The organism is Arenibacter nanhaiticus (genome assembly GCF_900141935.1).
GTDB lineage: Bacteria > Bacteroidota > Bacteroidia > Flavobacteriales > Flavobacteriaceae > Arenibacter > Arenibacter nanhaiticus.
In genome coordinates this window covers 124,011-181,681 of the sequence record NZ_FQYX01000004.1, presented here as the reverse complement: position 1 = coordinate 181,681, position 57,671 = coordinate 124,011, and the positions used below count along the sequence as shown (strand labels likewise).

Annotated in this window: 43 protein-coding genes; 27 read left to right on the top strand and 16 right to left on the bottom strand. The window is 40.3% G+C overall.

The window, feature by feature from the left end; genetic code table 11:
* Positions 1 to 399: 399 nt before the first annotated feature.
* The 4 genes from BUA16_RS04165 to BUA16_RS04150 all read right to left on the bottom strand — a co-directional run bounded on the left by BUA16_RS04165 (position 400) and on the right by BUA16_RS04150 (position 6,241).
* Entirely contained in the window at positions 400 to 2,826 is a 2,427-nt protein-coding gene (locus BUA16_RS04165) for a TonB-dependent receptor plug domain-containing protein (RefSeq protein ID WP_245795516.1), read from the bottom strand.
* Positions 2,810 to 3,529: a DNA repair protein RecO gene (gene recO / locus BUA16_RS04160; RefSeq protein ID WP_072763381.1), complete on the bottom strand. Its 720-nt coding sequence runs from the start codon at positions 3,527 to 3,529 to the stop codon at positions 2,810 to 2,812. The genes BUA16_RS04165 and recO overlap by 17 nt, the downstream gene beginning before the upstream one ends.
* Positions 3,530 to 3,635: 106 nt before the next feature.
* Positions 3,636 to 4,979, bottom strand: a complete 1,344-nt coding sequence (gene gdhA / locus BUA16_RS04155; protein WP_072763380.1) for an NADP-specific glutamate dehydrogenase — start codon at positions 4,977 to 4,979, stop codon at positions 3,636 to 3,638.
* Between the two features lie 107 nt (positions 4,980 to 5,086).
* A complete protein-coding gene (locus BUA16_RS04150; protein WP_072763379.1) occupies positions 5,087 to 6,241 on the bottom strand; it encodes a cystathionine gamma-synthase in 1,155 nt (384 codons plus the stop codon).
* Positions 6,242 to 6,328: 87 nt separating this feature from the next.
* Between BUA16_RS04150 and BUA16_RS04145 the strand changes: the two genes are divergently transcribed.
* Positions 6,329 to 7,072, top strand: coding sequence for a DUF3298 and DUF4163 domain-containing protein (locus BUA16_RS04145; protein WP_072763378.1), 744 nt, complete (start codon positions 6,329 to 6,331; stop codon positions 7,070 to 7,072).
* Here BUA16_RS04145 and BUA16_RS04140 read toward each other — a convergent pair.
* Positions 7,069 to 7,539, bottom strand: a complete 471-nt coding sequence (locus BUA16_RS04140; RefSeq protein WP_072763377.1) for a DinB family protein — start codon at positions 7,537 to 7,539, stop codon at positions 7,069 to 7,071. The genes BUA16_RS04145 and BUA16_RS04140 overlap by 4 nt on opposite strands.
* A gap of 171 nt (positions 7,540 to 7,710) precedes the next feature.
* Here BUA16_RS04140 and BUA16_RS04135 point away from each other — a divergent pair, with 171 nt between their 5' ends.
* On the top strand, positions 7,711 to 8,064 hold the full coding sequence (locus BUA16_RS04135) for an arsenate reductase family protein (protein ID WP_072763376.1): 354 nt from the start codon (positions 7,711 to 7,713) through the stop codon (positions 8,062 to 8,064).
* Complete coding sequence (locus BUA16_RS04130) at positions 8,061 to 8,954, top strand: DMT family transporter (protein WP_072763375.1); 894 nt, start codon at positions 8,061 to 8,063, stop codon at positions 8,952 to 8,954. The genes BUA16_RS04135 and BUA16_RS04130 overlap by 4 nt, the downstream gene beginning before the upstream one ends.
* Here BUA16_RS04130 and BUA16_RS04125 read toward each other — a convergent pair.
* On the bottom strand, positions 8,938 to 9,414 hold the full coding sequence (locus BUA16_RS04125; RefSeq protein ID WP_072763374.1) for an acyl-CoA thioesterase: 477 nt from the start codon (positions 9,412 to 9,414) through the stop codon (positions 8,938 to 8,940). The two genes, BUA16_RS04130 and BUA16_RS04125, sit on opposite strands and share 17 nt — an antisense overlap.
* 131 nt (positions 9,415 to 9,545) lie before the next feature.
* Between BUA16_RS04125 and BUA16_RS04120 the strand changes: the two genes are divergently transcribed.
* The 3 genes from BUA16_RS04120 (at position 9,546) to BUA16_RS04110 (ending at position 12,075) form a co-directional block, all read left to right on the top strand.
* Positions 9,546 to 10,520 (top strand): NAD(P)H-dependent flavin oxidoreductase, encoded by a 975-nt coding sequence (locus BUA16_RS04120; protein WP_072763373.1) that lies wholly within the window; start codon positions 9,546 to 9,548, stop codon positions 10,518 to 10,520.
* Positions 10,521 to 10,592: 72 nt separating this feature from the next.
* Positions 10,593 to 11,555: a YheT family hydrolase gene (locus tag BUA16_RS04115; protein ID WP_072763372.1), complete on the top strand. Its 963-nt coding sequence runs from the start codon at positions 10,593 to 10,595 to the stop codon at positions 11,553 to 11,555.
* Positions 11,556 to 11,595: 40 nt separating this feature from the next.
* Positions 11,596 to 12,075: a c-type cytochrome gene (locus tag BUA16_RS04110; RefSeq protein WP_072763371.1), complete on the top strand. Its 480-nt coding sequence runs from the start codon at positions 11,596 to 11,598 to the stop codon at positions 12,073 to 12,075.
* Positions 12,076 to 13,060: 985 nt separating this feature from the next.
* Here BUA16_RS04110 and BUA16_RS04105 read toward each other — a convergent pair.
* Positions 13,061 to 14,599: a SulP family inorganic anion transporter gene (locus BUA16_RS04105; protein WP_072763370.1), complete on the bottom strand. Its 1,539-nt coding sequence runs from the start codon at positions 14,597 to 14,599 to the stop codon at positions 13,061 to 13,063.
* Positions 14,600 to 15,197: 598 nt separating this feature from the next.
* Here BUA16_RS04105 and BUA16_RS04100 point away from each other — a divergent pair.
* Positions 15,198 to 16,199: an NAD(P)H-dependent glycerol-3-phosphate dehydrogenase gene (locus BUA16_RS04100; protein WP_072763369.1), complete on the top strand. Its 1,002-nt coding sequence runs from the start codon at positions 15,198 to 15,200 to the stop codon at positions 16,197 to 16,199.
* Between the two features lie 166 nt (positions 16,200 to 16,365).
* On the opposite strand, the gene BUA16_RS04095 is transcribed toward BUA16_RS04100, so the two are convergent.
* The 3 genes from BUA16_RS04095 to BUA16_RS04085 all read right to left on the bottom strand — a co-directional run bounded on the left by BUA16_RS04095 (position 16,366) and on the right by BUA16_RS04085 (position 21,029).
* A complete protein-coding gene (locus tag BUA16_RS04095; RefSeq protein WP_072763368.1) occupies positions 16,366 to 18,030 on the bottom strand; it encodes a glycerol-3-phosphate dehydrogenase/oxidase in 1,665 nt (554 codons plus the stop codon).
* Positions 18,031 to 18,135: 105 nt separating this feature from the next.
* On the bottom strand, positions 18,136 to 20,487 hold the full coding sequence (gene pbpC, locus BUA16_RS04090; RefSeq protein ID WP_072763367.1) for a penicillin-binding protein 1C: 2,352 nt from the start codon (positions 20,485 to 20,487) through the stop codon (positions 18,136 to 18,138).
* Positions 20,488 to 20,672: 185 nt separating this feature from the next.
* Positions 20,673 to 21,029 carry a hypothetical protein gene (locus BUA16_RS04085; protein WP_072763366.1) on the bottom strand — a complete coding sequence of 119 codons (357 nt, stop codon included), beginning with the start codon at positions 21,027 to 21,029 and terminating at the stop codon, positions 20,673 to 20,675.
* 107 nt (positions 21,030 to 21,136) lie between these two features.
* On the opposite strand from BUA16_RS04085, the gene BUA16_RS04080 reads away from it, so the two are divergent.
* Complete coding sequence (locus BUA16_RS04080; protein WP_072763365.1) at positions 21,137 to 21,688, top strand: CvpA family protein; 552 nt, start codon at positions 21,137 to 21,139, stop codon at positions 21,686 to 21,688.
* Between the two features lie 279 nt (positions 21,689 to 21,967).
* A complete protein-coding gene (locus BUA16_RS04075; protein WP_072763364.1) occupies positions 21,968 to 22,894 on the top strand; it encodes a DUF2971 domain-containing protein in 927 nt (308 codons plus the stop codon).
* 1,437 nt (positions 22,895 to 24,331) lie between these two features.
* Here the strand turns inward: BUA16_RS04075 and BUA16_RS04065 are convergent.
* On the bottom strand, positions 24,332 to 24,880 hold the full coding sequence (locus BUA16_RS04065; RefSeq protein ID WP_072763362.1) for a DUF5004 domain-containing protein: 549 nt from the start codon (positions 24,878 to 24,880) through the stop codon (positions 24,332 to 24,334).
* A gap of 162 nt (positions 24,881 to 25,042) precedes the next feature.
* Positions 25,043 to 30,553, bottom strand: coding sequence for an alpha-2-macroglobulin family protein (locus BUA16_RS04060; protein WP_072763361.1), 5,511 nt, complete (start codon positions 30,551 to 30,553; stop codon positions 25,043 to 25,045).
* Between the two features lie 532 nt (positions 30,554 to 31,085).
* On the opposite strand from BUA16_RS04060, the gene BUA16_RS04055 reads away from it, so the two are divergent.
* The 4 genes from BUA16_RS04055 (at position 31,086) to BUA16_RS04040 (ending at position 36,473) form a co-directional block, all read left to right on the top strand.
* The gene (locus BUA16_RS04055) at positions 31,086 to 31,625 is read left to right on the top strand and encodes a 3-hydroxyanthranilate 3,4-dioxygenase (RefSeq protein ID WP_072763360.1); all 540 of its coding nucleotides are present in this window, start codon (positions 31,086 to 31,088) and stop codon (positions 31,623 to 31,625) included.
* 63 nt (positions 31,626 to 31,688) lie between these two features.
* Positions 31,689 to 33,338, top strand: a complete 1,650-nt coding sequence (locus BUA16_RS04050; protein WP_072763359.1) for a histidine kinase dimerization/phosphoacceptor domain -containing protein — start codon at positions 31,689 to 31,691, stop codon at positions 33,336 to 33,338.
* 99 nt (positions 33,339 to 33,437) lie between these two features.
* Positions 33,438 to 34,991, top strand: a complete 1,554-nt coding sequence (gene amaB / locus BUA16_RS04045) for an L-piperidine-6-carboxylate dehydrogenase (RefSeq protein WP_072763358.1) — start codon at positions 33,438 to 33,440, stop codon at positions 34,989 to 34,991.
* Between the two features lie 909 nt (positions 34,992 to 35,900).
* The gene (locus tag BUA16_RS04040; RefSeq protein ID WP_072763357.1) at positions 35,901 to 36,473 is read left to right on the top strand and encodes a hypothetical protein; all 573 of its coding nucleotides are present in this window, start codon (positions 35,901 to 35,903) and stop codon (positions 36,471 to 36,473) included.
* Between the two features lie 364 nt (positions 36,474 to 36,837).
* Here BUA16_RS04040 and BUA16_RS04035 read toward each other — a convergent pair whose 3' ends face one another.
* Both BUA16_RS04035 and BUA16_RS04030 read right to left on the bottom strand, forming a co-directional pair.
* Complete coding sequence (locus BUA16_RS04035) at positions 36,838 to 37,836, bottom strand: acyl-ACP desaturase (RefSeq protein WP_072763356.1); 999 nt, start codon at positions 37,834 to 37,836, stop codon at positions 36,838 to 36,840.
* A gap of 62 nt (positions 37,837 to 37,898) precedes the next feature.
* Positions 37,899 to 38,624, bottom strand: a complete 726-nt coding sequence (locus BUA16_RS04030; RefSeq protein WP_072763355.1) for a metallophosphoesterase family protein — start codon at positions 38,622 to 38,624, stop codon at positions 37,899 to 37,901.
* Between the two features lie 351 nt (positions 38,625 to 38,975).
* Here BUA16_RS04030 and BUA16_RS04025 point away from each other — a divergent pair, with 351 nt between their 5' ends.
* Together BUA16_RS04025 and BUA16_RS04020 are read left to right on the top strand one after the other, a co-directional pair.
* Positions 38,976 to 41,528, top strand: a complete 2,553-nt coding sequence (locus BUA16_RS04025; RefSeq protein WP_072763354.1) for an adenosylcobalamin-dependent ribonucleoside-diphosphate reductase — start codon at positions 38,976 to 38,978, stop codon at positions 41,526 to 41,528.
* 116 nt (positions 41,529 to 41,644) lie between these two features.
* On the top strand, positions 41,645 to 42,601 hold the full coding sequence (locus tag BUA16_RS04020) for a carbohydrate kinase family protein (RefSeq protein WP_072763353.1): 957 nt from the start codon (positions 41,645 to 41,647) through the stop codon (positions 42,599 to 42,601).
* A gap of 14 nt (positions 42,602 to 42,615) precedes the next feature.
* On the opposite strand, the gene BUA16_RS04015 is transcribed toward BUA16_RS04020, so the two are convergent.
* Both BUA16_RS04015 and BUA16_RS04010 read right to left on the bottom strand, forming a co-directional pair.
* Positions 42,616 to 43,752 (bottom strand): ATP-binding protein, encoded by a 1,137-nt coding sequence (locus tag BUA16_RS04015; protein ID WP_072763352.1) that lies wholly within the window; start codon positions 43,750 to 43,752, stop codon positions 42,616 to 42,618.
* Complete coding sequence (locus BUA16_RS04010; protein ID WP_072763351.1) at positions 43,749 to 44,522, bottom strand: SDR family NAD(P)-dependent oxidoreductase; 774 nt, start codon at positions 44,520 to 44,522, stop codon at positions 43,749 to 43,751. The genes BUA16_RS04015 and BUA16_RS04010 overlap by 4 nt, the downstream gene beginning before the upstream one ends.
* Positions 44,523 to 45,064: 542 nt before the next feature.
* On the opposite strand from BUA16_RS04010, the gene BUA16_RS04005 reads away from it, so the two are divergent.
* The 12 genes from BUA16_RS04005 (at position 45,065) to BUA16_RS03950 (ending at position 57,214) form a co-directional block, all read left to right on the top strand.
* Positions 45,065 to 46,066 carry an AAA family ATPase gene (locus BUA16_RS04005; RefSeq protein WP_072763350.1) on the top strand — a complete coding sequence of 334 codons (1,002 nt, stop codon included), beginning with the start codon at positions 45,065 to 45,067 and terminating at the stop codon, positions 46,064 to 46,066.
* Positions 46,067 to 46,166: 100 nt separating this feature from the next.
* Positions 46,167 to 47,033, top strand: a complete 867-nt coding sequence (locus BUA16_RS04000; RefSeq protein ID WP_072763433.1) for a DUF58 domain-containing protein — start codon at positions 46,167 to 46,169, stop codon at positions 47,031 to 47,033.
* A gap of 5 nt (positions 47,034 to 47,038) precedes the next feature.
* A complete protein-coding gene (locus BUA16_RS03995; RefSeq protein WP_072763349.1) occupies positions 47,039 to 48,685 on the top strand; it encodes a BatD family protein in 1,647 nt (548 codons plus the stop codon).
* The gene (locus tag BUA16_RS03990; protein ID WP_072763348.1) at positions 48,686 to 49,684 is read left to right on the top strand and encodes a vWA domain-containing protein; all 999 of its coding nucleotides are present in this window, start codon (positions 48,686 to 48,688) and stop codon (positions 49,682 to 49,684) included.
* Between the two features lie 44 nt (positions 49,685 to 49,728).
* A complete protein-coding gene (locus BUA16_RS03985; RefSeq protein ID WP_072763347.1) occupies positions 49,729 to 50,766 on the top strand; it encodes a vWA domain-containing protein in 1,038 nt (345 codons plus the stop codon).
* 10 nt (positions 50,767 to 50,776) lie between these two features.
* Positions 50,777 to 51,655: a tetratricopeptide repeat protein gene (locus BUA16_RS03980; RefSeq protein ID WP_072763346.1), complete on the top strand. Its 879-nt coding sequence runs from the start codon at positions 50,777 to 50,779 to the stop codon at positions 51,653 to 51,655.
* A 5-nt stretch (positions 51,656 to 51,660) separates the two neighbouring features.
* Positions 51,661 to 53,439 carry a BatD family protein gene (locus BUA16_RS03975; RefSeq protein ID WP_072763432.1) on the top strand — a complete coding sequence of 593 codons (1,779 nt, stop codon included), beginning with the start codon at positions 51,661 to 51,663 and terminating at the stop codon, positions 53,437 to 53,439.
* Positions 53,440 to 54,201, top strand: a complete 762-nt coding sequence (locus tag BUA16_RS03970; RefSeq protein ID WP_317045382.1) for a tetratricopeptide repeat protein — start codon at positions 53,440 to 53,442, stop codon at positions 54,199 to 54,201. It abuts the gene before it with no gap.
* A gap of 60 nt (positions 54,202 to 54,261) precedes the next feature.
* Complete coding sequence (locus BUA16_RS03965; protein ID WP_072763345.1) at positions 54,262 to 54,558, top strand: hypothetical protein; 297 nt, start codon at positions 54,262 to 54,264, stop codon at positions 54,556 to 54,558.
* Positions 54,559 to 54,766: 208 nt separating this feature from the next.
* Positions 54,767 to 55,396 (top strand): carbonic anhydrase, encoded by a 630-nt coding sequence (locus BUA16_RS03960; RefSeq protein ID WP_072763344.1) that lies wholly within the window; start codon positions 54,767 to 54,769, stop codon positions 55,394 to 55,396.
* Between the two features lie 346 nt (positions 55,397 to 55,742).
* Positions 55,743 to 56,762, top strand: coding sequence for a phenylalanine--tRNA ligase subunit alpha (pheS, locus tag BUA16_RS03955; protein WP_072763343.1), 1,020 nt, complete (start codon positions 55,743 to 55,745; stop codon positions 56,760 to 56,762).
* Between the two features lie 56 nt (positions 56,763 to 56,818).
* Positions 56,819 to 57,214: a hypothetical protein gene (locus tag BUA16_RS03950; RefSeq protein ID WP_072763342.1), complete on the top strand. Its 396-nt coding sequence runs from the start codon at positions 56,819 to 56,821 to the stop codon at positions 57,212 to 57,214.
* Positions 57,215 to 57,671: the final 457 nt, after the last annotated feature.

Below are 57,671 nucleotides of genomic sequence, written 5' to 3'. Positions count from 1 at the left end.
ACTCCTTATCTTTAATAATGAAATCAATATCTAAACCCTGACAAGGTTTATCAGGGACGTACAACTCTTTTTTTATTGTTAATTGCTAATTGTTTATTGTTCACTGAGAAGCGTTAGGGATAGCGGCGTTATCCCCGCAGCAGCGCAAGGGATATAGCCAATAGCCCGCCCGACGAAGGAGGGAACGCCCAAATAATACCGCTAAAAACTATCGGAATATACCATCTTCCCGCCGTAACACCTTAACTGCACAACAATTTGAGCGGATGGTGCAGTAAGCGCTTCCAGAGATTTTTCCTTGTATAAAACACCAAAAGCCCCCCTTAAAAGACGGCTCGTTGTACTCTACAGAAACGATTGGTTTAACGCCCCACTAGGCCTGTAGGCGGAATTCGTTTTTTAAAATTTATACCCCAGGGCCAGGACGACATTGATACCGGGCGCGACAATCCCCGAAGAATAGGAACGATACCTTTGATCGGTGATATTCTCTAGGTTAAAAGTAGCCGTCAATGCCTGTGAAAACATGTATTGCGAGCGAAAATTTAAGGTATACCAAGAAGGCGTATACGAGTTTCCGTCAGCATCCGAGGCATATATATAGCCCTTGCTCCGTTCGGAAACCGCCATGTCTTCGTGAGCAATTTTATCGTTAAAATTGAGAAAGAGGTCTGTTTTCAACTTTTGATTCTTCCATATCACATGGAAATCGCCAAAAGTAGGTGCCACATGACGTCCTGGAGAATCGGAACCATCTGTTTCTTCCTCTATTCCCTTAGTGATGGTAAGATTGGAAACCAGGGATAGTTTTTCGGTCAGGAAGGCATCTAAGCCTATTTCGAAGCCGTATACATACGATTTAGCGGCATTTTGTATGGCCTGCACCGTACTCATTTCCCCATTATACTCAATTTGGTTTTCCCCGTTAAAGTAGAAATCCCTGCGCACCAAAGCATCGACCAAATAGGTGTAAAAGGTCGTTGCCTTGAGCATTACGCGATCATTAAAATTTTTCTGTGCCCCCACTTCAAAATTATAGGCATATTCTGGTTCCAAATCTGGGTTGGGCACCACTACCTTTCCGGGTTCGGAATCGAATATTTTTCCTATATCATCTACATTAGGCGCCCTAAATCCGGTAGAGGCATTGGAGGTAATCTGCAGATCGGTCTTAGGAAACCAACTAATACCCAAGCTCCCCGTCAAAGCTCCGGTACTAAGGGTGGCATTATCGAAAGGAAAAGGGTAGAAAGTCTTGTCAAAAGTAGCATCGACCCATACGTGGCTATACCGCAGGCCCGATAAAAACGTAAAATTAGGCTTGGTTTTTAGCTCCCCACTAATATAACCGGCCAAGGTTTGCCAAGAGGCGCCGTCCGGATATCTAGAGGCCGAAGCCATGGTGGCACCGGTTGTGATATCTTCCTCACTTCCTGTAGAACCCACCTTATTAAAAACGTATTCGGTTCCGTAGTACAGCCTAAGACTACCCATTCTTTTGTTTTCGAAATCGACATTGACAGAATAGGCGTCTACGTTTTCTTTGGTAGAAAAGCGGATGTCTTTTTGAAACCCTCTATCGTTTCTGCTCTCTTGAAAATTTTGATAGGCCGTGGTGATTTTTAATCCGTCATAAAAGCTTCCCTTTCCGTTTTGAACCAACTGAAGGTTCCCCATAAACCACTTTTGGGGTCCATAATACCATTCTGCCGAACGCAATCCTGTATTGTCCTTAGAAGGCCTTATCAATCTATCGTACCTAGCATAATCCGAAGTTTCCGAATAAAAGGTATTCAGGTTTATATTCCAATTGTTGTTGGGTTTAAAGGCAATTTTTTGCATCAGGTTAATTTGATCGTAACCCGAACTGCGCTGTTTTTTAGCATTGGAATTTTGGACTAATTTATCTTCGCCATTTTCCCTGATTACGTACTGATTCCTCAGGTAGGAATCTGGTCCATGCGACCCCATCGTTAGATCGCCAAAATCGCTATAGCTCACACTGGTCAAAAAGGCCCATTTCTTTTTCCCCACATTCACATCTAAATGATAGGTACCCTCATTATTCGCCGAAGCATACCTATAATAGCTACTTCCCGAAAATGAAAGGCTATCGGTATTGGAGAACTGTGGTCTTTGAGTATAAAAATTCATCACCCCACCAATGGCATCGGAACCGTAGATCACGGACCCAGGACCAAAGATAATCTCTGTATTTTTTACCGTTAATGGATCTATAGAAATTACATTCTGAAGGTTTCCTCCTCTAAAGATAGCGTTGTTCATCCGAACCCCATCTACAGAAATCAATAATCTATTGGTCGCAAAACCTCGGATCATAGGGCTTCCTCCTCCGAGTTGACTTTTTTGCACAAAGACTTTCCCGCTTTGCTGCAATAGATCTGCCGAGGTTTGGGGTGCCGTAAATTGTATGGCCTTGGCTCCTATAACGGCCATCTTTTGTGGAATATCTTTCCGTTGCTGTTCCCATTTAGAAATAGACATCACCACTTCTTCCAACTGTTCCATACTGGGGAACAAGTATATTTTACCTCGGTTTAATACATGATTTTTATTTGCTTTGGTGGTTTGGTAACTAAGATGCCTAAAGGTTATTCGTTCATGATCCCCGAATACGGAAAGATCGCATTCTCCTGAAAGGCCCGAAAGAACGGTGATAGACTTATCGACATTATAAAGAACTACATTGGGAATGGGCTGCCCATCTTCGGCATCCAGAACAACGATTTTTTGCGCAGAAAGTCCTTGAAATATTAGGAATAAAACAATAAAAATAATCTTTTGCATACTAACCAAAAACTTCATTTAAAACAGCAAGCGATTTAGGCTTTCTAAATCCTTGTAAGTGTAACTCGAAATAATGCACAAGGTTTTTTAGCAAATCTTGCCGTGTAGATTTCTTCATTTTTACAGCAGCTAAACCATCAAAATCTGTGCCCAATAGACTGTTAAAATAAAATATATTTTCGCCCGAAAGGTTAGGGTTTAGGGAGGGAGATTTTATAAACTCGCCTTCCAACAAATCAAAATAAGGAAATTCCCTATTTTGGGTATCCGGATAAAACCCCAGATACTTGGTAAGTGTCAGTAAGAAATATAAATGAAAATTGGCCATTTCATCGTGGGTATCGAGCCATTGCAAGGCGTGTTCTATAAAACTAAACAACACCTCGTTAGGTTCTTCTTCGCCAATACTATTGCTCAACATTTCGGCCAAAAAAAAAGCCAAGGCATTTTTGGCAACATTGGCGTGTATACTTTGATAATGGTAAGAAACCTTGGCTTCCCTGATACTTTTTAAAGTGCCTTTGTTTTTGTGAAAGGCCTGTATTTCCAATTGCACCAATGGTTGAAAATAGGCCGATTTCAACTTTCCTCTTTTAGACGATAAAACCCCTTTTAACAGATACGATCTTACCCCATCGGTCTGGGTAAAGATTTTAGCGATTAAGCTGGTATCTCCATATTTTATGGCAGATAAAACAATGGCCTTTGTATTTACTAGCATCGGTATCCGATTTATAACGTAAAGATACTACAAAGAGACCTGTTAGGGAGGTCCCTAACAGGTCTTATACAATTGTATCCAAGTGGATGTATAGATTTAAAAGAAATTAAATAACGCCTTGGGCCAGCATAGCATCGGCTACTTTTACGAAACCGGCAATATTTGCTCCTTTTACATAATTGCAATATCCATCTTCTTCTTTTCCGTATTTGATACAAGAATCGTGAATATCGCTCATAATTTTTTGAAGTCTTTCATCTACTTCCTCACGGGTCCAGCTGATACGCAAAGAGTTCTGGGACATTTCCAATCCTGAAGTGGCTACCCCACCGGCATTGGAAGCTTTCCCTGGTGCGAATAAAATTTTAGCCTTGTGAAATTCATGGATCGCTTCTGGTGTCGAGGGCATATTAGCACCTTCTGCCACACAAATACAGCCATTTTTCAATAAAGTCTCTGCATTTTTACCATCCAATTCATTCTGGGTAGCACAAGGAAGTGCTATATCGCACTTTACCTCCCAAGGTGTTTTCCCTTCAAAGAATTCTGCCGAAGGATATTTCTCGATATATTCAGAAATTCTACCACGTCTGTTATTTTTTAAATCCATAACAAAGGCAAGTTTCTCATCATCGAGTCCGTCTTTATCATAGATATATCCACTAGAATCTGATAAGGTAACTACCCTACCACCCATTTGGATAACTTTTTCCGCGGCATATTGCGCCACATTTCCAGAACCAGAGATCACCACGGTTTTTCCTGAAACGGTCTCGTTTCTGGTTTCTAACATACTTTGTGCAAAGTATACCGTACCGTAACCTGTTGCTTCTGGTCTAATTTTAGAACCACCCCAAGAAAGTCCCTTTCCGGTCAACACCCCGGTAAACTCGTTACGGATCTTTTTATACATTCCGAACAAGAAACCGATTTCTCGAGAACCTACCCCGATATCCCCTGCAGGTACATCGGTATTTGGACCAATATGTCTAGAAAGCTCGGACATAAAAGCATGGCAAAAACGCATTACCTCGTCGTCTGACTTTCCTTTGGGGTCAAAATCTGATCCCCCTTTACCACCCCCCATAGGCAGGGTCGTTAGACTGTTTTTAAATACTTGCTCGAAAGCGAGAAATTTTAAAACACTGGCATTTACGGTAGGATGAAAACGCAATCCGCCTTTATACGGTCCAATGGCCGAATTCATTTGAACTCTATATCCTCTGTTTACATGTACTGCTCCATTATCATCAACCCAAGCAACTCTAAAAGAGATCAACCTTTCTGGCTCGACCATTCTTTCTAATATGCTTTTACCTTTATAAATATCATTCTCGGCAATGTAAGGAATAACCGTTTCCGCTACTTCATGTACAGCTTGTATGAATTCTGGTTCATGACTATTACGTGCCATTACCCCTTCCATAAATGCATTTATTCTTTCTTCCATAAAAAATTAACTATCTGTTGATTTATATAATATTGAGTTTGTTGACTAACAAAATTATGTATTTTTAATAACGTATACGCATTTTACATGCAAATTCGCTAAGAAAATCATTGAATTGCTTGATTTAAATCAGCAATCAAATCCTCATGATCTTCAATTCCTACACTTAATCGAATTAAAGCATCTACAACGCCACTTTTTTCTCTCTCTTCTGCAGGTATGCTGGCATGGGTCATGCTTGCCGGATGCCCTGCCAAGCTTTCCACCCCTCCCAGGGATTCGGCCAGGGTAAATAACTGAAGTCTTTCTACGATGGCGATAGCTTCTTTATAGCTGCCATTTTTGGGAACAAAGGAAATCATGCCCCCAAAGTCCTTCATCTGACTTTTTGCTATATGGTGGTTTGGATGGTCCTCAAATCCGGGCCAATACACCTTTTCTATTTTGGGATGCTTCGCCAAAAATTCGGCCACAGCCCTTCCGTTCTCACAATGCCGCTGCATTCTTATATGCAAGGTTTTGATGCCCCGTAGAACCAAAAAGCTATCCATTGGACCACAAACGGCACCGCTGGCATTCTGTATAAAATATAATCTATCGGCCAATTCCTTGTCTTTTACGACTAGGGCTCCCACCACCACGTCGCTATGACCTCCTAAATATTTGGTAGCGGAATGCATTACAATATCGGCCCCTAGATCTAGGGGCAACTGTAAATAAGGCGTCGCAAAGGTATTGTCTACTGCCAATAACACTTGATTTTTTTGCGCCAAGGCCGCAACAGCCTTGATATCTATGATGTTCATCATAGGGTTGGTAGGGGTTTCTACCCAGATAAGCTTGGTGTTCTTATTGATATACTGCGCTATTGCCGAGGCATCTTGCATCCCTACAAAATGGAATACAATGCCGTAGTTTTCGAAAATCCTCTTAAAAATACGGTAACTTCCCCCATACAAGTCATTGGTAGATATAACCTCATCACCAGGCGACAATAGTTTAATAACAGCATCTATGGCGGCCAAACCGCTTCCAAATGCCAGACCATAAGTTCCGTTCTCTATACTTGCCAGGGAATTCTCTAAGGCCGATCTGGTCGGATTGGCACTCCTAGAATACTCATATCCCTTGTGACCCCCAGGGGTACTTTGGGCATAGGTCGAGGTTTGGTAAATGGGAGGCATTACTGCGCCATAGGCCTTGTCCGGAAATTGCCCTCCATGGATGGTTTTACTGTTAAACTTTAATTGCTCTTTACTCATAGTCACTTTAATTGTACAATTCTACCTTTATCTTTTAGAGATTGTAATGATGTTGTAGCTTTGTAGCTTTATATACATCTTTATTTTATGAACACTAAATTAGCGTTTTTGTTACTTCCACTGATTTTTTGGAGCTGTACCAACCAGGACAAACTTGTTTTTGAGCCTTTAGAATTTAAGGAGGCAAGTTGTGACAACTGCCCTAAAGTTAGTATTCATATCCCCAAGGCACTAGAAAACCAAGCCCTAGCCACTATCATTAATAATACCCTACAAGAGGAGGTTATTTCCATGTTATCCTATGATGATGCGTTTGAACCATCCACCATAGAAGAGGCTATTCGCTCTTTTAACAATGGATTCTCGGACATCAAAAAACTGTATGCCGACGAACCTGTTGGTTGGGAAGCCATTATTGATGGAGCCATCACTTTCGAAGACGACAATATCATTACGATCCAGCTCAACTCTTATTCCTTTACCGGAGGGGCCCATGGGTATACTTCTACCCAATTTTTTAACTTCGACAAGAAAAAAAACATAGAAGTTAACACGTTGGATTTTATTGAAGACTTGGATCAATTTCGGTTGTATGCCGAATTGAAATTTAGAGAACAAGAAAAAATTCCCTCTGGCAAGTCTATAAATACTACCGGTTTTATGTTCGAAAACAATGTATTTTATCTTCCGGAAAATATTGGTTTTACAAAAGAAGGCCTTCAACTGTATTACGAACAGTACGAAGTAGCCTCCTATGCTGATGGCCCTATTTTATTAAACCTTCCCTTTCAAGAGATAAAACCCTATTTGTCCTTAAAAATAAAATCTTAATTAGCCTTACCCCCAACAACTTTTGATAGGGCAAGAACGGCACCAAGGTGAATCCCCTCGTGAAAATTATTGAAGGCCAAAGCGTCTTCTACCTTTTCCAAGGTTACGTCTACACTAGTGGCATAGGTGTTATAGGTCGTAAAAATGCCATCTTCATAATCCTTTTTTGCCCACTCTACGGTAGAGATCAATAAATCCCCTATCAGTGCTATCTCCTCATCGGTAGCTGTACCGTCGGGAGCGGTGCCTTTTTTAAACTTATCGACCAAGGCCTCCTCTACCCTCATTTGCTGACCTCCTAACTTATAGACCAACAACTGTTGGGTGACTACCACATGGGCAATATTCCACCAGATATTATTGCGAAATCCGTTCGGGATTTCCAATAGATTTTCCTTAGGGGTTTCTTTTAAAAACTTATATAATAATTTTCTATTCTTCAGCGAAATATCAAATACCTTTTCCAATGCTAGCTTTTTCTGTGATTATAACTTTAGTCTAAGCATTAAAAATAGTGCAATTCGATGAAATTAGGTTTCTTTGTACCCTAAAATTAGCATTATCCATATTGCTTTTAGCAAAACACCTCCGTTTGGCATGGAAAAATGTGAAAAATAAAAAATTAAACATCAATTTAAATGAAAAGAATATTTCACTTGAGCAGTTGTGACACCTGTAAAAGGATCCTCAAAGAACTGCAGCCTTTAGAGGATTTTGAACTTCAGGATATAAAGACCGAAGCGATAACACCCGAACAGCTTGAAGCCATGGTAGCATTATCGGGAAGTTATGAGAGTTTGTTCAGTAAAAGGGCGCGACTCTATCAAGAGCGGAAACTGAAGGATCAAAATCTTACCGAAACAGACTACAAAGCATTGATACTAGAACAGTATACCTTTTTAAAACGCCCTGTTATTCTAATGGAGGATGCTATTTTTATTGGCAATAGCAAATCGACCATTGCAAAGGCAAAGGAAAAAATCCATTCGTGAGCAAAAGAACACTAGCGCTATTGGCAGCCTTTGGTGCCAGCATTATTTATGGCTTAAACCATACCATTGCCAAGGGAGTGATGCCCGACCATGTAAAACCCTTTGGGTTTATATTATTACGCCTTTTGGGAGCTAGCGCACTCTTCTGGGCAATATCCTTTTGGGGACCAAAGGAAAAAATAGCCAAAAAAGATTGGGGGCGATTATTCCTATGCGCCATTTTCGGAATGGCCATTAACATGCTGTCCTTTTTTAAGGGACTCTCCTTGTCTACCCCTATCAACAGTGCTGTTCTCGCCACGATTACCCCTATTATCGTAGTGGTTTTATCGGCAATACTGATCAAGGAAAAAATAACCTTACAAAAGGGGTTTGGGGTGCTTTTGGGCCTTATTGGGGCTTTGGCCCTTATATTGTTCGGGGTAAAAGTAAAACAAGACGCCCCTAATATTCCCTTGGGCAATTTTCTCTTTTTAGTAAACGCCATAAGCTTTGGCTTTTACCTCCTATTGGTAAAAAGTTTATTGAAAAAATACCATCCAATGACCATTATGAAATGGCTGTTTACGATAGGATTTTTAATTACCCTACCCCTTAGTTATTCGGAATTTTCGGAAATAGCCTGGCAACAATTGCCTATGGACATTATTGGAGCCATCCTTTTTGTCATTATTGGGACCACCTTTTTAACCTACTTGTTTAATGTGTTTGCCCTTACCCAGCTAAAGGCTTCTACGGTTGGGGTCTTTACCTATATACAGCCCCTAGTAGGTATTATGTTTGCCATAGGAACGGGTAAGGACCAACTAAGTTTTATAAAAATAATAGCCATTGTTTTGGTCATAGTCGGGGTGTATTTAGTGAGCAAGCCCCCTAAACCAACTCCTTAGGTCGGCGACCAAATTTTCGGGTATCTTCCCTGGTCAGTGCCTTAAATCCTTCTGCCTTGGGCACCTTATTAAAGGCCTCCAAAAAATTATTTTCCAAGGGGGTCAAATTCCTAGTTTTTAAATCTATCCAGGCCCCCATTACTTCACAGTGGGCAAAATTCACCCCCTTGTCATCATAAAAATCATGATGAAATTCAAAAAACATTCCATCTTCACTTAAGCCCATAAGCTCTAGGGATACCTTGACCGGCTTGCCCAAAAAGGCCTCTCTAAAGTAATACATATGCTCATGAAACACGACCGGACCTAGGTTATGCCTTGCCATCGTCTTTTGATCGAAGCCCAGCTCTAATAAAAACGCCATTCGAGTGTGACTCATAAAATTTAAATACGCAGAATTTGCCATATGCCGGTTGGCATCGACATCACTCCATCGGATTTCAAAATCTTTTAAATACATCTTTTTATTTATTACATTTGTTATGCACGCATAATATTTTCAAAAATACTATAGTTTTGTGAAAGAAGGACAGTTTTACTCACTAACTTCTGCGAAGCATTTTTATTAATCTGTTAAACCCATACACCAACATGAGCACAAAAGCATCTTTTATAAAAGACCTATCCCTACCGGCCGTTGCGGCACCTATGTTTCTTATCTCTGGCCCGAATTTGGTTATAGAATGCTGCAAAAATGGTATTGTTGGTACTTTTCCTGCCTTAAACCAACGTACCACCGAGGGGTTCGAGGCATGGATTATAGAAATTAAGGAAGCCTTAAAAAGTTTTGAAACCGAAACGGGTAAAAAGGCAGCGCCTTTTGGCGTAAATTTGATCGTTCACCCTACCAATCCCAGGTTAGAAGCCGATCTAAAAGTCTGTATAAAACATAAGGTGCCATTAATCATCACTTCTTTAGGGGCGGTTTCCCAACTCGTAGATGCGGTTCACAGTTATGGCGGACTGGTATTTCATGATATCATAAAGAAGCGACATGCCGAAAAGGCTGCCGAGGCCGGGGTAGACGGATTAATATTGGTTGCTGCCGGTGCAGGCGGCCATGCGGGTACAATAAACCCCATGTCGTTAGTGGCCGAGATAAAAAAGTTTTACGACAAAACCATATTGCTCTCGGGCTGTATCAGCACTGGCCGAGACATTGCAACTGCCTTGCAAATGGGGGCAGATTTAGCCTATATGGGGACCCGTTTTATCAATACCAAAGAAAGCAATGCTACAGACGAATACCGAAAAATGATTGTGGAGGCTGGCGCCAGTGATGTGGTATATACCGCCGCAGTCTCTGGAGTACATGCCAACTTTTTAGGGGCAAGTTTAAAAGCTGCCGGAATTACCGAAGAAGATCTAAAAAAAGATACCAAGATAGATTTTGGCAAAGAGCTCGATACCGAAGCCAAGGCATGGAAAACTATCTGGTCTGCCGGACAAGGGGTCACCACCATAGAATCTGTCGAAACCGTAGCAGATTTGGTGAAAAATTTAAAAACTGAATTTAGAGACGCCATAGAAGAACAGCATAAATTATTGGAAACCTATCCAAAATAATCCCAGACAACTGGACTAATTAAAAGAAGCCTTTCTTTTTATGAGACCTATAAAAACAATACAACCATAAAGATGCCCATTCATCCCACACATTACAACCCACCTTTCTTGTTTAAGAACGGCCATTTTTCTACGATATACTCGGGAATGGTAAGAAGGGTCAACGGTCTGGTTCAAGAACGGGAGCGCATAAGGCTGAAGGATGGCGATTTTTTGGATTTAGATTGGAGTTTTGCCACCCATCCCACCCATAGGGTGGCCATACTTTTGCACGGTTTGGAAGGCAATGCCCAGCGACCATACATTAGTGGCAGCGCCCTACAGTTCAACATAAATGGCGTAGATGTTTGTGCCGTAAATTTTAGAGGGTGCAGCGGAGAAACCAATAGGCTGTTTAGATCTTATCATTCTGGAGAGACCCAAGATCTGGCCGCAGTGGTAGAATACCTATTGCACAAAAAAAATTATGACCATATCTATTTAAAAGGCTTTAGCCTAGGTGGAAATGTGGTCTTAAAATACCTAGGGGAGGAAAAAGCCATTCCCAAGGAAATTAAGGCGGCTATTGCCGTTTCTGTCCCTTGTAACTTACACTCATCGCTCGTAGAACTCTTAAAACCTAAGAATGCCCTCTATGCCCTGCGATTTAAAAAAAACTTGGTAGAAAAGCTTAAAATAAAACAATCTCAATTCCCCGATAAGATTTCGGATCAGGATATTGCCAATATTGTGACCCTTAAGGATTTCGATGATATTTACACCAGTAAGGCCCATGGCTTTAAGGATGCTATGGATTACTACCAACAAAGCAGTTCCCGACAATTTTTAAAGGCCATAGCAGTCCCTACCTTATTGATCAATGCCAAAAACGATTCCTTTTTAGGGAATCAATGTTACCCCTACCAAGAAGTAGACCGCAACAACTTTTTACACCTAGAGGTACCGCTTTATGGAGGGCATGTTGGATTTTATGATCAGAACAACGTCACTTATACTGAAAAAAGAGCGTTAAAATTCATAGAAGAACTTCCATAATTAATCTATTTGCTATATTAGTGGCGAAATACTTAAAATGATGAGAAAAATATTTATTGCTTTAGCATTGGTTGGTTTAATGACCAGCTGTGGAGAAAAAAAAGAGGAAAAAAAGGGCGGCTTTGAAATGAACCGTACCAAGAAGGAAGTGAAGACTACTACGGTAAGCGAAGGTGTTCCTGTAGACATGAGCAACAAGGGTGTGGGCCCTATCAAATCTATCTCTTTTCCAGAGGCTATCGATGCTGATTTGGCTGCAAAAGGAAAAAAATTATTTAATAGTGCATGTGTAGCCTGTCATATGGTAGACCAACGTTTAATCGGTCCTGCCCTTAAAGGTGTTTTTGAGAGAAGAAGCCCAGAATGGGTGATGAACATGATGTTGAATCCTGATGGCATGCTTAAGGAAGACCCTATTGCAAAGGCCCTATTAAAGGAGTACAACAATGCTATTATGCTTAACCAAAACTTATCTGAAGACGATGCCAGATCATTGGCCGAGTATCTAAGATCGCTATAAAAATAACATTTTTACAAGTACATGGGTTTGTTGCAACGGCGCGTTGGTAACAAACCCATTTTTTTTACTCCAAAGTCACGAAATAAAGTCAAAACTTTTAGGATATAAGAGTTGGTCCGTACCTTGTATTAGTTCCATAGCCCTTAGCATAATCATTAGGGCGTTCCCTCCTGCGTCGGGCGGGCTATTGGCTATATCCCTTGCTCCGCTGCGGGGATGCCGCCGCTATCCCTAACGCTTCTCAGTGAACAATAAACAATTAGCAATTAACAATAAAAAAAGAGTTGTACCTCCCTGATAAACGTTGTCAGGTTTTAAATATTGATTTCAGTGTTAAAGAACAGCTTTTATTAATCATTGTTTAAAGAATCCAGACTTAAAAGGGTATTCTTGACTACAACCCAAAAACAGTCATACCTGACTTCTGAGAGGTTTGTTTTTAGTTTCCGGTAGATTGTAGATGCTGTTTTCGGCGCGCTAGCGCGAGCGTCACGCTCGTGCCCGTACAGAAAAGAATAGGGAGACAGCAATAATTTTGAAAGATCCTATTTTATATATATCGGATAGTAACTTTTTGAAGTGCGTTTACTTTTAATTGGTCAACCTAAAATAGGGGCGTACAGCACTGACAACTGGTTACCGTTTACTGATTACTTTTTTTATTGTTAATGGCTCCCTGTATTCCTGTCCATGCCAAATTAGCATTGACCGTATTTAGATTTTAATTTCATTGTCTATTGCTAATTGAAAATCTCTACTTCCATGGCCAACGCGCCAACTGGACCCTTACTACAAATGTAAATCGTTACATTTGCTAGAACGGTCCTATTACAGCGGCATCCTTTTTTAGAGGGCCGTGGGGCCTTTAAAAAAGATACAGCGGCAAGAGCGACCCGATAGGGGAACGCCTAAAAACGCTGTTTCAACCGCATAAAAAACCCCATATCCAGAAGATACGGGCGTTTTATTTTTAGGACATCTACGTTTAGATCTTATCTACAACCACCTTATAGGTAGGGTCTTCGATAATGTTGACGTCAATAATACTATCTGCATTTGTCAATAACTTTAAACAGTCGGCGCTCAAATGTCTCAGGTGTAATTTTTTGCCTTCTTTCTGATAGCGTGCAGTGATTTTGTTCAGCGTATCTATGGCCGACATATCGACCACCTTGCTCTCCTTGAAATCGATTACAACTTCATCGGGGTCGTTGGCCACATCAAATTTTTCGAGAAATGTAGCGGTAGAACCAAAGAAAAGCGGACCGTATATTTCATAGTGTTTAACCCCATTTTCATCGACATGCTTTCTGGCCCTAATACGTTTTGCGCTTTCCCAGGCGAATACCAAGGAAGAAATTATCACACCGATCAATACCGCTAGCGCCAGGTTGTGCAACACAATGGTCACGGCAGCGACCAATACCAACACAAAAATATCGTGTTTGGGCATCTTATTGATGATTTTGAAACTCACCCACTCAAAGGTACCTATAGCTACCACCATCATTACCCCTACCAAAGCAGCCATTGGGATCTGCTCTATGAGAGGCCCCCCTACCAAAATAATCACCAATATAGTCAAGGCCCCTATAATTCCGGATAGTCGTGCTCTTGCTCCCGATCCGACGTTCACCAAGGTTTGGGCCACCATAGCACATCCTCCCATACCGCCGAAGAAACCATTGACAACATTGGCAATACCTTGTGCAGCCGCTTCCCTGTTAGATTGCCCTCTAGTATTGGTAATTTCATCGACCATATTTAGGGTCAAAAGCGTCTCAACGAGTCCAACACCTGCCATTATCAATGCGTATGGAAAAATAATCATCAAGGTCTCTAAAGTAAAAGGGATTTCTGGGATATGAAATGAAGGCAAGGAACCACTTACCGAAGCAATATCCATTACTTTCTTGGTATCAATATCAAAAGAATACACAATACCAAATACCACCAATATGGCGACCAAGGAAGCAGGCACTGCCTTGGTAATTTTAGGTAATAAGGCTACAATTGCAATGGTTAATAGGGTTAAGCCAGCCATGATATATAGAGCCGAGCCTTCCATCCAACCTTCTATACCGTTTTCTACTGTCTTAAATTGCGCTACCTGTGCCATAAAAATGATCACGGCAAGTCCGTTTAAAAATCCGAACATCACTGGTTGCGGAATTAGGCGAACAAACTTTCCTAACTTAAACACCCCCACTAATAATTGCAGCACTCCGGCCAAAGCTACCGCCGCAAACAGATATTCTACCCCGTGAGAGGCAGCCAAAGCGATTAAAACCACTACCGTAGCACCTGCACCACCAGAAACCATCCCTGGTCTCCCGCCAAAAATTGCCGTTACAAGCCCCATTAAAAAGGCAGCATAAAGTCCCGTCAAAGGAGATAAGCCTGCCAAAATAGCAAAGGAAAGAGACTCTGGTATCATGGTCATGGCAACCGTTAGCCCCGCTAAAACTTCATTTTTATAGTTTATTTTCTGACTAAAATCGAATAAGTTCAAATAATTCTTCACAACATAGTTTTAAGCCGGCAAAAATACTCGATTTTGGCCTTTTTTGAACTATGTTCTTGTTAAAAACCAATTAATACCTTAAATCTCAATAGATAAGAAGCTATCCCATGGTACTTTATAGGGAGTAAAAACATTGATTGATCCTTGTTTTCCAAATTTGGTTTAATTGATAAAAGCGACTTAAGGTTTTCCTATATCTTCCTGAAAAACATGGCAAGACCTTGTAGTCTGGTAGAAATAGCAACTTCCTTGCCTACAAAACAGGAATATTGATCCCCACATTGCCGCTATTTTTAAGGCGCTATAAACCTTCGTGACTCGTCCCTTTGATTGTTAAAAAAACAATACTACATTGCCGTTGCTAAATAAAATTACCTTTACAAAAAATATAAGCACATGGGAAGCATTCCGAATTTTTACTTCCGTGCTAAAATTAAATACTAAGAAATGTCTTACCACTGCTCTCGGCGTGGCAAAGAACAAGGATTTAGGAAAGAACATTTAAAATAGAAACTATAAATTTAGAATGGAGTAAAGGTATTTATCCACACTACTCCCCTTTTTTGGAAGGATTTAGATTTATACAAAAACTAATAGCGTGAAGAATGATATAAAATTTGCAGTATTGGGAGGTGGCAGTTGGGCCACGGCCATTGTTAAAATGTTAACTGAAAATGCAGATACCGTCAATTGGTATATGCGGAACACCGATGCCATCAACCACATTAAAACACAAAGGCACAATCCAAATTATTTAAGTTCCGTAGAATTTCACACCGAGCAATTAGAATTGACCGACGATCTAAATGTTGCCGTTGCCAATGCCGATGTGCTTATTTTTGCGATTCCATCTGCTTTTTTAGACAAAGAATTGCAGCAACTAAGGGTAGATATCAAAGAAAAGACCATTTTTTCTGCTATCAAGGGTATTGTTCCGGAGTCTGGTTTAATTGTCGGCCAGCATTTTCATGAAAACTACGGTGTTCCCTATGACAATATCGGTGTTATCACCGGTCCTTGCCATGCCGAAGAGGTAGCCTTAGAGCGATTGTCGTATTTAACCATTGCCTGTTCTGATATGGAAAAGGCAGAATTGGTTGCCCAACACCTGAGCAGCAACTACATCAAAACAAAAATATCCGATGATATTGTAGGGACGGAATACGCCGCTATGTTGAAAAATATTTACGCCATTGCAGCGGGAATTGCCCATGGCCTTGGCTATGGGGACAATTTTCAAAGTGTCCTTATGAGCAATGCTATCCGCGAAATGAAACGCTTTATTAAACGGGTGCATAAAATGAAACGGAATATTAACAATTCGGCCTATTTGGGCGATTTACTGGTGACCGGATATTCTGTTTTTAGCCGTAACCGTATGTTTGGCAATATGATCGGGAAAGGATATACCGTAAAAAGTGCTATGATGGAAATGAAAATGGTGGCCGAAGGCTACTATGCTACCAATAGTGCACACCTGATCGTTTCCAAGCACAAGAAAAAATCGAAAACACCAATTTTAAATGCTGTGTACGAGGTGCTTTATGAGAATAAAAATCCAAAAACAGTGTTTCAGAAATTGACCGATAAACTAGATTAATTCTTTTTTAGCGATAGCCGAATCTAGCCTTGGAAGTTGGCCATTCTACAGTTGGCCGGGCGATCCGAGGGTAAAAAATAAAACACAGAAAAATGTCTATAAGGGGTTCTGCCTTTTATAGACATTTTTTCTTCGATTTGTTGTGAGGAGCCCAGCGCCCTAAGCCCTATCCTTCTACAGAAAAATCTGAATGTTCCTTTATATCGGCCAACAGCTGGGCCCTATAGGCTTCTACAACCTCATCCCCGAGTTTAAAAATAATTTTAAATTCGGCCAAGACGGGCTCTATGAATTCTTTAACACTCTCTATATCAAAATACAACCTCCCTGTTCTTCTAATAAAGAAATCCATTGGAGTATGGACCATTTCGTGTTGTACCCCGAACTTTAATTCTGCCAAGACCATGCGCAACTGCTGATCATCTCCATTTTCTTGGGCATATATTTCTAGGATATTTTCTGTTTGTTTCCCATAATTGGTGACCAAGTACCAAGCATCATACTTTGAAAAGCCGTCGGCCTCTATTCTTTTATATACTTTAGAGATATATTTTTTAACCTGTTTGTACGATTTAAAATCGTTTCCGCACAGGGGTATCTTTTCGGTGGTACATTCTTTTAGGGTCCTATGATGGTCTTCCTCCATTTTTTTAGCGACCAGATTAACCACGCGTTCGGCCATTTTACGATAACCGGTAAGTTTGCCCCCTGCAATACTTATGAGTCCGGTTTCGGAGGTAAAAATCTCATCCTTGCGCGATAGTTCCGAAGCCGATTTTCCTTCTTCGTAGATCAGCGGCCTTAGTCCGGCCCAAGAAGAGATGACATCTTCTAACTCCAAGTTTATCGTTGGAAACATATTATTGACCGCCGATATTAAATAAATAGCATCGGCGATTTCGGTTTTCACATGGTCTTTGTCCTCATCGTATTTGGTATCAGTAGTTCCTATATAGGTGATTTTACCTCTCGGGATGGCAAACATCATCCTACCATCGGGAATATCGAAATACACAGATTGTTGTACGGGTAATTTCTCATACGGAAAAACTAGGTGCACCCCTTTGGTGAGCTGTAAATGCTTCCCTTTCTTAGAGTTATTAAGACCTCTAAGCTCATCTACCCATGGCCCGGCGGCATTCACCACATAGGAGCCTTTTACGGTAAATTCAGTATTCAAAATATGATCCTTCACGTGTAGGCCTGTCACTTTATCTTCCTCATATACAAAATTGGTTACTTCTGTATAATTTACGGCCGTGGCTCCGTAAAAGAGGCTGGTTTTTATATTTTCGAGGGTTAATCGGGCATCGTCCGTTCGATACTCTGCATAATACCCGGCTCCTTTTAAAATTTTCTTGGGCAAGAGGGGCTCTAACTTTAGCGCCTCTTTTTTTTCCAACATTTTACGCTTGTCCTCTCCGCTTACCTGGGCCAATATATCGTATACTTTTAGCCCTATAGAGGTAAGCCATTTTCCGTACGAGCCATGCTCTATCAAGGGCAGCAGCATTTTCTCGGGCAAGACCAAATGCGGGGCCAAATGGTGCACAATAGCGCGCTCTGAGCCTACTTCCTTGACCAACCAAAAATCGAATTGTTTAAGATAGCGCAAGCCGCCGTGAATCAACTTTGTAGACTTGCTACTGGTACCTGAGGCAAAATCGTTTTTTTCGAGCAAGGCTACTTTCAGCCCCCTAGAAGCCGCATCCAAGGCGATACCAGCTCCGGTAATTCCGCCTCCTATGACCAACAAATCAAAATGCTCCCCGGATAATTTGGCGACCATTTTAGATCTTTCAAGAGTAGAGAATTCATGAGGCTGTTTCATCTATGGCTATGGTTTAAGGAATTTCGCTAAAAAAACACCAAAGTAATGGAGCTCTATAACTGTCTTAAAGATAGTGGAATAATCTACTATTACCAAGGCCAATCCTTACTCTATGGTAATGCTTATAACAGCCTCTTGGCCCGAGGTATCCATAGCCGTTATTTTATGCTCCCCTACCCTTGGCAGTAATCCGATTTCATGGAAATGGGTGGTTTTCCCAACAAATTTTTCATCTATATACCAATAGACTGTCGTTGCCGGTTTACTATGGGCCAGTTTAAAGATCAGCTCATTTTTTTTGCCTTCAAAATTCTTGACAAGACTCATCCGACTGCCATTTTTGGGATAGATAAATTCCATTTGTTTCCCAGAATCCTGTATACAATCGGCCAAAAAGGGCGGCAAGCTCTTATAAGTGGGGTGGCTTCGTTTATAGTAATACTCTATCAATGGGGGCAATACAAACCAGGACTCGGCCTTGGCATTGGACAGATCGATACAGGAAGCGTTTACCCTATACTGTCCCTGATCTTCCAAATAAATTTGTTGATGGTACATGCAGGGCGCTACAAAGTTTTCCTTATTGGGGATCGCTACCGTTTTTTTGGGACATATTTCCGTTGCTAGGTAGCCGCTTTCCAAACAGGTTTCCATAGGCATGAATTCGTCCAAGGGCTCTTGGAACCAAGACGACCTTGGTAAAAGATCAAACACATCAAACAGTATGGGGGCGGCACTGCTTACCCCGCTTACATTAGGCCTGCCTTCGCCATCGGCATTCCCTACCCATACCCCTACCACATGGTCTTTGGTTACTCCTATCGCCCATGCGTCCTTATTGCCAAAACTGGTCCCTGTTTTCCATGCCACTTGTTTGGAAGAATCGAAAAACTCCCAAGACTCATTACCATCAGGACGATTTACTTCTTTCATCGCCTCAAAGGTGAGGTAGATACTTGCGGCATCGAAAATAGTTTTTTCGGTCGATTTTTCACCAAAATCGGCCTGGTCCTTGTCTTTGATTATAGGGGCTATAAATTCTCCCTTATAGTACTCGCTAGAGGTTTCGATAAAGTGATTTACGGTGCTGGCCATGGAAGCATAGGATTTGCACAAATCCCACAAGGTACTCTCTGCCCCACCCAATACCAATGTCAGCCCATAGTGGTTGGCAGGTTTATTGAGCCCTCGAAGGCCAAAAAAATTCAACTGTTCCCTGAATTTTTGCACGCCATAGTCCTGTAAGAGTCGGACCGAAGGAATATTCAGCGATTTTGCCAAGGCCTTATCGGCCCGTATGGCGCCGCTATAACTTTCGTTAAAATTCTGGGGCGTATACCCGGCTATTTGAGTGGGTATATCGGGGATCAGCATTCCGGGCAACAATTCTCCCGCATCTAACATGGCGGTATAAAGAAAGGGTTTTAAAACACTGCCGGTACTTCTAACGGCCTGTACCATATCTACATCCTTTTCGTGTTCCTTATCTGTGGGCGTGTTTCCTACATAGGACAAAACCTTACGGGTATTAACATCCATCACCAATACGGCTGCGTTATGCACCTGGTTTTGTCTTAGGTGCTGGTAATGTTTGTCTACAATGGTATTGACTGAAAGCTGCAGGTTTTCGTCGATGGTGGTACGGATTCTTTTTCCCTTATCGTCCTTCGCTATATAGTGCAGCAGATGTGGCGCCTTTTTGGGTAATGGAAATGGTTTTTGGGGTAATTTTTCTAGGAGAGCCAATTGGTAGGTGGTACTGTCTATCCGGTTGTTTTTATACAGTTTGTACAACAGCCTATTTCTTTTTTGCAGCAATCTATCCTGGTTTTTTCCCGGATAAATTAAGCTAGGTGCATTTGGCAATACGGCCAAGGTAGCCGATTCTGCCCATGACAATTGATGTACCTGTAGTCCGAAATACCGCCAAGCGGCCACTTCCAATCCAACCACATTGCCACCAAAGGGAGCATGACTGGCATAGCGTTTTAATATGTCGCTTTTAGAATGGCGGAACTCTAGCCTTGTTGCTAATATAAGTTCTATCAGTTTTTCGCCATAGGAACGTTGTTTTTGTCCCCTATGCAGGCGTATCAGTTGTTGGCTAAGGGTACTGCCCCCTCTGATGGTTCTCCCCGATTTTATATTTGCCGCCAGGGCCTTTGCCATGGCTACGGGGTTAAATCCCGGGTGCTGGTAAAAATATGCATCTTCAAATAATAACAGGCAGGTTTCAAATTTATGGGGAACACTATCTACTTCAGGAAACCGCCATTGTCCGTCGTCTGCGATCAGGGCTCCCAGCAACCGACCAGAAGAGCTCTCTACAACGGTGGCTGTCGGCGCGGTAAACAATTGCTTGGGAAGGCAAAAGTAATAGGCGATCACCAAAAAAAGACCCAAAAGAAGTTTCTTGGGGTGCCTTTTAATAAATGTGACGACGCTACTACTCTTCATATTTAATTGAATGAATATATCCCCGAAAATACGTCCTAGCTATCCCTTACGGCTTTAGACCATAATAAAGTCTGACTGTTTCCTCTCCAGCACTTCCCTCCAGGCCGTTATTCCTTATTTCCAAAACCACCTTGGATAGGATGGTCGTAGCAATAACGGCCTAAAGGGCCTGTTTGTGCCTTTCCTTAATCAATATATTCTTTTTCTATAAAATAGCCAACGATGGCTTCCTTCATCAAAACGGTCTGCTCCCCAGCCTTCAGGCTAGGCAATTCTTCCTTAATCGTGTAATGTGGCCATCCGTCTTCATCAAAATAGTCGAACTCATAATACCCATAAGGCTCCAACAACCTGCAGATAGCGATATGCATCAGGTTGAGCTTTTCGTCTTTTTTGTATTTTTTATGGATTTGTCCCAGTTCCTGTACTCCTACCAAATAAATAATGGCATCTAATTCTAGGGGATCCCCATCGGCAAATTGGGCCGATAATTTTTGGACCAAAAGCTCCCATCTTTCTTTTAATTGTATATCTCTAGACATGATAATTTTTACTTTATTAAATCTGTTCCCTAGCTAACAAGCGTCCAAGGGCACAGAAGTTTCCAAAGGTACAAATCAAAGTTCTATATTTGTGAAAAGAGTTTTTTATGGGCACAGTAGATATTATTTTAGGGTTATTGTTATTATATGGTCTTTACAAAGGCTTTAAAAATGGCCTTTTTATAGAAATCGCCTCTTTAATAGCCCTTATCGCCGGCCTGTATGGTGCCTTTCACTTTTCCTATATCACCGGGGAATATCTTGGTGAACGAATGGATTGGAATGAAAAATATATCAATACGGCCTCCTTCATTATCACCTTTATCCTTATTGTAGTGTTGGTAAACATCATAGGGAAACTATTGACCAAAATTGCCGATTTTGCCATGCTGGGCTTTTTGAACAAAATGGCGGGCGGCATTTTTGGCGCCCTAAAAGTGGCCATTATCATAGGGGCCCTTTTGATCTTTTTTGATAAAAGCAACAACCAGCTTGGCTTTGTAAAGGAAGACACTATTCAGGAATCTAAACTCTACACTCCGGTAAAAGATATTGGAGCATTGGTATTTAGCAAGGTATTACAACACGCCGACCAATTGGAAGATTCCCCTATAGAAAAAGAAACCATGCCAGCCACCGAGGCTAGAGGGCACTATTAACCGAGCACTACTTGCTATATTTTTTTAGAATTGTTGCGGCTTTGGTTTTGGAGACTTCCCCTTAGGGCAACAATCGTTGCATTAACTTCTCATAACTTAACTGCAACTTACTTTTTTGTAGTTTTTTTCATTATTTTTTATTTGTCATTTACTTACTAATGTTATAATATTGGTTTTACTGTGTGTGAATAGATAGCTGTACTTTAAATGGTTACTGTTGTCTAGGGTGATGAATAGTGTGTTTTGTACTGATATAACGTAGTTGTAACTAATTATAAAATGACTGAAAAAGTAGTTAGATTAAATAAATTTTTAAGAGAACATAATATTTCTTTAGACCGTTTTATTGAAATTGTTTCTCCTTTTAATTTCGGAATTGAATTTCGACCTACATCCAAAATCAATAAAAGGATTATTGACTTCGTTGTGATGTTTTTAGGCATTGAGGAAAATAAAAGATATTTAATTAATGAAGAAGAAAAATTTGATTATTCAAAATCTACTGAAGGTGTCTTGCGAAGATTGAGAAAAAAGCAATTACAACCAAAGACTATATTCAAATATTATTCTAATGATGAAAATGGATTTAATTTGGACGCTCTTAAAAATAAATACTGCTATCACAATAGTTACCTTTCCTTTAATGACCCATTTGATTGTAACATAAATTTAGTTTCATTCGAAAGAAATGGAAAACTAAAAAAAACACATAACAAAAAAAAGGAATCATTTAAAAACAACTTGAATAATATTGGTATTTGCTGTTTTACAGGAAACAAAAATTCAATTTTAATGTGGTCTCACTACTCTGATAGTCACAAAGGTTATTGTTTAGAATTTGAAAAAAAAGAAGATGAATTATATCCCGTAAATTATATCAAAGATTTCAGCCATACAAATTATTATGAAAATGTAAAAGATTCTGAATTTCATATAACATACAGTAAATCTGTCGAATGGGAATATGAAAAAGAATATCGCTCAATTGTAAATAATATTGATTCGAAAAACCAAAATTCTAGGAAAATAAAATTCAATGAAGAACGATTAAAAGCCATTTACTTTGGAGTAAATGCATCAGATGAACTCAAATTGAAAATAATAGAAATATTAAAAGAAAATTATTCGAACTTTATAGAAATAGAATTGTACGAAACATTTTTAAAGAAAAATTCATTTGAAATTGAATCAAAAAAAATCAACTAGGCACAATCTAGTGAATGGCTCCGCCATCTAATAACGGAGTGCACCCATCAAATGACAAAGTATTCACGAATACCTAATTATTTAAATAAAAACCATAAATACGTCACCATACCTTTGGTCTACGCTCAAGATAAACAAAGCGAATCTCGTATACGGCGGTTCCATAATGAAACTTATCGTTTGTAGTGTTCAGTTAAGACACTGGCCCGTAAAGTGGGAAAATTAAAAAACAACAGGGGTTGGACTTTTAAAAGTCTGACCCTTTTTTCATAGAGCGTCTGGAACTGATTCTTATGCGACTCCACCCACAGACTTGGTCTTGCTGAATGCCCAATCAGATCAGGTTTTTCCGTTTCCTTCCCGCCAGCGGCCTCATTCACCAAAATAGTCTACTAGAAAATTTTTTAGCGTACTGCCTTTCAAGAATGTCTTGAATAATACAGTGGTCGGTTTTCTAGCAGTTGTTATCCTTTCAACGGTCAAAATATTTTCTTACAAATAATATTTTTTTCTACATTGAAGCTCTAGATCGGCTTCGCTATGAAAACCTTATCTAAAACGAAACCATACATTAGAAATAGACACGAGAAGGTTTAAGTAGATATTTATAAAACAACCTAATTCATAGATAGTTAACCATGGCTTAATGATGATTCATTTTTTTAAAGATTTAGTTGATCTTTAAACCGCCAGATTCTATAATTAGACGCTCATTGTAGACTACTTACTCGGAATGAAAGCAAATAGATTTATCTTGGAGCATATAGTTAGAAGGAATTGTAAAAGAAAGGAAACAATTGAGAAAGGGAATGACGCCTCGTTGGATGTTGTTATAAAAACAAAAACCGATCATAATATTAATGGCAGAATTTCCACGGACGTTCCGAGGTAGAGACCCCAACATTGGGCATCTCTAGTTTTGTTCCATTCATTAATTATCGAATTATTAAAGCCTATTAAGAATGATATTTTTTAAGAAAAAAGCACCTCAAGCAGGAAATTCGTTACGATGCCCCATATGCCCCAACGATCAATTCTGGAGCAGAAGGGCACAATTGAATTCTGCTGTAGCATCATTCTTCAGTCTAGATTGGGCCAATAGAAGTGCTAGCTGTTTTGTATGCTCGGAATGTACCCACATCTCCTGGTTTCTCGGAAAATAACTAAGTCGCGCCAGTCGTAAATTTATAGGGTTCGAAAGAAAAAGGAATCTGGTAAAAATTCGCACCTACATTCACCCTATAAAATTTGTCCACCAACAAGAAAATGGATTAGGGCAAAACATCGCAACAAAAAAAAGCTGCCTAAAACCTCTTTTGACCTCCTCCAAAAACAATGGTTTTGTGAATGGGTACAAACAGCAAAATTCCTATGGGCTATAAATCCTCAAAGGATGGTTTTGCTGAGATGTTTAAGACAGCATTTTTAAACAGTGGTTTAATTTTCTGTCTCTAGTTCGTTTTCAGGGGTATCCTTGGTATAGGTAAATTTAACGATCGTCTGTATAACCTCTCCATTTGGTTGTCTTACCGTTGAATTCAAGGAAAAAGTATAGGCCGTATTCTCCTCGTTAAGTTCTAGTACGACATTCTGACTTGAACAATTCCCTACCAAAGTCAATACCTTTCCGGTGTATTTCCAAGAACCGTTTATTTTTATTTTATTGGAACAATCGTCCGTATTTTCGGCTTGGTTATATTTATACCCCCTATTGGTTTCAAAAGTATAGGAAGCGTCTCTTTCGCAAGCTGAATATTGTTGGTAAATATTCGTGTTTGGGTTGTCTTGTTGGTCATCCGTTATATCTACTTCTTTTTCAGACTCAATAGCGGTCAGTTTCCATGTTCCCAACAACACATTTTCATTTTCAAGTAATGGCCCTGTAAATTCTTCGGGACATTCTATAGTATTATCTGTACTACAACTACTAAACAAACTAGTGATGGCCAAAGCCCCAACCACTAATAAGGATTTACTTTTATTCATTTTAACGATTTTTAATTCATTAATAAGAATGCAGTATGTGCCAAATGGTTGCGCAAAAATTTGAATTATATTATACCTTTCCTAATCGACAGCATTGTCTAAAAAATCAACAGTCACGTTCTTCTTCCTACCCTTTTAATTAAAACACTAACGCAGAACAATTTACCGGATCACATTGACCCACATCCCTTTTGTGCGCGCCTTATAATCATTATCGTACATGGCTTGCGCCTGAATCCCTGGCAAATAATATTTTCCAAGGAAGGACGCATTTAGCAATACCCTAAAGGTTTTGGTTTCCTTTTTCTTCATATCAAAATAAAAATTGGCCCTATCATCCCTCAGATCGGTATGGGTAACATCGTTCTCTTCAAAATCGCCAAAGTCTGTAAATCTCGTATTCACTATCTCCCAACCGCTTGGAAATATTTGTGTTAGGGCTACATTTTTCAGAGTATTTTCGCTGGTATTGGTCAGGGTGACCTCTGCCACAAAATCGGTTCCCTGCCCTAAGGAGGTAGGATCTAGTTTAGATCCGTTCCTGCCCTTATAAACTACTTTAGCCACTAAATTTTGCTGTTGTTCCTGTTCTTCCCCAACTGGCAGCACCCCACTATTTAAGACCCCCACATACAAGGCATTGTTCCCCGTATTCTTTAAAACGAGCTTATTGTTCCCGTTTTTAATATTCAGGAAGCTATTGGCCAAAGTTTTTTGCGTCTCTACAATGTTGGTTTTTCCCTGTAATGTAAAACTGGCCGCTATGCCCTTGCCTCCCAACATTCTGGCAAATTTTGCCATGGCCAGCAGACAGTAGCTAGTGGTTTGGGTATTCATCCATTGATCTTTACTTAGTTCCTTGGCTAGGACTTTTGCTAATTCTTGGGCCCGCACCTTATCTTTTAGCAGTACAAAAGTTTCTAGTGCCATTGCCCTATTTCTTTCGGGTGACCCAAAGGTTGCACCATTGATTGGGTTCCTATCAAAATCATAGTTTGCGGACTGCACCAAATCCTTTGCGATGTTGTCCTGGCCTATAAGGGCATAGGCTGCCGCCAACCGGTATTTGGCTTCATTAGACAATGTGGCTGTTTCCCTGAGCCTGTTCATGGAAGCAATATCCGAATTTCCTGCAAGGGCTAAGGTGTACAACCGATATGCCTGGGCCAAATCTGAGGCATTGGTTTCTGCCCGCCATTGTTTGGCGCGATTCTGTTGGTATTGCATCCAAGCCGATTTGAATCCCAAGGGCAGGACATAGCCTTTTTGTGCTGCTTCCAATAAAAAATGCCCTGCAAAAGAGGTGCTCCAATCATCGGCATTTTGTTGTCCTGGCCAATACGAGAAACCCCCATTCGCAATTTGTGATGCCCCAAGGCGTTTTATAGCAGCGGTGACATTTTCTTGGAGCTGTTTTTTTCTTGATGCCGGCACCTCAAAAACATCGGAAAGGTATAGCTGGGGAAAAGCAGCCGCGGTAATTTGTTCCAGGCAGCCATGTGGATATTGAATTAAATATTGCATTCTGCCGTTAAAATTCATGGGTGGAAGGGTAGATAGTTCTATTGCTGCCGAATTGCTACCGGGTATCCCAAAAGTTTTTAGGTCAATGGTCTTGGTTTCATTGGCCTCTAAAACAATTTCTTGAAGGCTTGTGGTTACCGGATTTGGGTTCACAACATCGATAGGAATTTCAAAAGAGGCATATTCCCCATTACCGGAAGCCTCTACCTCCACTTTCCCGATCCCATTAAAATCTGCCACAGACAACTGAAAATACGCCATTTTTTCCTCGGGTTGCGAAAAGGTCACCTTTTGTTCCGCCCCACCTTGGACGATAAAGGAAGGATCTTCTTTGATTTTTAAACGCACTTGTTTTATTTTATTCTCTAGGGCAAAAACCGTTACCGGCAAGGTCACAGATTCACCTGGGGTAATTTTCCTTGGCAAAGAAGCCAAAACCATCAAGGGTTTACGAACAGGCGTAGATTTCTCCGCTGCGCCATAGGCCGCTTTTTCGGAATTTCCGGCCACCACCATCGTTCGTACCGCTCCAATATATTTAGGGATGGTTATTTGGTGCGATTTTGTCTCCCCTTCCTTTAAAGTAAAAGGCCCCAAATGAAGCACCATTGGTTTAAAGCGGTTTGCTTTTCTATTTTTAGCGCCTATCAACTCCCCATCTCCACCGATGGCAAAAACCTGATCGATCCTGCCTCCGAAAGCGCCAATAACATCGTCGTACACATCCCAGGTTTTTACCCCTAAGGCCTCATGGGCATAAAAGGTATTCCAAGGATCGGGTGTTTTAAACCGAGAAAGATCTAATATCCCCTCATCGACCACAGCAATCGTATAGGTCATTGCCTTGCCTTGTTTTTCATTGACCTTAAGGGCAAAACTTTCTTCTGGACGCAATAGCGCCGGCATGCTTATAGTAGGTTCTAACATGGTCTTAGGGTTTTCTACGGCAATAGGCACCACGCCATACATCCGTATGGGGGAATCGTTTAGGGTAGTAGCATGGGGTTGTAACAGGCTTATGCTCAGATAGACATTTGGCGTATGCGCTTCGGTTATGGGAATTTCAAATTTAGTCTCTCCATTTTGTGTATCTACCCAAAGCGAATGCAGCACCTCTGTGCCGTTCTCCAAGGTTACCAGGGCTCTTCCTCCTTGGGAACTTGGCAGGGTAACGATGGCTTTTTCACCCACCTTATAAGATTCCTTGTCGGTAGAAAACACTAACATGGTAGCGGCAGAAGGATCGTTTTTACGCGACTTCCCTGCCCAACCAGGCCAATCTACATAGATGGTCTGTCCCGTAGCATGTTTGCCTTTTTCGTCTTCTATCCGAACCAAGTACCGGCCCCATTCAGGATATTTTAAGGTGAATGTAAATTCGGCCTTTCCTTTTGCGTCGGTACTTAGGTTTTTCTCAAATACTTTTTCCCGGTAATTGTCACTGTTGAAACTAGAGAGGTTTTCATTGTTCGTTTCCCACCACCATCTCCACTGTACCTTATAAACACTCGCTTTTAAATTCTCGGTCGCCTTAGGATTGCCTTGTTCATCTACGGTAACCACCTCAAACTTCTGAGGTACATCGGTGAGCAACATTCCTCTTTTTTCATCGCCTTTCGGAGCATTTAAGCCTACGTATGTACTATAAGGGGAAAGGGGCTTGCTAAAAACATCGGTACTAAAATCGCCCCCATTCTCGTATACCTTCGCCAGAAAAACCGCGTTTAACATCCCTGGAGCTTCACTGGTAAATTGGGGACTAACAGAAAAAGCAGCCTTTCCCTCTGCGTTGATCTTGTTATTGAACACCAATAGGTCTTCCGATTTAAAAGCACGGGTAGGATCGTCAAAAACATAGCCTTCATAGTTTTTAAAATGGGTAGCCTGCGGTTTAAATTTTGCGGTAATATCGGCCTTTAGGTTTTTTGCCTTCGCTCCGTGCATCCAAGCTACTTGTAGTTCGCCCTTTATAGGTTTCGATAAAGACAAAAGTTCTTGGGAAAAGGTCGTATTAATTTTTAAGCGATTTGGTTTTATGGTTTCTATCCTAATTTTTTTGACAAATGTAGCTCCGCCGACCGCTACCTTTGCCGTCCAATTTCCGGTAGGGGCATCGGTTTCGGTTTTTAGGGTAAAGGCATACATATTGTCTATAGGATTCGTATGTACTTCTCTGGCAACAAGTTTCTGGTAAGGATCTATCAATTCTAACTTTACAGGATGATTTTCAGGAAGTTTATTGGCGTTATCGTTCAACATAAAAGTCAAATACAAGGTATCTCCTGGACGCCATACCCCACGTTCGCCAAAAATGTAGCCTTTAATCCCTTTCTGGGGCTCTAGGCCCGACACCTTAAATTTACTCACCGATAGCGCATTGCCATCGTTGAGTTTTATATAGGTTTTTTGCCCTCGGCTTTCCGCGATGGCAAAATAGGCCAAGTGCTCCGCCTCATATATTGATGTCCCATCCATACCGGTCATCACCTGTCCTACGGCTTGTTGCTGATAATTGTAAAAAGTAACCTTGGCCCCGGTAATAGGAGCCGTGCTCACCAGATCGTTTACACTGATAAAATAATTTTTATTGGTCCCTCGCTTGATGATAACCCCTAGATTGGTCGCTAAAATATTGGTCGAGGCTGTTTTATTGTAGTAATAGGAAGTATGACAAGGATTATCACGTTCGTTCCAGTCGTAGTTCTCATAGTAATCTTCGTAATAGGATTCTATTTCGTCCCAACGGCTATCTTCAGCAGCTTGGTCAAAATCATCGATCGCAGCATCGCTATTGTTAAAATTACTAAACTCGCACTGGTATAAACTGTAAGATGGCTTAATACTAAATGCTACCTTGTAAAGGGCTCCGGGCTCTGGACGAATCAGGGATTTTAAGTCCAGGGCATGGGCTACCCATTTATCGGCATTCGAAGAAGCGCTGTTTTGAAGATCCAGTTTTTTATAAGCAATAGGACGACCTACTTGTTTTAGGTTATAGTCTTCATTTAGGTTGTTATCCTGTAAAAACTGTAAGATATTATTTTCGAAGATCCGGAATACTTGTACGTCTACAAACCTTAGGTTAACTGCTTCAAAATTTATTTTTAGATTATTGGCTGAAGGCAAAATGGTTCCATTGGACAATAAGCGAACTTCTGGTTTCATCTGTTCAAAAGCCAGTCGTTCTTGGTATTTTGTTTTTAACTTATAGCCATCGACACTTTGGATGCCCTCAAATATTTCAAGTTGTGGCGTACCGATGACGGCTTTGGAAGGGAAAACTTTTAAGGTATTTCCAACAACATCATAGGTAAGTTCCTTGGCACCTTCCAAAACCACCAGCCCTTTAAAATTTTGTCCTTTCTTAAGTGGGTCAGAAAAATTAATACGCAACATTTGATGTGCTCCGTTGGATACTTCGACATTAAGAATGCTAAAATTATTTTTACCAGGAATTATTATGGTATTGGCCCCCTTACTATCAACTCCTATTGGAGCTCCACTCCACCGCACCTCTATTTCACTGTCTTTTTCAAATCTTCGGATACTGTCTATTTTAAAATAAAACTGGGTTCCTTTACCTATTGCTGTTTCAAATTTTATGGGAATGTCATTGCCATTTTGTGATGCCTCGACCAATTTTTTGGCCTTTTCCAAACTTAACTGATCGGCACTTTTAATATGTCCTTCAACAAATTGATACTCTTTGGAGTACGATTGTGGCGCTTGGGCATATACATTAAATTGTTGTTTTATAGTTTTTACCTTAAAAGTAAGTACATGCAGTTCCTTTGGAATCTCAGGAATAATTTTCCCTAGGTTTAACCGAAATTTATAGGAAGTATCATGATCAAAACCGTTTTGGGGTACAAAAGCCAAAGTAGTACTATTTAGGGCTACCACCTTTCCTTTAAGCTTAGGTGACGCCTGTAACACACCGTCATTAAGCTCTTTTCCCTGTTTCCAATCTAATACTGGGGTAGTGAGCACTACCCGTATTTGATCTTCCGAAGAAATTATTCCATGGGACACTTCGTTGATATACTCCTTGTACCGATTTATATTGTCTATGGAATCTAAAACGGTTTCTTTTTTCTGCTTACAACCAATAAGAAGTAGAAATAACACGGAATAGAATATAAATTTCATGGCGGAAAGTTTTATGAAGGTAAATATAAATAGTTTTATCCTTGTAAGAAAAATATCTCTAATTGATTATAAAGGATTTAACACCTCAAAATTGCCGCTTTCTAAAAAACTAAGACTACTCCCCCATTCCAATATTATCTACTCCTATGCGCCTTCCCCTTCGAGAAACTGACGCCATGCACGAAACGAAAAAAATCAACGTCTACCCTATGGATGAAAACACGCCTTCATTATTTTTTTCTTTGGCCTATAATGTCGCTTCTGGCACCGAGACCCCATAGCAACAAAGTACATTACAAGTCACGCTACTATGGAAAAGAGAATGTACACATACCGCGGTCAGTATTCAGGTGAATTCCCCTGGAAATCTGTATTTTACCCAATTGTTCTATTAGTAAGCCATCTGAAAGACATTTTCTTTTGTTACTTTTAATTCGTATTCTTTGGAAACAATGATAAACTGGTGGTTTTCTATAAAACATTCTTATCGAAAACACAGTACCTTTGAAAATGCATTAAAATAAAAATACTTATGTCTGTAAAACCTCCTTTCAATTTAACAAAATGGATAGCCGAAAATCGGGACAGCCTAAAGCCGCCCGTGGCCAATAAAAATCTGTATAAGGATGCCGGCGATTATATTGTAATGATCGTAGCCGGACCAAACGCCCGAAAGGATTATCACTACAATGAAACCGAAGAGCTTTTTTATCAGATAGAGGGTACTATTGAAGTTCATATTCAGGAAAATGGGGAAAAGAAAACGATGTTTTTAGGTCCTGGGGATATGTACTTGCACCCAGCTAAAATTCCACATTCCCCAGTGAGGCACGAAGGATCTATAGGATTGGTCATAGAACGCAAACGTGCCGATATGAATATCGATGACGGGCTGCTTTGGTTTTGTGACAACTGTAATCACAAGCTCTACGAAGCGTATTTTACCTTAAATGATATAGAAAAAGATTTTCTAGCGCATTTTAAAACTTTTTATTCCTCCTTAGATCATAGGACCTGTAAGAATTGCGGAAGCGTAATGCCTGTAGATAAAAGATTTATTGCCGAAGAATAGCGTATATTTAAAAAGTTTAAAAATGTGATTATCCGGATATTACCTTTAATTCTCTATTAATTAATGATCAGTAAGAAAAGTTATAAATACCTAATTATCCTTTTGATCGGCGGATTAATTTCTTCTATACTTTTCCATTATGCTAATCAAAGGCGCATTGCCGAAAACGAGGTATTTGTAGAAAATACCATTACGAGAGCTAAATTAAAATTCAAACAGGAGCTTTTAAAAGTAAATACGGTACTAGAGTCTATGGCGTTCTTTTTTGAGAACAATGAGGAGGTTACCCTAGATAAGTATATAGAATTTACCAACCCTTTTATTTCTGGTTTACCGGGGATAAGAGCTTTAGAGTGGGCTCCACGGTTAACAAAGGGTAACATAAAACATTTAGGGGATGCCCAAGTAAGGGTCTTGGATAACAGTTTCAATATCGCGAAAATAAATTTCAATTCACCCGATGGAACCTTTGCTCCAAGGCGAGACTATTATCCTATTATTTATACGAACCCAAGGGATTATTTAAGGAAGGTCATCGGTTTGGACATCGTCTCGGTCCCCATGGTTAGACGCGCTCTTAGATTGGCAGACAGCACCCAAAAGATTGTAAGCTCTAAACCCCTAAATTTAATCACTTCAAAGAACAGAGAGCACTTTGGATTTGTTATGGCAAAAGCCGTCTTCGGTACCGAAAAAAAACAGGCCGACGGATATGTTCTTGGCGTGTATGACATGACCGCCTATATCGAGACTATTTTGGGGCCAGAGATGAAGGTCTTGGATATTGTAATTACCGACGTTACTGAAAAAAGCACCCCTTTATATAGTAGTTCCCCAATGCACATAGAGAACAACAACCTTAAGGCTAGCAATGAGACAAGCCTTGATATTGGCTATAGAAGGTGGAAAATTCAATATTTTGCCAAGGAAGGCTTATTGGTATATCCGCATACTAGGGAATCGTATTTTTTATTTTTTTTCGGTATCGTCATTTCTTCTTTAATAGGGGTTATAGCCCTCAAAAATGATCGGTACCAAAACACCTTAGAGAACGAAGTGCGAAGTAGGACCTTGGAATTAGAAAAATCGAACAAGGAAAAAGAAAACCTGCTGCAGGAAATTCACCATAGGGTGAAAAACAATCTACAAATGACCTCGAGCTTAATTAATATTCAAAAAAGAAAGCTCACCAATAAAGCGGCCATAGCGGCCTTAGAAGAAAGTCAGTCCAGAATATCTGCCATTGCCCTTACGCACCAGAAAATTTACCAGGACGAGAATTCAAAATCGGTAAATTTAAAGGAGTACTTAACCGATTTAATGACGTATCAGAAAAAATTACTTCCTTCGGTCAATTATGCCATCCATTGTTCACAGGTCACTTTAAACCTCGATGTAGCCTTGCCAATTGGTCTTATTATTTCAGAATTGGTCACCAATGCACTAAAACACGCCTTTAGGGAAGAGCAGTTCAATAAAAATCTCGGTATTACCGTTAGCCAGGATCTCGATGGGGAGCGACTTATTCATATTGCTGTTGTCGATAACGGCAAGGGGCTACCGCCAGACTTTGATCCCAATAACACCGATGGTATAGGCTTTAAAATCATCCATTCGTTCTGCAAACAAATTACAGGAAAGCTAACCTATGATTCTTCACCCCAAGGAACTAGTTTTACCCTAAGTTGCAAAAATTTAGAAAATTTAATTTAAAAACTAATATTCATTTTTATATTTATAGCAATTAGCAATACAAAGTCTAAATGTATAGCTTTGTATAAATCTAACATTTATAAATAAAAAAGTTATAAAATGTCACAAATTGCAAAAACCTTCGGAATTAATGATGCCCTTAAGCAATTAGGGATTCAAGATATTAATCCAGGCACTTCTACTGGATCCGAGAACTTTTCTTCTGGAGAAATCATATCCTCATATTCTCCTGTAGATGGAGCATTAATAGGAAAAGTACAGGCTACCACCCAAGAAGATTATAACAAAGTTATCACTACAGCTACCGCGGCCTTTAAAACATGGAGAACTAAACCAGCACCCCTTAGAGGCGAAATTGTACGTCAATTTGGTGATAAACTCCGCGAATTAAAGGAACCTTTAGGAAAACTAGTTTCCTATGAAATGGGAAAAAGTTACCAAGAGGGACTGGGCGAGGTACAAGAAATGATCGACATCTGTGATTTTGCTGTTGGCTTGTCTAGGCAATTACACGGACTTACCATGCATTCGGAAAGACCAGGTCATAGAATGTACGAGCAATACCACCCTTTGGGAGTAGTAGGTATTATATCGGCCTTCAATTTCCCAGTAGCGGTATGGGCATGGAATACTGCCTTAGCTTGGATCTGTGGCGATGTATGTATTTGGAAGCCTAGTGAAAAAACACCTTTGTGCGGTATTGCCTGCCAAAAAATTGCCGCAGATGTCTTTAAGGCCAATAATTTGCCTGAAGGAATCTCTAATTTAATCAATGGCGATTACAAGGTAGGAGAGTTTATGACCAAAGATGCCAGAGTCCCTTTAATATCTGCCACAGGTTCTACCAGAATGGGTAAAATAGTCGCCCAAGAGGTTGCCGGACGTTTAGGAAAATCCTTATTGGAGCTCGGTGGTAACAACGCCATTATTGTGACTCCGGATGCCGATATTAAAATGACCGTAATTGGCGCTGTGTTCGGTGCTGTAGGTACCGCCGGACAGCGATGTACTTCTACCCGTAGGTTAATTATCCATGAGGATATTTACGATACCGTTAAAAATGCCGTAGTAACGGCCTATAAACAACTACGCATTGGGAACCCACTGGACGAAAACAACCATGTTGGGCCACTGATCGATACCGATGCGGTAAAAATGTATCAGAATGCCTTAACAAAAGTAGTAGAAGAAGGTGGTAATATTGTGGTAGAAGGTGGTGTATTAAGCGGTAACGGATACGAAAGTGGCTGTTATGTAAAACCGGCCATTGCCGAAGCCCAACCTTCCTATTCTATTGTACAACATGAAACTTTCGCCCCGGTATTGTACCTATTAAAATATTCCGGGGATGTAGAAAATGCCTTGGAGATACAAAATGGCGTAGCACAGGGATTATCTTCGGCAATTATGACCAATAACCTACGGGAAGCAGAAAGGTTTTTATCGGTAAATGGATCGGATTGTGGTATTGCCAACGTAAACATAGGAACTTCTGGCGCCGAAATTGGTGGTGCCTTTGGAGGAGAAAAAGAAACTGGTGGCGGACGTGAATCTGGCTCAGATGCTTGGAAAGTGTATATGAGAAGACAAACCAATACCATTAATTACACTACAGAGCTGCCATTGGCACAAGGGATAAAATTTGATTTGTAATCCCCTTATAACTTTATAACTAAAAGCCCGCTATATGCAGAATCAACTTCGGCAAATAGCGGGCTTTACAGCTAACTAACTCAAATAAAAAATCTTCCATTATTACCCTTTAAAACTCAGGACCAAATACTTTTATTCTATTGTTCTATTTTTAAGGGCCTTTGACTCACCTACAGACCATCTTCCACGGAGCAGTGACTGTGCTCCAAGCAATACAACCATACACACAAAATTCCAAATTTTTAGTAGTGTCTTCATATGTCCCATTGTATGGATTGCCAATCTTGTTCACTCAGGTGATAAACCTTATTAGTTCTTTCTATTTTTTTCCTTCACATTTTACTTTTTATCCCAAGGATTGGCCGAAGCCCGACCTTCGATTGTTAGCCCCCCTACATTGGACGGTTAGCATTTTACTTTTTAGGGACACTAAAATACAACCTAAAACCATGACAACAACCTAGATATGTACACCTGACAACCATAGCTGTATAAATGTCCATTATGATGTATTATTCAGTACATATAGTCTGGAAAAAAAGGGTTTTTAAGGAAGAAACAAAAAATCTCACCAATTCACCATATCGTTCTTAACTAACTGATAAAGAATAATTTTCGTCTTATATTTTAATATTTTTAGGATTTTTTTTTAATACATTGTAGACTACAACCATTAATCCAAGCCAACGATGACTAAAAGAAAAACCTAGCAAACCCCCTACTTATAAGCATTATTCTTGTCCATAGATCTACTGATCTATTTCCCCCATTCCTTCGAAAGGTAAAAATCCAAAAACCTATGAAGAAGGACATAGGGTGTCCGGATATTTTTAATCGATGTTCGGAAAGGAGTACGATGAATTATCAATCACCAAAAAACAATAAACCTATATTTAAAACCATACCAATATGAACCTTGAAAACCTAAACGGCTGGAGCTGGATAATTCTGATTATAGTTGGAATCATTTGTGCCATCATAGGATATATTATGGGCAAAGGCAAATTTGCAGCTCCCGATCAATCGGCAGAATTAACAAGCCTTAGAAGCAAGAACGACAAATTAGAGGCCGACTTATTGACCTGTAACCAAAAGCTAACGGAAATGAATGCTGCCCCCATACCTTCGAATGCGATTACACCCCCACCGATGACCAAAGCAGCTACAGCTAATAATTCGATTCCCTTTAGTGCTACTGCCGCCAAGGCGGCCCTGGGAAAAAGTATTAAGGAAAACGACTTAAAGGTAGTGGAAGGTATAGGTCCAAAAATTCAGCTGTTATTCCATTCATCCGACATTACTACTTGGCAGGCGTTATCGGAATCATCGGTTTCCAAATGTCAGGAAGTTTTGCTTTCCGGTGGCGACCGTTATAAAATTCACGACCCTTCGTCATGGCCATTACAAGCCAAAATGGCTTATGAAGGTAAGTGGAAGGAACTACAAAGATGGCAAGACGAACATAAGAGGGGTAAACTATAATTTGTTGTAAGGTCACGAAAACAGGACAGCACCGGCTTGCATTCCGTTCTTTTCCTAATAGACACTTACAAGAAGGCTTAGGGACCTTCTACTTAGCTCTATGTTTCTTGGCAGTTGAGCACTGCTTCGAGTATACAACAAATTGCGTTAGGGATCGCGGCGGCATCCCCGCAGCACCGCAAGGGATATAGCCAAGAGCCCGACCGACGAAGGAGGGAACGCCCAAATTATAATATTGCCTTCTATACAAATTTGGAATTGCCCCGACGTATATATGACTGTAAACAGCCTTTTGAGTTGCGCTGGAAAAAATTACTTAAAAAAAGTCCATAAAAAAAGCCGGTTACAATAACCGGCTTTCGTTTTATACCATTCTACCATTGGCCTCGACCCATTTGAACTTGTATTGGTCTTCTGGATACTTCATCCTACTAGCAATACGTTCTAATCTGTCTGGCAATTTCATAAGATAATCCCTAGCTCTTTCGGCGTCGTCATTTAAAGCTCTAATACTATCTAATTCCCAATAAGAATTCAGTTTTTTCAATATGTCGATATAATCTTGTGCGGTATACACCCCAAGTCTCTGAGCACAATTTGAAAAAGTCTCGAATGCCGATCCGATCTCCCCTCCTGATTCTCTGAGGAAATGCGCGGGCATCACAATCTTTTTCTTCATCATATCTGCAAAGGCCAACATCATCTGACTAGGATCTTGTTCAAAGATTACCTTCACAAACTCCCTATAAGCCAAATGGTGGCGCATTTCGTCCCCAGCGATTATGGTACACATTTTCCCTAACAGAGAATTGCCGCCTTTTTTACACATTTGACCTACTCTTTTATGAGAGATATTGGTCGCTAATTCCTGAAAAGAGGTGTAAACAAAGTTTTTGTATGGATCCCTATCCGTTCCAATATCGAAACCATCTGCAATAAGATGTTGGGTAGTGATTTCCATTTCGCGCATATTTACCCTACCGGACAAATACAGATATTTATTTAGGACATCGCCATGTCTATTCTCTTCTGCAGTCCAATGGCGTACCCATTTGGACCAGCCATTTTTATTTTCTCCATGCTGATCTATCCCTTCTACATCCATCAACCATGATTCATAAGTAGGCAAGGCCTCTTCTGTAATGGTATCGGCCACCAAAGTCACCCATAGATCATACCCCAATTCCTTGGCCTCTTCGCGAATTTGATGAACATCGTCCAAAAAGGTATCACTTTCAGAATTAGGTAAAAAATCTGTAGGCTGCCAAATATCATTTATAGGAATAAGGTATGAGTCTATAAAGCCTTCTACCTTGCTCTCTATGGCTTTCATTACTTCTATTCTAACGTTCTTATTTGACATAGTATAATTTTTTGTAAATATCTTTATTAATCTTGAAATATTGCCCTCCTAGGGCATTAAATTTAGTTTCTACCCCTTTCTAAAGGGTAAAACTCATGTACCGGGTCGCTTTGCCAATACTCTTTGGTGTTGGCATCCATGATGGTCAATGGCCCCATAAAAGCCGCTCCGGTATCGATATTCCAGACATTCGCTGCATTTTGCGGGGTTGTCTTTCCTATCCTTGTCACTGGGGTATGGCCTATAAATATCTCCTTGTAATGCGTTAGTCTTTGCGGATAAACAGCATCTTTTATGGTTAGTTTTGGATCTAGGGACAGTGCCAATTCCCATAAGGTTCTGTCCCAATAAAGGGTCTTTGTAAAATACTCCTCTGTTACACCCTTTAAGTTAGTAAATCCTGCATGAAGAAACAAGCGATTTTCTTCATCTAGATAATAATTTTCCAAAGTATTGAAAAACTGGACATGGGCTTCTTTTTTTGTTTCGGCCAGATGGCTGTAAGAATGCAGTGTGGCATTGCCGCCGTGCTGCAACCAAAGATGGTTATCCTCGCCGCTTTGCAGCCAATTGAGACACAACTCATCATGATTTCCCCGTAAAAAGGTACAGCTATAGGTACCTTTTAACTCCATTAAAAAATTAACGGTTTCTACGGCTTCACTCCACCCATCGACATAATCTCCTAAAAAGATCAAATGGTCGTCGGGCGTGACTTTGGCTCTTTCCATTGCCTGTTGTAGCGCTTTTAATCCAGCGTGGACATCTCCTATTACCAGTATTCTCATCTTGCAAAAATCGCAAATAGCGCTGTAATAACAATACTAAAACCAACTAAAAAGAAAATTTCCAAAATTGTTAAAACGATGAAGACGAATGACATATCACTTGAACCGCGTATCTATAGGCCCTATCCGATTAAACACACACAAAACAGCATAAGAAACAAAATAACATATAAAAAAAATAATTTTTATTTGTTCACTTTTTACGTTTTAAAATATCATATACGCTTCTTTTTCAGTGTTTTAATAGTTTTTTGTTGCAAACTTTTATAATATACATCGTATTTTTGTTGAATTTATTTTTAATACTTTTGCCTTGATACTATAAACACATTCACCTTAAAATCTTATTCTATGTCGACTAAAATAGCCCAAAGACCACAAAAGACCTATACCCAAGAAGAAGCTTTTGAAGCTTCTCTTGCCTATTTTAAAGGAGATGATCTTGCCGCAAGGGTATGGATAAACAAGTATGCCCTCAAGGACTCTGAAGGCAATATTTATGAGTTGACACCGGATGACATGCATCGTAGAATAGCAAAGGAGATCGCCCGCATAGAAAAAAAGTACTCCAATCCTAAAACCGAGGAGCAAATTTTTGACCTTATCAAGAGTTTTAAATACATCGTCCCTCAAGGAAGCCCGATGGCCGGAATTGGCAATCCCTTTCAAATTGCATCCCTTTCTAATTGCTTTGTCATTGGCAATGAAGGACAATCCGATTCATATGGGGGCATCATGAAAATAGACCAAGAGCAGGTACAGTTAATGAAGCGTCGCGGCGGTGTTGGGCACGACTTGTCGCACATACGTCCAAAGTCGTCCGCGGTAAAAAATTCGGCCCTTACCTCTACAGGCCTTGTGCCTTTTATGGAGCGGTATTCTAACAGTACACGAGAAGTAGCACAAGACGGCAGAAGGGGCGCCTTAATGTTATCGGTTTCTATAAACCATCCGGATGCAGAAGATTTTATCGATGCAAAAATGGAGCAGGGAAAAGTAACCGGCGCCAATGTTTCCGTTAGAATGGATGATGCCTTCATGCAATCTGTGGACACCGGTGTTCCTTACATCCAAAAATTCCCTATCCACAGTGACTCTCCCAAGGTAGAGAAAACTATTGACGCCCAAAAACTTTGGGGTAAAATAGTGCATAACGCATGGCAGTCCGCAGAACCAGGTATTCTATTCTGGGACACCATTATCAAAGAATCCGTTCCGGATTGTTATGCTGATTTAGGATATAAAACGGTCTCTACAAATCCTTGTGGTGAAATTCCTTTATGCCCATATGATTCTTGCCGATTGTTGGCCATTAATCTTTTCTCGTACGTAGACCAGCCATTTACCAAGGACGCTAGTTTCAATTTTGACTTGTTCAAGGAACATATTGCTGATGCACAACGCATTATGGATGACATTATTGATCTTGAATTGGAGAAGATCGATGTTATTTTAGAAAAAATAAAGTCGGACCCTGAATTGGAAAGCACCAAGGCAGTAGAATATAATTTATGGAAGAACATTAAAGAAAAGGCCGCCCAAGGCCGACGTACCGGGATAGGCATTACTGCCGAGGGCGATATGTTAGCAGCATTAGGCTTACGCTATGGAAGCGACAAGGCCAATTCCTTCTCCATTGAAGTACATAAAACCATCGCTTTAGAGGCTTATAGGGCTTCTGTGCATTTGGCCAAAGACCGAGGGGCATTTGATATTTTTGATGCCGAGCGAGAAAAAAACAATCCTTTTATTCTTCGTCTTAAGGAGGCCGATGAAAAACTCTACTATCAGATGTTAGAATTTGGACGCAGGAATATTGCATTATTGACCATAGCACCAACAGGAACCACGAGTTTAATGACCCAAACCACTTCGGGCATTGAACCTGTTTTCCTTCCTGTTTACAAGCGTCGTCGTAAAGTAAACCCCAACGACAAGGATGTTCGGGTAGATTTTGTAGATGAGGTTGGCGATTCTTGGGAGGAATACACCGTTTTTCACCATAAATTTAAACAGTGGATGTCCGTCAACGGTATAGACACCACAAAAAATTACAGTCACGAAGAATTACAGAAAATCGTGGCCAAATCTCCTTACTACAAAGCGACCTCCAATGATGTAGACTGGCTTAGCAAGGTGCGCCTTCAAGGGGCGGTACAAAAATGGGTAGACCACAGTATCAGTGTTACCATAAACCTTCCCAATGAAGCGACCCAAGACTTGGTGGGCAAATTATATTTAGAAGCCTGGAAAGCAGGCTGTAAAGGTGTTACCGTTTACCGAGACGGCTCTAGGTCCGGTGTTTTAATTTCCAATGAACCTGCGAAGAAAGAAGAGGAAGAAGCCTCAACTCCCTTCCCTACCAAACGTCCACAGATATTGGAGGCCGATGTGGTAAGACTTCAAAACAACAAGGAAAAATGGATTGCCTTTATCGGGTTAATAAACAACAAACCCTATGAGATTTTTACTGGAATGGCCGATGATGAAGACGGCATATTAATCCCTCGTTGGGTAAATAACGGTTTAATCATTAAGAACAGGAACGAGGACGGTTCCTCGCGTTACGATTTTCAATACAAGAACAAAAGAGGCTACAAAACCACCATTGAAGGGCTTTCCCATAAGTTTGACCCGGAATATTGGAACTATGCCAAGCTAATTTCGAGCACCCTAAGACACGGTATGCCCATTGAGAATGTGGTAGACCTTATCAACAGCCTGCAATTGGACAGCGAATCTATCAACACTTGGAAAAATGGTGTAGCCAGAGCCTTAAAACGTTATGTAGAAGACGGTACAGCAGTAAAGGGCCAAAAATGCGAAACCTGCAACTCTAACAACCTGATCTACCAAGAAGGCTGCCTTACCTGTAAGGATTGTGGATCTTCGAAATGCGGATAGGTCTTTAGTTGAGCTTATATTTTAGAAAGCTATGCCCCTAAATTTATAAATTTAGGGGCATAGCTAGTTTTAATGCATATTTCTGTTTAATTTATGCTTTTAAATAAGCAAAGCGGATGAAAAAAGTTTTTTGTATCGGAGAGTTATTGATCGACTTCATCGCCGAAAAGCAGGGCAGTGATCTTTCCAAGGCCACCGAATTTACGAAAAAAGCAGGGGGCGCCCCGGCCAATGTAGCCTGTGCCATCAGCAAACTTGGCGGACAAAGTGCTTTTGTGGGATGTGTGGGTAAAGATCCGTTTGGATCCTTCTTACTTAATACCCTTAAAGAAGGCAGTATAGATATTTCCTTTGCCCAGCGTTCCAAAACCTTTACCACTTTGGCCTTTGTATCCATCGCTATGGACGGAGAAAGGGACTTTGTCTTTAGCAGGGGCGCAGACAGGGAATTAACATACCAGCCTGAACTATCAGCTCAATTTAACGGAAATATTGTCCATTTTGGAGCTGCAACGGCCCTTTTGGGCGGTCCCTTAGAAGAAACCTACGCCCTTTATTTAAAAGACGCTGCCAAGAACAATGCTTTTATCAGTTACGACCCCAATTATAGAAGAGATCTATGGAAAGGCTCCGAAGCTATTTTTACAAAGAAATGCCGGCCCTATATCGCTAAAGCACACCTTTGTAAATTTAGTTTGGAAGAGGCCCAACTTCTCAGCGGAAAAGAAACTTTGGAAGAGGCTTGTGAAATACTTCATGCCCTGGGCACAAAAATAATTACGGTTACCCTAGGTGAAGATGGCACCTACGTAAGTACTCCGACCCTAAAAAAAATAATTCCGACCATAAAGGTAAGCCCCGTAGACACCACCGGAGCCGGCGATGCTTTTATAGGGTGTTTATTAAAAATACTGGCCACTAAAGAAAGCCCCATGTCCCTATGGGAAAACGGAGCCCAATTAGAAGCGATGGTTTCAGAAGCCAATAAGGCAGGTGCCATTACCACTACTAATTTCGGAGCTATTGCTGCCCTGCCCAACCAAGCTCAACTTGATAATTACGGTCTTCGTTAAGGTTTTTAAGCTGCTTAATTATAGGTCAACTTTCGAATTATACGCAAAGACTCCTTTACGGATCGGTATACACCTAGGTCGTAATTCTTGAGAAGAGGTTTTGCTTTTTCCAAGTATACTTTAGCTACTTCAAAACCGCTGATATAACAAACTAGCAGCGTATCAGGCAAGGCCCCTAAATCTTTCCTTTCGACGGCATCCAATCGAATTCCCTTCTCTATCTTTTTTAACAAGGCCACTTTGGCATTAAAAATATGGTGAAGACTTCTTTTATCGTATAAAGGCGGCTTAAAGATCAAATCGCTCTTAATAGTATAGGTCCCGTTATCAAAAAAGGTAATCACCATTTTTTCTAAGGGGTAATACTTTTGCTGGGAACCGAGCCCCAATTGTATATATTCTATAGTTGTAAAAGAATCTTCATCATAGGCAATAGTAATTTCATCGAATTCCGAATAAAACAATTTCACTTGTTCATTGATCAGTTCAATATCGACTCGGGAATAATAGGTATGTTCTTTTACTTTTTTCTGATTTCCGGCCCAACACACAACAAATTGTTCTTTAAACACCTTATAATGACTCGTTAGATCCCTGTGCCTAAGGTTTAAGAAATCAATCACCCCATCCAGGGTCAGTTCTATATTGTTTTTCGCATGTTGTTCTATGGTGGCTACTACTTGAGAATTGATATCCTTTAACTCTATTCCATACGCCTTAGGCATACTAATACTACCTTCCCTAAAAAATACCGCCCCGCCATAATATTTCCATATATTTTTCCGCAGGGAACAAACCTTGCCGTTAGATCTAATGGTCACCAACCCCACGACCTTATTCATCGGCAAATGTGGAAAAGGAATATTCTCGTACGAAATCAGGGGTGGATTATCTATGTAGGCATTGACCAAGTTCTGAATTTTGCTATCGTCGAAGAAATCTACCCCTACAATTTTATTTTCTTCGTCCTCTACCCCTACGACTATAAAAGAATGGTTATTGGGGTTGCTATTGGCCAAGGCACAAACATGTTTCAAAAACTTGCCTTTCCCTTCTTTCTGGCCAATATCAATAAAGCGTTTCTTATCATAAAAACTATTCTCGTCGTTATGGGCTAAAAGGTTTTTAACAAGAAGGCGTTTATTGATCATGAATTTCTATTAACGATAGTACTATTAGCTTGGGCCGTTGGCATGACTATTAAATCTGCTATATTTACGTGATAGGGCCGGGTCACTACAAAATGAATAATATCTGCTATATCCTCTGGTTTCAATGGCTGAAACCCCTGATACACTTTCGAAGCCTTCTCCTGATCTCCTTTAAAACGGACCTTGCTAAATTCCGTATCCACCAGACCAGGGTTCACCGCTCCTACCCGTATTCCGTATTGGTTTAAGTCTATCCGCATCCCTTGGTTTATAGCATCCACGGCATGCTTACTGGCACAATACACGTTGCCTTTAGGGTATACTTCCTTCCCTGCTGTGGAACCAATATTTATAATATGGCCGGCTTTACGCGCGATCATTTTAGGTAAAATGGCCTTGGACACGTACAACAAGCCTTTGACGTTGATATCTAACATCGTTTCCCAATCGTCCAAACTACCGTCTTCGATAGAGTCTAACCCATGGGCATTCCCAGCGTTATTTATCAAAATATCTATTTCGGAAAAATCGTCAGGGAGGCCATTAACAGCTTCAAAAACAGCCTTTTTATCACGAACATCAAAATCTAAAATACAAACCTTAGTGTGTACAGAGAGTTGTTTTTTTAATTTCTCCAATTCTTTTTTCCTCCTGCCACACAACACTAAATTTATTTTATGGACAGCGAAAAGTTTCGCGGTTTCCATGCCAATTCCGCTAGTGGCACCTGTTATAAAAGCAATTGGTTTATCATGATCTGGTTTACTCATAAAATATTGTTGGGCAATTCATTATTAGTTCGCATTATGCCCTATAAAAATAAGACATAACATCGTATGGGACAAACATCCGGACATTCAATACAAACCCTATAGGTCTTTATTTTTTACTTGCCCAAGTCCAAATGTGCATTATGAGATACATTCCTTCTAAAGAAGCTATTTACAGGCAGACCAAGAGCGTTACGCTGTTCCGGCTAAGTGAATGCGCTCTGCCGAGTATCATTTATATAATACCCTTAGGCTACAAATCTTTTTCATCGAAGGAAATACCGCTTGTTTAGATTTTTTTCGTTTTTTTAAAGAATTGCTTTTATCTTGGCGGTTAAAAGTTTGGAGTTGATTTTGGAATAAGCCACTTTCTTTTACATAAGTTTGTGATATTATGAAAAAATCCCTTAATTACTTCATAAAAATTGATGCTGCTTTTAACATTTAACCATACATTAACAAGCTATAACTAAATAAATTTTCAATTTGCATGAAGTTAGTTATAACGAAATATAAACCAAATAGATAAACAATAGCATTATATGGAAGAAAATACTTCGGTAGATATCAGCGCCGTAAATGAAAAAATTGCGCAGGAGAGTGCTTTTATTGACCTTCTTATTTTAGAAATGAACAAAGTAATCGTTGGTCAAAAACATATGATCGAACGCTTACTGATAGGACTTTTAGGACAAGGACATATATTATTGGAAGGGGTTCCCGGACTTGCCAAGACACTTGCCATCAATACTTTGGCGAAGGCCGTAAAAGGAAGTTTTAGCCGTATACAATTTACGCCAGATTTATTGCCTGCGGATGTTGTGGGAACCATGATTTACAACATGAAGGTCAATGATTTCTCCATCAAAAAAGGTCCAATATTCGCTAATTTTGTATTGGCTGATGAGATAAACCGAGCTCCGGCAAAGGTACAATCGGCCTTATTGGAAGCCATGCAGGAAAAGCAGGTTACCATCGGTGATGAAACCTTTATTTTGGACAAACCATTTTTGGTGATGGCCACCCAAAACCCAGTAGAACAAGAAGGAACTTATCCGTTGCCTGAGGCCCAGGTAGACCGTTTTATGTTAAAAACGGTGATAGACTACCCAAAACTGGCCGAAGAGCAATTAATCATTCGTCAAAACCTTAATGGTGCCTACCAGCAAGTAAAGCCTGTCATTTCCGTAGACCAGATCTTAATCGCTCAAAAAGCGGTCAAAGAAGTGTATATGGACGAAAAAATAGAGAAATATATACTCGATATTGTTTTCGCCAGTCGTTATCCCGAAAAATACAACTTGGCTTCCCTTAAACCATTGATAAGTTTTGGAGCTTCGCCAAGAGGAAGTATCAACTTGGCCACTGCAGCAAAATGCTATGCCTTTATCAAAAGAAGAGGCTATGTGGTACCCGAAGACGTACGTGCCGTAGTACACGATGTTTTACGTCATAGAATTGGGATTACCTATGAGGCCGAAGCCGAAAACATAACGTCCGAAGACATTATCAATAAGATCGTTAACGAGATTGAAGTTCCTTAAAACAGTGGGTAGTTTTTAGAACACTGTAAGGCAGTGCTAAATTCTATTTTTCAAAAACCTATTGAAATTCAAGGCCTATTGAAGACTGTTTATTACCATGATGGATACCAAGGAATTACTTAAAAAAGTTCGTAAAATAGAGATTAAGACCAGGCGTCTTTCCGATCATATATTTGGCGGGGAATACCACTCTACTTTCAAAGGTAGAGGAATGACCTTTAGTGAGGTACGCCAGTATCAATTTGGCGACGACGTAAGAGCTATAGATTGGAACGTAACGGCCCGTTACAATGAACCTTTTGTGAAAGTTTTTGAAGAAGAGCGAGAGCTCACCATGATGCTCCTAGTAGATGTCAGTGGCTCGGAACTATTCGGCACCAACAATCAATTTAAAAAGGACATCATTACCGAGATATCGGCAACCTTGGCTTTTTCGGCCCTTCAGAACAATGATAAGGTGGGGCTTATGTTATTCACAGATGAGGTAGAACTTTTTATCCCTCCTAAAAAAGGAAAAAGTCATGCCCTTAGAATCATTCGCGAGCTGTTAGAATTTTCTCCAAAAAGCAAGAAAACCAATTTAGAAGCGGCCTTAAAATTCCTTACCAATGTAATGAAGAAGAAGGCCATTGTTTTTGTGCTCTCGGATTTTATCACCGATGACTACCTACAGACCTTACGCATTGTAGGCAAAAGACATGACCTTACCGGAATCAGGATTTTTGACGAAAAGGAAACACAAATTCCCAATTTGGGAATGGTACAGCTGCAAGACGCCGAAACTGGTGCCGTGCAATTGGTAAATACCCAATCGAAGAAAGTACGCCTTAACTATGAAAAACACTATCAAGAACAGGTAGCTTACTTTCAGGAGTCCTTTACCAAAGCGGGCTGTGGAGTGTTGAGTTGTCGGGTAGACGAAAGTTATGTAAAAAAATTGTTGGGTTATTTTAAGCGACGAGGATAAGAAAAATGAACAATTATAAATTATTTTCACCTAAAAGAATCTCCCTAGGGACACTGATATTAATCCTTTTTTTCTGTTTCAAAGGCATTTCGCAAAATCTGCCTAGCGTTTCTTCAGCGGTAGACACTACTGCTATAAAGATAGGGGAACAGATACGGTATAAAATTACGGTAGAAGCAGATTCGTCGGCACAGGTCATTTTTCCCGAGGGGCAGACCTTTTCTCCTTTGGAAACCGTGGAAGCCTTAAAAACAGACACCGTAAAAAAACAGGACAGGGTTAGCTTACAAAGAATATATGCCCTAACCCAATTCGATTCTGGTGCCTATACCATTCCGAAGCAATATATAGTGGTGAACGGAAAATCTTTTTTTACCGATTCCATTCAGGTCCATGTCGCCAACGTTCCGGTAGATACCTTGACCCAGAAGCTGTATGATATTAAACCCATCATACAAGTAGAAAAGAGCAATTCGGGACTTTGGAAAATTATCTTGGGCATATTAGGGGTACTAATTCTTTTGGGCGGATTGGTTTATTGGTTTGTCTTTCGAAAAAAGCCTTTGACAGCTGCGGAAAAAATAGCCCTATTACCGCCTTTTGACAGGGCCATCCTAGAGCTAAAAGAACTAGAAAACTCAAAATATCTAATTCAGGACGATTTTAAGTCCTATTATTCGGAATTAACGGATATTGTTCGATCTTATTTGGAAGAAGAAGTTCATGTAACGGCCTTGGAAAGCACCACAGACCAGTTGATAGACACCCTGGAAATGATGAAGGATGCCGGACAACTAAAGTTAGAGGAGGATACTATTAAACAGTTTAAAAAGGTACTACAAACCTCCGATTTGGTCAAATTTGCCAAGTCTAAACCCGAGACTTCGGTGGCCGAGCAAGATCGAAAATCGGTAGAACAGATCGTTATAAAAACCAAAGAGGCCATTCCAGAGCCTACAGAGGAAGATTTGTTGCAACGTGAAGAATATTTAGAGGCACTGGCAAAAAAGAACCAGAAGAAAAAATTGGTCCTTACCGCCGTCATTGGTATTTCCATTCTCTTGATTGCAGGGGTGGCCACTATAGGATACTATGGCTTTGGTTATGTCAAAGACACCGTTTTAGGACACCCCACCAAAGAATTATTGGAGGGCGAATGGGTGCAAAGCGATTATGGGAATCCACCTATCGGTTTGCAAACCCCAAAGGTTTTATTGCGACAGCCGGTAAAATTACCGCCAGAAGCGCAGGCCAATATTAAGGAAATACAAGCTTTCGCCTACAGAAGCTCTTTAGGTTTATTTACGGTAGCCACTACCTCTATGACCTTGACACAAGCGGTAGATCCCAATTTTGAACAAACGGCAGAACAGCTATTGAAAGCTTTTGAAGCCCAAGGGAATAAAATAATCACCACCAAGGAGGAAGAGTTCTATTCGGTTTCGGGCGTTAAAGGCGCCAAATTATACGGCAGCGGAAAGTTTTCCGTACCGGAATCCAATGAGCTTGTAGATGGAAAGTATGTTATTCTTTTCTTTGGAGGCAAGGGGTTCCAACAAAATATAATGCTGAGCTGGTTATCCGAGGACGCTTATGCCGAACAGATCGTAGACAAAATTTTAAACACCGTAGAAGTAAAAACAACATTATAAATGTTAGAAAATATTTCTTTTGCCAACCCACAATTTTTCTGGTTGCTATTATTGCTCTCAGTGGCAATCCTTTGGTATTATTTTAAAAGAAAGGAAGAAAGTGCCTCTTTGACCATATCGAGTATCAAAGGTTTTTCTCAAGACAGCCTATTGCCCAAGTTAAAACCTGTATTGTTCTTTATGCGGCTGATTGCCCTTGCTGCCATCGTAGTAGCTATGGCGCGACCGCAAACCGAGGAGATCTCTACCAAAACAAAGACTACCAAGGGAATAGATATTGTTATGGCCATAGATGTGTCTTCTAGTATGCTGGCCAGGGATTTAAAACCAAATCGTTTGGCAGCTTTAAAAGAGGTTGCTGGCGATTTTATTAAGCAACGTCCCAATGACCGAATAGGATTGGTAGAATACGCCGTAGAAAGTTATACCAAAACCCCTATTACCAGTGACAAGGCTATTGTTTTAAGGGCCTTAGAGGACGTCACTTATGGCAAACTTACCGACGGTACGGCCATTGGTATGGGGTTGGCCACATCCGTAAACCGATTAAAAGACAGCAAAGCCTTGAGCAAGGTCATTATCCTATTAACCGATGGGGTAAACAATTCGGGCTTTATAGAACCAAAGACCGCTGCTGATTTGGCAGTTGAATTCGGGATAAAAACCTATACAATTGGCTTGGGGAGCAATGGTACGGCCCTTTCCCCTGTCGCCTATAATTCCGACGGTTCTTTTAGGTATGCCATGCAAAAAGTTGAAATAGACGAGCAATTACTGAAGGACATCGCCGGGGCTACCGGAGGAAAATATTTTAGGGCTACGGACAACAAGAAACTAGAAGCTATTTATGACGAAATAAACAAGCTTGAAAAAACAGAAATCGAAGAATTTAAATACTACAAGTACGAAGAAAAATTCAGACCTTGGGTTCTTTTGGCCCTAGGGCTGCTTTGCGTAGAGTGGTTCGTGCGCAACACCTTGTTTAGAAGCTTTATATAACCGAAAGAAATTGATCTTTACCGATCATAAATGAAGAAAACAAAATGATTCAATTAGACGAAAAAACATACCTATACCTGTTGTTCATAATTCCTGTGGTAATTGTCTTTTTTGTATTGCTTCAAATATGGAAAAAAAGGACCCAAAGGAAATTTGCGGACCTCGCTTTATTAAAGCGATTAACGCCCGATAAATCGGACTTTAAGGCTACTTTAAAATTAATTGTTCTTTTATTGGGGGTGGCCTCTTTAGCCTTGGCCCTGGCCAATCCGAAAATTGGGACAAAATTAGAAACGGTCAAACGCGAAGGGGTCGATATTGTTTTTGCGGTTGATGTTTCCAAGAGTATGTTGGCCGAAGATATTGCTCCCAACAGATTGGAGAAATCAAAACGATTGGTTTCCGAGATCATCAATCAACTGGCTAGCGACCGAATTGGGATTATTGCTTATGCCGGCCAGGCGTTTCCACAATTGCCCATCACGACAGATTACGGTGCCGCCAAAATGTTTTTACAGAGTATGAACACCGATATGCTTTCATCTCAAGGTACCGCTATCGACCAGGCCATAGCATTAGCATCGACCTATTACAATGACGATGAGCAAACCAATAGGGTATTGTTCATACTTTCGGACGGGGAAGATCATTCCGAAGGTTCTATCACACAAGCAATAGAAGATGCGACCAAGGAAGGAATACGCGTCTTTACCATTGGGGTAGGAAAAACAAAGGGAGCGCCTATTCCCATAAAAAGAAGAGGTGTCTTAGAAACCCTTAAAAAGGACTCTAACGGAGAGGTCGTCATTACCAAACTAGTCGAAGAGACCCTTATTGATATTGCCAACCAGGGCAATGGGGAGTATATCAATGGAGAGAACACCGAAACGGCGGTTGCGTTCATCAAAGAACGGTTAAACGAAATGGACAAAAAAGAGTTTGAGGCCAAACAATTTGCCGAATACAAAGACCAGTTTCAATGGTTTTTGGCGATTGCCCTTTTATTGTTATTTTTAGACCTCTTTATACTGGACCGAAAAACCAAATGGCTTAAAAAGCTCAATTTGTTTAACGAACGATAAAGGAAAGATTATGGAGAAGATCATGTATGTACTCTTATTGATAGGGTGTTTTTCGTATGCACAGGACAAGGAGAAGGATAAAGAAAAGAAGCAGTCGCTTCTCTCCGCTACCAATTATATTTGGGAAGGCAACAAAGACTTGGAAAAAAGCGACTTTGTCAATGCGGAAGCCAATTACCGAAAAGCTATTTCCAAGAGTGCCGATAACGGTATAGCCCCATACAATTTAGGGAACACCTATTACCAGAACGAAAATTACAGTGAAGCCTTTGGACGTTATAAGCAAGCTGGCGAAGTATCGACCAATAAGGAAGACAAGCACAAGGCCTATCACAATATGGGCAATGTATTTATGAAAAACAAGGAATACCAAAAAGCAGTAGATGCTTATAAGGAAGCCCTGAGAAACAATCCTAGCGACGAAGAAACCCGCTACAATTTGGCCTTGGCAAAAGAACTGCTTAAAAAACAGCAGGAGGAACAAAAAAACGATCAAAACAAGGACGACAAGGACAATAAGGACCAGCAGGACAAACAGGACAAGAACGAGGATAAAAAAGAAGGAGAGAACCAAGACAAAAACAAGGGAGAGGATACCGAAAACGAAGACCAAAAGAAGGAAGAAGGAGACGAAGGAGATAAGGGCGACGAAAAGAAAGAAGAGAATAAAGAAGGTGAAGGGGACGATAAAGAAGAAAAGGAGCAGCAGCCCAACAAAGGAGATCAACAGGACGACAATCAACAACAGCAACCCAAACCCAACCAATTATCCCCTCAACAGGTGAAAAATTTGTTAGAGGCCATGCAGAACGAGGAGAAAAAGGTACAGGAAAAATTGGATGCCCAAAAGGTAAAAGGTGCTAAGGTTAAAAATGAAAAAGATTGGTAACAACAGTGAACATAAAAAAATACATTTCGGTTTTACCCTTGCTTTTCCTATGTTTTTTGGTAAAGGCCCAAGGGAATGATGCGGTAACCTTTGAGATGAAACCCAGCAAGACCAAACTTGGCCTTAACGAGCGCATACGGGTAGATTTTACGATGAACAAGGATGGCGACAATTTTACCCCTCCGGATTTTGATGGTTTCCGAGTATTAATGGGGCCTTCACAATCTATTAGTTCCTCTTGGATCAACGGGGTCCGTAGTTTTTCGAAAACCTATTCTTATACCTTAGCACCTACGGGCAGGGGCATATTCACCATTAAACAAGCGACCATTGTTATCGATGGAGAAACCTACAAATCGCTTCCCCAAGACATTGAAGTCACTGCTGCAGTGGACAAACCCGATGCCGAAAAAACGGTTGACGATGTGGCCGATGAAAGCCTGCATTTGGTCGCAGAACTATCTAACCCTACCCCCTACCTCAATGAAGCGGTTACCGTTGTGTACAAATTATACGTAAGTCCGACCATAGATGTCACCAATTTTAGAGCGTTGGACAACCCTAAATACAACGATTTTTGGAGTCAGGATATGCCCATTAGCAAGTACACTACCGAGAATACTACTTTTAAGGGACAGGCCTACAGGTCGGTTATTTTAAAAAGGGTGGTACTGTATCCCCAGAAAACAGGTGAATTAGAAATAGAGCCTTTATCCTTGGATGTCAGTTTACAAGTTCCTACCAACAGGCGCGATTTTTTTGGGGGCCGTATTTTTGCCCAGGCCAGCAAGACGGTTTCTGCCGGAAAGCGAACCATTGCCGTCAAAGCTTTGCCAACAGAAGAAAAGCCTGCTAATTTTAGTGGGGCAGTAGGCGATTTCAAATTTTCGGTTACCACTAGCAAGACGAGTCTAAATGCCTCGGAGTCCCTACAGGCAGTAGTGAGCATTAGTGGAAAAGGAAATTTAAAATTATTTGAAATTCCAAAATTAAATTTGCCCAGTTCCTTAGAAGTTTACGAACCAGAGTTTAACGAAAATATCCGTACCAACCTTTCGGGAATGGAGGGAACGATCAACAATAGCTATACTGTGGTACCTACCTATAAAGGAAAGTACCCCATCCCTAGCATATCGTTCAGCTATTTTAACCCTAAAACAGAAAAATATCACACCTTAAATTCCGAGGAAATACTGATCAACGTTATCGAAGGCCCTTCTAGCGGCACCGTAAATACGAGAGGCGGTGCTGCCTTAAACAAACAAACAATAGCTGCCACTGGCAACCAATTTGTGTTTAACAAATTAACCCCTAATTTAACTCCTAAAGAAACCAATTACTTTTTTGGCAGTAATCGTTTTTTCCTATGGTGGTTACTACCTATCCTATTCATTCCATTGGCCATCCTTCTTGGTAAAAAACGAGAAGCCATCTCGAGCGATGTAGAAGGAAACAAGATTAAAAGGGCCAATAAATTAGCGAAAAAATACCTTTCTGCCGCCAAGAAGACCTTGGGCGACAAGGATGCGTTTTATATAGCCTTGGAAAAGGCCCTGCACAACTATTTAAAGGCTAAATTAAAGATAGAGACCTCCGAATTCAGCAAGGACAAGATAACCACTTTATTGTCAGAAAAAAATGTTGACCTTGCTACCAACGAAGGTTTTATCGGTTTGTTGAAAAATTGTGAAATGGCCCGCTACAGTCCATTTTCCGTGGTACAAATGCAACAAGACTACAATACTGCCAGTGAAGTAATTTCCCAATTGGATAAACAGATATAGATGATGAAGCGCGGATTATATATTTTATTTTTTTTGATATGCAGCTTGGGAATTTCCCAAAACCAGGATTTATTTAACCAGGCTACCTCCCTTTACAACGAAGGCAAGTTTGATGAAGCTGCTGAAAAGTACTTGGCCATACTAGAAAACGGGGAACATTCTGCCGAATTGTATTTTAACCTGGGAAATACTTATTACAAATTAAATGAGATTGCCCCCAGTATTTTCTACTACGAAAAAGCCTTATTGCTAAACCCAAACGATGGGGACGTAAAAAACAATTTGGCTTTTGCCCAGAACATGACCTTGGACGATATAGAAACCTTGCCTCAAGCTGGTATTTCCAGGTTTTATAAGACAGTTACTTCTTTCTTTTCCTTTGATCAGTGGGCCTACTTGGCCGTTATTTTCATGATCTTATTTGTTGCCTTGTACATTCTTTTTTACTTCTTGGCCTATGCTGCCCAAAAGCGAGTGGCTTTTATAAGTGCACTTGTCTTTTTTGTATTTTCTATAGGAAGTTTTATATTCGCCTACGTGCAATATTCCGACTTTGAAGCAGACCAACCTGCCATTGTATTTGCAGAGGAAATCAGCATTAAATCCGAACCCAATGCCAGAAGTCAGGAAGTATTTGTTTTACATGCGGGGACCAAGGTCAATGTACTGAACCAATTAAACGACTGGAAAAAAATAGCCCTTATCAACGGCAAAACTGGTTGGGTACCTGCCGAGGAAATTAAGGATATAAAAGATTTTTAATTATAATTTAACATTTTAAAAAAAGCTTACCCCTTATATTTACCTTCTATAGCGCATTATATGAGGAAAACCTTCCTGTACCTATTATTGTTTTTATGGATTTTCTCCATATTCACTCCCTATGTGATATCCCTGGTAAATGGGGAATCCGTGGTAGTAATGACCAATATAACAGAGGAGGAAAATCACCCAAAGGGAAAACAGGACATGGGAGAAAAACTGCTTGTAACCCATGCAAATGGCAATTATTTCCTTTCTTTATTCGAAAAAAAACCCAATAATCAAACTGCTTACCAATGGGGTACCTCCAATTTTATAATGGATATTGCCCTTCCTCCCCCCGAGTTGCTTTCTTAGTTAAAACCTGTTTTAGCGTTATTTTTTGCAGTCATAAATTAAATACTATTCAAAAATAGGCAAACACAACACACCAGGCACGGTAATTCTAAAATACCGATAGTCAAGATTTAGAGTAATACTACGATATTCTTTAAGAAAAAGAAATATAAAAGTATGCCCCGAGAAAAAATTAATCTTTACAACTAAATTAAGCATTACAAAACACATGAAAAATCTAGATAAAGTTTTGGAGAACAACGAAAAATGGATCGAGGAAAAATTACAAACCGATCCAAGTTTCTTTAACGAACTAGGAAAAGGCCAAAAGCCAGAAATCCTTTATATTGGATGTTCGGACAGTAGGGTTACCGCGGAGGAATTAATGGGCCTTGGCCCAGGGGATGTTTTTGTACACAGGAATATTGCCAATATGGTCATCAGTATTGACCTTAATGCGATGTCTGTCATAAATTATGCCGTAGACCATTTAAAGGTAAACCACGTTGTTGTTTGCGGGCATTACGCCTGTGGGGGGGTAAAGGCCGCGATGCAATCGGCAGATTTGGGTATTTTGAACCCATGGCTCAGAAATATCCGCGACGTGTACAGGATTCATTCCAATGAACTGAACGCTATAGAGGACGAGGATAAAAAATACGATCGTCTTGTAGAACTCAATGTTCAGGAGCAGTGTGTAAACCTTATCAAAACCGCCGCCGTTCAAAAGGCATACAGAGACCGTGGCTTAAAGGTACACGGTTGGGTTTTTGATGTGCATACCGGAAAACTGATAGACCTTAAAATCGATTTTAAGGGTATTCTTGAAAACATCATGGAGATTTACCACCTAGATTAAATCTGCCTTCTACATTTCTGTTTTATAAGTGGTAGCTTTCTCTATAGGAGATGGCTACCCTTATTTTAAATTCCAAAGAATCCTATCTGATTCCTTGGAAAGCTTTATTATCCCTTGCAGTATTAGAGCCATAGGTTGCTTGCTTACTTCTGATGTAGCAGACAAATTGACCAAACACCTCCTATAGCCCTCAGACAAATTCGGGCTAAACAAGAAGGTTTTCTAAAAACGCGCCTGAAAAATTATAAGGCCCATTTTTTATTTCCATAAAAATCATGCCTCTTGCCATAAAAGTTTTAAATTTGCACTTCCTATTTTCAGGACAAACACAAGCCAAGTGATGAGCATGATAGAACAAATAAAAGAGCATATCCAAGAGGTTGAAAAGTTTTCATCCAATGATAAAGAAGCTATTGAGGCTTTTCGTATTAAGTATTTAGGAAAAAAAGGATTGTTCAATCATTTTTTCGCCGATTTCAAGAATGTTCCCAAAGAACAGAAAAAGGAATTTGGACAAACTATCAATGAACTTAAAACGATTGTTACCGAAAAGGTAGCCTTTTTAAAAGATACCCTTGAAAATAGTGTTGAAGAAAAAGGAGTTTATGGCGATTTAACAAGGCCGGGCGAACCTTTACCCTTGGGGTCAAGGCATCCGATTTCCATTGTTAAGAACCAGATCATCGAAATCTTTTCAAGAATTGGGTTTAATGTATCCGAAGGACCTGAAATTGAAGACGATTGGCATAATTTTACGGCATTGAACCTTCCAGAATACCATCCGGCAAGGGACATGCAGGACACCTTCTTTGTACAAACAGATCCGGACATATTATTACGTACCCACACCTCATCGGTACAGGTACGTTATATGGAAAACAACACCCCTCCTATTAGAACGATTTCTCCGGGGAGAGTCTATAGAAACGAGGCCATTTCCTCGCGTTCCCATTGTTTTTTCCATCAGGTAGAAGGTCTTTATATTGACAAGGACGTTTCCTTTGCCGATTTAAAACAGACCCTTCAGTTTTTTACTACGGAGCTTTTTGGAAAATCAAAGATCAGGTTAAGGCCTTCTTATTTCCCTTTTACGGAGCCTAGCGCAGAAGTAGATGTATACTGGGGCTTAGAAACGGAAACCGATTATCGAATGACCAAAGGTACCGGTTGGTTGGAAATCATGGGATGTGGTATGGTAGACCCTAATGTACTTGCCAATTGCGGTATAGACCCCAACGAATACTCTGGCTTTGCCTTTGGAATGGGGATAGACCGTATTGCCTTATTATTACACCAGATTTCCGATATTAGATTATTGAGCGAAAACGATATGCGATTTTTAGAGCAATTTAAAAACGCTTATTAAAGCTTTATTCCAACAGGCCAAAGCTTATATTTCCCTTTAAAGATTCTAAACTATATATGAAAAAAGATATTGAAATTCCTATTGCAGAACAGGTTTATGTTGCTGTTATCCACGAATGGAACGAAGAGTTTTTGGAAAAAAATTGGAATGTATACCTTATAAACGATAGGGAAAACACTATCGAAGCTGCTATTGCCGTATCTAAAGGTTACGAAGGCGATAGAAAAACATCTACGATGCGCCATGGCTTAGGCGATATCAAAGGCAAGGATTTTAAGAAAATAGAAGAGCTTCAGGAAGATATCTTAGCCTTTACCAATGAGTTCTTCGTTACTTTTTTCGCCGATAACAAACTTTATGAAAAGCGATTTATCTTCGAAAAAAACAGCATTAACGAAGCTAATTTTAGACCTCTTCCCGTATTGGAACAAGAAGGCATATTGGCCGTTTAATCTTAAAAACGGCCCGTTTTGCCCCAAAATATATTTTAAAGTTTAAACCCCTTTTTTAGGGGTTTTATTATTTAGCATTCCTATCCCCCTATTGTAAAGAGGATATATCCCAAAATAGGTACCGATTGTAAACGATCACGAATAGGCTCTAACCGCCCTATTTTTCATTTTCCAGGTATCAAACGAATACCATTCTTGTTCTTAAACCTCAATTTCTTTCTATATCTGAACAATGAATCCTTGTTTAATAGGCGGGTGAATCCATTTTAAAATTGATTTAAGCCTCCATGTTTTATTTGGGCGTTCCCCTATCGGGGCCGCTCTTTCCGCTATATCTTTTTTAGGGTGCCGGCCCCCTAAAAAAGGATGCCGCTGCAATAGCTAACGCGGGTTACAACGAACAGTTAGCAATAATGTACGTCCCTGATATAGGCTGAGCACTAAAAAGTAAACGCCC

What these genes read in the sequence shown, in the direction of transcription:
- BUA16_RS04165 (WP_245795516.1), bottom strand. Translation starts at nt 2,826, where the DNA reads ATGAAGTTTTTGGTTAGTATGCAAAAGATTATTTTTATTGTTTTATTC.
- recO (WP_072763381.1), bottom strand. Translation starts at nt 3,529, where the DNA reads ATGCTAGTAAATACAAAGGCCATTGTTTTATCTGCCATAAAATATGGA.
- gdhA (WP_072763380.1), bottom strand. Translation starts at nt 4,979, where the DNA reads ATGGAAGAAAGAATAAATGCATTTATGGAAGGGGTAATGGCACGTAAT.
- BUA16_RS04150 (WP_072763379.1), bottom strand. Translation starts at nt 6,241, where the DNA reads ATGAGTAAAGAGCAATTAAAGTTTAACAGTAAAACCATCCATGGAGGG.
- BUA16_RS04145 (WP_072763378.1), top strand. Translation starts at nt 6,329, where the DNA reads ATGAACACTAAATTAGCGTTTTTGTTACTTCCACTGATTTTTTGGAGC.
- BUA16_RS04135 (WP_072763376.1), top strand. Translation starts at nt 7,711, where the DNA reads ATGAAAAGAATATTTCACTTGAGCAGTTGTGACACCTGTAAAAGGATC.
- BUA16_RS04125 (WP_072763374.1), bottom strand. Translation starts at nt 9,414, where the DNA reads ATGTATTTAAAAGATTTTGAAATCCGATGGAGTGATGTCGATGCCAAC.
- BUA16_RS04120 (WP_072763373.1), top strand. Translation starts at nt 9,546, where the DNA reads ATGAGCACAAAAGCATCTTTTATAAAAGACCTATCCCTACCGGCCGTT.
- BUA16_RS04115 (WP_072763372.1), top strand. Translation starts at nt 10,593, where the DNA reads ATGCCCATTCATCCCACACATTACAACCCACCTTTCTTGTTTAAGAAC.
- BUA16_RS04110 (WP_072763371.1), top strand. Translation starts at nt 11,596, where the DNA reads ATGAGAAAAATATTTATTGCTTTAGCATTGGTTGGTTTAATGACCAGC.
- BUA16_RS04095 (WP_072763368.1), bottom strand. Translation starts at nt 18,030, where the DNA reads ATGAAACAGCCTCATGAATTCTCTACTCTTGAAAGATCTAAAATGGTC.
- pbpC (WP_072763367.1), bottom strand. Translation starts at nt 20,487, where the DNA reads ATGAAGAGTAGTAGCGTCGTCACATTTATTAAAAGGCACCCCAAGAAA.
- BUA16_RS04085 (WP_072763366.1), bottom strand. Translation starts at nt 21,029, where the DNA reads ATGTCTAGAGATATACAATTAAAAGAAAGATGGGAGCTTTTGGTCCAA.
- BUA16_RS04080 (WP_072763365.1), top strand. Translation starts at nt 21,137, where the DNA reads ATGGGCACAGTAGATATTATTTTAGGGTTATTGTTATTATATGGTCTT.
- BUA16_RS04075 (WP_072763364.1), top strand. Translation starts at nt 21,968, where the DNA reads ATGACTGAAAAAGTAGTTAGATTAAATAAATTTTTAAGAGAACATAAT.
- BUA16_RS04065 (WP_072763362.1), bottom strand. Translation starts at nt 24,880, where the DNA reads ATGAATAAAAGTAAATCCTTATTAGTGGTTGGGGCTTTGGCCATCACT.
- BUA16_RS04060 (WP_072763361.1), bottom strand. Translation starts at nt 30,553, where the DNA reads ATGAAATTTATATTCTATTCCGTGTTATTTCTACTTCTTATTGGTTGT.
- BUA16_RS04055 (WP_072763360.1), top strand. Translation starts at nt 31,086, where the DNA reads ATGTCTGTAAAACCTCCTTTCAATTTAACAAAATGGATAGCCGAAAAT.
- BUA16_RS04050 (WP_072763359.1), top strand. Translation starts at nt 31,689, where the DNA reads ATGATCAGTAAGAAAAGTTATAAATACCTAATTATCCTTTTGATCGGC.
- amaB (WP_072763358.1), top strand. Translation starts at nt 33,438, where the DNA reads ATGTCACAAATTGCAAAAACCTTCGGAATTAATGATGCCCTTAAGCAA.
- BUA16_RS04040 (WP_072763357.1), top strand. Translation starts at nt 35,901, where the DNA reads ATGAACCTTGAAAACCTAAACGGCTGGAGCTGGATAATTCTGATTATA.
- BUA16_RS04035 (WP_072763356.1), bottom strand. Translation starts at nt 37,836, where the DNA reads ATGTCAAATAAGAACGTTAGAATAGAAGTAATGAAAGCCATAGAGAGC.
- BUA16_RS04030 (WP_072763355.1), bottom strand. Translation starts at nt 38,624, where the DNA reads ATGAGAATACTGGTAATAGGAGATGTCCACGCTGGATTAAAAGCGCTA.
- BUA16_RS04025 (WP_072763354.1), top strand. Translation starts at nt 38,976, where the DNA reads ATGTCGACTAAAATAGCCCAAAGACCACAAAAGACCTATACCCAAGAA.
- BUA16_RS04020 (WP_072763353.1), top strand. Translation starts at nt 41,645, where the DNA reads ATGAAAAAAGTTTTTTGTATCGGAGAGTTATTGATCGACTTCATCGCC.
- BUA16_RS04015 (WP_072763352.1), bottom strand. Translation starts at nt 43,752, where the DNA reads ATGATCAATAAACGCCTTCTTGTTAAAAACCTTTTAGCCCATAACGAC.
- BUA16_RS04010 (WP_072763351.1), bottom strand. Translation starts at nt 44,522, where the DNA reads ATGAGTAAACCAGATCATGATAAACCAATTGCTTTTATAACAGGTGCC.
- BUA16_RS04005 (WP_072763350.1), top strand. Translation starts at nt 45,065, where the DNA reads ATGGAAGAAAATACTTCGGTAGATATCAGCGCCGTAAATGAAAAAATT.
- BUA16_RS04000 (WP_072763433.1), top strand. Translation starts at nt 46,167, where the DNA reads ATGGATACCAAGGAATTACTTAAAAAAGTTCGTAAAATAGAGATTAAG.
- BUA16_RS03995 (WP_072763349.1), top strand. Translation starts at nt 47,039, where the DNA reads ATGAACAATTATAAATTATTTTCACCTAAAAGAATCTCCCTAGGGACA.
- BUA16_RS03990 (WP_072763348.1), top strand. Translation starts at nt 48,686, where the DNA reads ATGTTAGAAAATATTTCTTTTGCCAACCCACAATTTTTCTGGTTGCTA.
- BUA16_RS03985 (WP_072763347.1), top strand. Translation starts at nt 49,729, where the DNA reads ATGATTCAATTAGACGAAAAAACATACCTATACCTGTTGTTCATAATT.
- BUA16_RS03980 (WP_072763346.1), top strand. Translation starts at nt 50,777, where the DNA reads ATGGAGAAGATCATGTATGTACTCTTATTGATAGGGTGTTTTTCGTAT.
- BUA16_RS03970 (WP_317045382.1), top strand. Translation starts at nt 53,440, where the DNA reads ATGATGAAGCGCGGATTATATATTTTATTTTTTTTGATATGCAGCTTG.
- BUA16_RS03965 (WP_072763345.1), top strand. Translation starts at nt 54,262, where the DNA reads ATGAGGAAAACCTTCCTGTACCTATTATTGTTTTTATGGATTTTCTCC.
- BUA16_RS03960 (WP_072763344.1), top strand. Translation starts at nt 54,767, where the DNA reads ATGAAAAATCTAGATAAAGTTTTGGAGAACAACGAAAAATGGATCGAG.
- pheS (WP_072763343.1), top strand. Translation starts at nt 55,743, where the DNA reads ATGATAGAACAAATAAAAGAGCATATCCAAGAGGTTGAAAAGTTTTCA.
- BUA16_RS03950 (WP_072763342.1), top strand. Translation starts at nt 56,819, where the DNA reads ATGAAAAAAGATATTGAAATTCCTATTGCAGAACAGGTTTATGTTGCT.